Source organism: Peptoniphilus duerdenii ATCC BAA-1640, assembly GCF_000146345.1.
Lineage (GTDB): Bacteria > Bacillota > Clostridia > Tissierellales > Peptoniphilaceae > Peptoniphilus_B > Peptoniphilus_B duerdenii.
The window spans coordinates 710,049-767,719 of the sequence record NZ_GL397071.1; the positions used below are offsets into that span (position 1 = coordinate 710,049).

Genomic DNA, 57,671 nt, shown 5'->3' on the forward strand with positions numbered 1-57,671 from the left:
CTTAGTATTTGTCGTAGAAAAGTTTAAAGATTATACTTACTGGAATTTAAATGGTGTTAAATCTGTAGAGAGGCTTTTAATTTTGCATGGGATAAGTAAAAGATCAGGCGAAGCCGTAAAACAAAATACATTACGATTAATCTTTGTAGCAAAAACATATTGATTCCACAGCCGAGCAGTCGGGTTTCTCAATTCAGACTTCATGCAATGCTCATTGTTTGGAAGTCCACAAGATATGCAACAAAATCTCCGATTTTATATCGTCATTCGTGAATTTTCCCACAAAAAAAGGCTGTCCTAGGACAACCTTAATTTTTCAATTAATTTAATTATTTTAAATATTTTTTCAATTCTTCGGCTTTATCTGTATTTTCCCATGGTAAGCCTAGTTCTTCTCTTCCGAAGTGTCCGTAGCTTGCGGTTTGTTTGTAGATTGGACGGAGTAGATCTAGTTCTTTTATGATGGCTGCTGGTCTTGGGTCGAAGTGTTTTAGTATTATTTCTTCTAGTTTATTATCATCGAAGACTCCTGTGCCAAATGTGTCTATCATGATTGATGTTGGTTTTGCTACTCCTATTGCGTAGCTTAGTCCTATTTCACATTTCTTTGCTAGTCCTGATGCTACTACGTTTTTCGCGATGTATCTTGCGTAGTAACATGCGGATCTATCTACTTTTGTTGGATCTTTTCCTGAGAATGCTCCGCCGCCGTGTCTTGCGTATCCGCCATAGGTGTCTACGATTATTTTTCTTCCTGTTAGTCCTGCGTCTCCCATTGGTCCACCGATTACGAACCTTCCTGTTGGGTTTACGAAGATTTCTGTGTCTTCTGTGATTAGTGTTTCGTCCACTACTGGTTTTATTACTTTTTCTATCATGTCGCGTCTTATGGTTTCTAGGTCTACTTCTGGTGAGTGTTGTGTAGAGATTACTATGTTGTGGATTCTCTTTGGTACGTTGTCTTCGTATTCTACGCTTACTTGGGTCTTACCATCTGGTCTTAGGTATTCTAGTGTTCCGCCATGTCTTACTTCTGCAAGTTTCTTGGATAGTTTGTGAGCTAGTGATATTGGTAGTGGCATTAGCTCTTCTGTTTCGTCGCAGGCAAATCCAAACATTAGTCCTTGGTCTCCTGCTCCTAGTCTGTCTAGGTCATTTTGATCTTCTGATCTGTCTACTCCCATTGCGATGTCTGGGGATTGTTCTTTGATTGCTGATAGCACTGCACAAGTTTCTGAATCGAAGCCGTACTTTGCTCTGTCGTATCCTATTTCTTTTAGGGTATCTCTTACGATTTGTGTAAAATCTACATATGTTTCTGTAGATATTTCTCCTGTTATTACTACCATTCCTGTAGATGCCATGGTTTCGCAGGCAACTCTTGCGTTTTTATCTTCTGCAAGGATTGCGTCTAGGATTGCATCTGAGATTTGGTCGCATACTTTGTCAGGATGTCCTTCTGTTACTGATTCTGATGTAAAAAGCCATTTTTTACTCATACTTCACCTCTATATTAATATTAACCTTACTAATTAAAAAAAAGCCCCAAAAAGGAAGCTTAAGGCTCCTTATCTTTCGGTCACCCGTAGGATTTAGCACCTTTTAAAGGTTGCTGGCAGTGTCAACGTGCCCATTCACTCTTCTGCCTCTCAATAAGGTCATAGTTATTTTATCACGAGTCTTACTATTTTTCAAACAAAACTCTTAAAAACTTAATCATTGTAGGGAATTATTTAATTTGCTATAATTGATGTGAGGTGATTTGACTTGAAATCAAGTTTTAATATTAAAAGATTTTTATTTGTAAACATAGGTGTAATTCTTGTTGCGGTAGGATTACATTTTTTCTTGGTTCCAAACTCTTTGGCAGTTGGTGGAACTTCTGGTCTTTCAATAGAAATTAACCACTTATTTCCATTCATACCAGTACCATACATATTGACCGCCCTTAATACTATATTGGTGGTAATCGGATTTATATTTATAGGTGCGGACTTTGGTTTTTATACCGTTTACGCCTCCATATCTCTTGGGGTTTTCCTATGGTTATTAGAGCTTGTAGTTCCACTTAACCAATCATTAGTTGAGGGAGATATTTTTATTAATTTAATTTTCGGAATTTTTATCCAGGCTATAGGTATTGGTATCGTTGTTAATCAAGGTGCAAGCACTGGTGGTACTGATATTGTGGCTAAGATTGTGGAGACATATACGAGATTTTCCTTTGGTCAAGGTCTTATTATGAGTGATGGTGTGGTTACACTACTTGCTACTCTTCTATATGGACCTAAGCTTGGTATGTATGCCCTTCTTGGAGCGATTATAAATAGTACAGTTATAGACAAGATGATCGCAGGTTTTGACACCAAGTACCACATAACCATTATTACGAATAAGATTGAAGAGATCAACCAGTTCATCCTTGTGGACCTTTACAGAGGCTCTACTCTTTATGATGCGAAAGGTGGATACAAAGGAGATGCTAGAACTATAATCGTAACTGTGGTTGATAAGAAGGACTACGTTAAATTAAAAGAATTTATAAGAAAGACTGACAAAGAAGCATTTATGTATGTTTCCAATGTAACGGAAGTAGAAGGTTATGGATTTACCTACGAATAATCATTTACGCTTTGGATTTCCAAGGCGTTTTTTAATTGCTATCTTACTTGGTATAATTTGTAAATTTAATTATTATCTGTTTTATGTTAAAATTATACTTGGAGATTATTATGAATAAGACAAACAAAACTTTAATACTTTTTTTACAAGGACTTAGTCTAGGTATACTTTCAGTAATATTTCCTCCAACAATATTTTTTATACCTCATAGATTTTTGACTTTCGCTTATGAAGATTCGATCATAAAATCTATGTTATTTTTCCTTATGGTATGTGTTGGAGTCGGACTTCTAAGTCCTATGATGGGAGTATTTCTACTTACTATTTGTGCACCGCTTATACTTGTTCTTCACTACATGATGACTATGAGAGTCCCTAGTCACTACGCAATCATCGCAGGAGGTGCGATTACATTTGTGGCTGGAATTATAATCATGTATGCGATGGGCATAACTGGCGATACTCTTCTATCTGAAGAGAGCATAAGTAGTTATATACAAAACGCAGAAGAGATTCTTCGAAATGCTGGACTTAACAGTGCACAGTTTAATGCTATGAGGGCAAACCTCATACTTAATTTTAGAAGTAGTGTAAGACTTATGCCTTCTATAATGGTTATCATCGCAATGATGCTATCCTACATCACCTATACCAAGTCTGCTAGGACAATCATCACCAATGGAAGGGCAGTACAATTTACTCCTCCATTTATATGGTTTAGAATGCCTTGGTCATATACACAGATAATGGTTGTTGTGATATTAATTTTGGAATATATTTTAAAAGATATGGACACCCTAAATTTTAACCTAAAGGCGATTTTAATCTTTTCTATGTTTATCCAAGGAATAAGTGTGATTAAGTTCTATATGAATAAAATTAAGATGGGTGGATTTATACAAGGATTTGTAGTGCTATCCATGGCATTATTTGGTTGGACTCAGATCATAGCAGTTGCTATAGGATTTATAGACTCATTGGTAAATGTTAGGAGGTTACCGAATTTTAAATGAATGATAAATATTTTAATCTAGATGATTTTAAACTTGTAATATTATTTTCTTTAGTAGCAATCGGTGTTTCTTTCTACTTTAAGCCAATTGTCGGAGGAATATTATTCCTAGTATTTCTCTATATTCTCTTTGTAGCATACGCAAAGATAAAGGATAAGAATGATGCATCGAAAAAATATATAGAAGCCATCTCCCAAGATTTTGACTCTATTACCAAGAAGGCTATCTTTAACATGCCTTTCCCACTGGTAATTACGGATGAAAAAGGAACCATACTTTGGTATAACTCCCTTTATAGAAATCTTTTTGAAGAAGAGGTGATGGGAGAGGATATAAAAAATCTTATGCCTGAGATTTTTGTTGATTCAGAGAGTGAATTTGTAAACTTTGAGATGAAGTTTAAAGACACTGACTACATGATTTTTACCAACTCATCGGAAGTTAAATCTCAAGAAAACGACAGAAAATCCATCAAGGTATTCTTTATGGTGGACAATTCCGCCACTGCAGAACTTGAAAAGATTATTAAGGATACAAATCCTATGGTTCTAAAGGTTGAGATAGATAACTATGACGAAGTTATGGATGCTACTTTGCAAAACGAAAGACCTATACTTCTTGCAGAGATAGACTCGATTATTAGAAACTACTTCGATGAGCTAGACGGACTCATTGCAAAGGTGGATGACGAAACCTATGTGGTTGTAGTTTCCCACTTTGGATTTACTCAAATTCTCGATAGAAAATTCGATCTTTTAGACGATCTTCGTGAACTCAAGAGGGGAAATTCCATTCCTGTTACTCTTTCAATAGGAGTTTCAAGTCCAGTTAGAAATCTAAAAGAAGCCTACAACGAAGCTGAAACCGCTCTAGATATTTCTCTAGGTCGTGGTGGAGACCAAGCTGTAGTAAAGGTGGATGATTCCTACGAATTTTTCGGAGGTCGTTCAAAGGCGGTTGAAAAGAGAAACAAGGTAAAGGCGAGGGTAATAGGTATTGCTCTAAGACAGCTTATCGATGCGACAGACGACATATTTATAATGGGTCATGCCAATCCAGACATGGATGCAATCGGTGCAGCAATCGGAGTACTTCGTGCAGTTACCAATAGAAATAAGAATGGATTCATAGTCCTATCAGAATCTAATCCTTCTATTGAAAATCTCTTAACCAGACTTAAAGAAGAAGCGCCAGAGCTCGCTAAACACATTATTAATCATGATACAGCTCTAGCTAAAATAAATCGTCACTCACTTCTAATAATGGTGGATAATCACAGGCCATCTATGACAGAACTACCAGAACTTACAGAGATGACAGATCAAATAGTAGTCATAGATCACCACAGAAGATCTAAGGAATTCGTTGAAGCGCCGGTTTTAACATATATAGAACCATATTCATCTTCAACCTGTGAGCTTGTAACAGAAATCCTAGCCTATATGAGTGACAGCTTAAATCTATCACACTTCGAAGCAGATGCGATAATGAGTGGGATAGTTGTAGATACTAAAAACTTTACATTCCAAACAGGAGTTAGAACATTTGAAGCAGCCTCAATCTTAAAGAGAGCTGGAGCGGATATGTTCAGAGTGCAATCTCTATTTAAAAATGATCTTGATACATTGGTTTCAAAGGCAGAAGTTGTCCATGGAACAAGGATTATTCACAAGAATATCGCCATATCAAGACTTGATAGAGATTCTGAAAACTCAATATTAATAGCTGCCCAAGCGGCGGACGAACTCTTAGGAATAAATGGAATCGAAGCAAGTTTTGTGCTCACCCACAAAAATGGAAAAGTCCACATATCAGGAAGATCAAGGGGAGATTTCTCTGTACAACTTGTCCTTGAAAAAGTGGGCGGCGGTGGCCATCTAAACATGGCTGGAGCACAGATAGATACGGATAATATAGACGAAGCAGAAAGTATACTTGTAGATGCAGTTGAAAAATATTTAGATGAGGTGGAAAAATGAAAATAATTCTTTTAAAAGATGATAAAAATTTAGGAAAAGCTGGAACCCTTACCGATGCAAAAGACGGATATGCAAGGAACTTTTTATTACCAAAGAAGATAGCCATAGAAGCTACTGAAGAAAATCTAGCTATGTGGAAGGAAGAACAAAAAAGACTAAAGGCAGAAGAAAATCAAAATAGAGAAAATGCCAAGGTGCTTAAGAAGAGACTTGAATCTGAAAAGCTAGTTCTAAAGGTAAAAGCTGGAGATAACGGAAGATTATTTGGAGCTATAACTTCTCAAAATATTGCAGATGAAATGAAGAAATCATTTGGCGAAAATATGGACAAGAGAAAGATAGTTCTACCAGAAAATATAAAGACAGAAGGAATCCACACAGTAGAAGTTAAACTATTCCAAGAAATTTCAGCAAACTTAAAAGTTGTAGTCGAAGGTATAAGGTGATAGTATGGATTTAAAAATCCCTCCCTACTCAGAAGAGGCGGAAGTTTCTGTAGTGGGCGCCATGCTTCTATCCAAAGAAGCGATAAATGTGGTGACAGAAAGTTTAGAAACCAAAGATTTTTATATTGAGCCTCATAGGATGATCTATGAGGCAATTCTTGCCTTAGATGCAAGAAATGAACCGAGTGACATGATCACAGTTTCAGAAGAACTAAAGAGACAAGGAAATCTTGAAGCTGCAGGCGGAATAGAATACCTTGCAAATGTTACAAGCTCCGTTGCCGCAGTATCAAACACCAAGTACTACTGCGATATCATCAAAGAAAAAAGCACCTTAAGAAAACTTATAGATGCAGCAGACGCAATCCTTGCAATGGGATATTCAAAAGAAGCTACAGCTATACAAGTCATGGAAAGTGCAGAAGACTCCATATTCAAAATCAATGAAGCATCAAATAAAAAAGGTCTAGTACATTTAAAGGAAGTCCTTGTAGAATCTTTCAAAGAGATGGAAAAAAGGGCGAACAATCCGGACTCACTAACAGGAGTGACCACTGGATTTTTAGATCTAGATAGAAAACTTTCTGGACTTCAAAAATCGGATCTAGTACTTCTAGCTGCGAGACCATCCATGGGTAAGACTGCCCTAATGGTAAATATGGCGACAAATGCAGCAGATAAGGGCAAGGCAAAGGTGGCGGTTTTTTCTCTTGAAATGAGTAAACACCAACTAACACAGAGAATTATCTCATCCTATACCCATATAGATCTTACAAAGATAATAAGCGGTAAACTAAACGATGACGAATGGACTAGAGTAATCTCAGCTATGCCGGTTATATCTGCACTTGATATAGAGATAGACGATACTCCTGGTATAACTCCAGTTGAAATAAAGGCGAAGTGCAGAAGACTTAAGATGGAAAGAGGTCTCGACCTAGTGGTAATCGACTACCTACAACTTATGGAAGTCGGCGGCAGCAATGAATCGAGACAACAGGAAATTTCCAAAATATCAAGAGCGCTAAAGGGACTTGCAAAAGATTTGGAAGTACCAATAGTTGCACTTTCACAACTTTCTCGTGCGCCGGAAATGAGATCTGACCATAGACCGATCCTTTCTGACCTTAGAGAATCTGGAGCCATCGAGCAGGACGCAGACGTGGTAATGTTCCTATATAGGGATGAATATTACAACAAGGAGCAATCCGAAGAACCAAATGTTGGAGAAGTAATAATTTCTAAACATAGAAATGGACCGACAGGAACGGTTAAGCTCGTATTCAGAGGAGAATACACCAAGTTTTTTGACATGGAAAGAGGAAACTGATGGAATTTATTTACGCGATAATATTGGGAATAATAGAAGGCTTTACGGAATTTTTGCCAATCAGCTCAACGGGACACCTAGTCCTAGCAGGAGAATATATAAAACTTTCTCCAAAGGAATTTCAAAATGCCTTCAACGTAATCATACAGCTTGGAGCAATCCTTGCGGTGGTGTGGGTATACTTTAAAAACCTAAATCCACTGGATAAGGACAAACTTGTAAATAAACATGGAGAAGCTGCAAGAAATTTTACATTTAAAGAAAGACTAAGAAACTACGATGTTAAGACCATAAATCTTTGGGTGAGAATCATAATAGGATTTCTACCAGCGGCTGTGCTAGGATTTTTATTTGATGATCTAATCGACAAGTATCTATTCAACAAGGTCACAGTAGCAATAGCCCTTGTATTTTATGGAATAGTAATACTACTTATAGAAGGAAAAGATAGGGACAGTAGCTACGAATCAATCTATCAAATCCCTGTGAAGACCCTAATCTTAATAGGACTCTTCCAATGCCTTGCAATGGTACCAGGCACATCTCGAAGTGCAGCGACTATAATCGGAGCAATCCTACTTGGATGTAGCAGAGTTGTGGCGGCAGAATTTTCATTCTACCTAGCAATACCTACAATGCTTGGAGCGACGGTGCTTAAAATATTAAAACTTGGAAATGTTTTAAGTCTTAACCAATGGCTTATAATCCTAGTAGGAGCAGTGGTAAGCTTCGTAGTAGCACTAATAGTTATAAAGAAATTTTTAGAATATGTAAAGAGACATGATTTCAAAGTATTCGGAATATATAGAATAGTTCTTGGAATCTTGGTACTAATTATGTATTTTATAAAAGGATAAAATGATGAGCCGTAAGAGGCTCATTTTTTATATAAAAATTTATTAATGGGTATAATTAAAGTATACCAAATGAGTTGACATACTAAAGCGCTAATAATATAATGGAAATATTAGGGGGAAGAAAATGATTAATTATTACGAAGAACTTTTTAAAATGCAAAAAGATTTTTATGACAAACAGATAGATAATTTCATGAAACTTATGAATAAGGACATGAAGATGGGAAATGTAGATGTTAAATACTACATGGAAGAAGCTTCCAAGGCAGCAGATCAAATGTATACTCTTTATAAAAAATTATGTAGAGGATCAGTTAAAGATTCCGGAGATAAGGCAAAGGAAATTTTCGACAGCGCATTGGATGTAAGTTTTAATTTCTACAAGCGTACATTTTTAGACGCTATGCCAAAGGGATATAGAGACATCTTTAACAGTCTTGGAATATTTGAATATGTTAAGCCATACGTAAAGATTCAAAAGGATCTATACAAGAATCTAAACTTTGCAATTCCAAACAAAGATTTTCTAATGAAAAACTTCGAAGAAATCGAATCAAAGTTTATGAAACAAGTGATGGATATGCCGATGCCAGACTTTACAAAGACCTATTTGAAGGATGCAGAAAAAAGTTACAAGCATGTGTATGATCTTGTAAAGAGTGTAACTAAGCTACAAATCTACTTCTTAGAACACGCTGCAAACAGTGCAAAAGCACTTACAGATAGATATCTTGAAAGTATGGACCAAGATGAAAATCCAAAGACTATGGAAGAATTCTATGAGTTTTACAAAAAATCTCTAAATTTTGAATATCAAAAGATGATTAACTCAGATGAATTTAAACACATCACCACAGAAATCAAAACTTACTTCGACATAAATAGAGAAACTTTGGAAAGTCTTATGGAATATCAAATTAAGAATTTCCCAATAGTTACAAATTCCAAGATAGAAAGTTTGACCGCAAGGGTTGAAGCAGTATCTACAAAACTTTCAGAAGTTGAACAAAATAAGGACAATGTAAAGCTTAAGAAGGAAATCGAACTTCTAAAAGAAGAACTAAAATCTCTAAAGGCTGAAAATAAAACTCTTAAAACTGAAATTACTAAGAAAAATGACGACAAATTAGAAAAAGAAATAGCTGAACTAAAAGCTGGTCTAAAAGAAATTTTGGAATCTAAAAAAGAAATGGAAGCTTCAGTTAAAAAGGCGGAAGCATCCGTTGAAAGATTTACAAAGGACAACGCTAGTCTAAAGAGAAAGGTGACCCTTCTCGAAAATAAAAATAAAAAATAATTATTTAAATTAAATTTTGCAGTCAAGAATTATCTTGGCTGTTTTTTTATGAAAAATTTTAAAAAAATAATTTTTTATATTGAAAAATGACATGGTGTCATTTATAATAATACTCAAGTGACAGAGTGTCATTTGGGAGGCGAATATGAAATATATAAAAGATGTAAGTAGAAGAGAACTTCTTTTAATCGCGGGAATAGTTTGGATACTTGCTGGAAGTATGGTGATGAAGGTTGGAATCGAGTCCTACTTTAAAATTGAAACGAGGATACTATATTTCATTCCGATTATGGTAATCGTCTTTATATCGTTTTATTTCGAAGTATTTAGAAAATTAGTAAATAAAAATTTTAAAAGAATAGATGGTTTGGAAGAAAAAGATAGAAAGATTATAAGTTTTATGGATAGAAAGAGCTACATCATCATGGCGGTTATGATGAGTAGTGGAATATTTATAAGAAAGGAATTTCATCTGCCGATGTTATTTTTCTTTACATTCTACACAGGTTTAGGTGCTGCGTTATTTGCAGCAGGAGTAAGTTATATTTGTAAGATGAAGTACGAGGAGTAATTATGCCAAGCGAAACTTTTTATAATTTAAGCGAAGATAAAAAAGATAGAATCATAGAATCTCTAAAGAAGACATTTGCAAAGAAGAGTATTTTTGAAGCCAGTGTCAAAGAGGTTGTAGAGGATTTAAATATTGCAAGAGGCAGCTTCTATCAATATTTTGAAGATTTGGAAGACGCCTACTTTATGATTTTGGATATGGAGACTGTGGACATCCATCATCTTTTCAAAAAGATTTTAAAAAAGAATGGTTATGACCTCTTTAAATCCTTGGATATCTATGCAAGAGATTTAAGCGTAATACTATTTGAAGAAGAAAACTATTCTATCTATAGAAATAGATTTCTATACTGGACTTGCAATTTGGAAAATAAATGGCAGAGGTACAAGAGTGAAAAGTTAAACTCAATGGATACAGAAACCTTTGAAAATAATGAAATTATGCACTTAGTAAAGGCGGCGGTCCACGATTTGATTGAGAGAAACTACATCGAAGGCTGGAGCAGCGAAGAGTTTTTGGATAAATTTGAAAACTATATAGATTGGTTAAAGGGAGGTATAAAATGGGATTAATGGAATCATTATTCGATCTCACATACTTGGTGTTGGTAATCGGAATGGGAGTAAGGTTACTCCTTGAAAAAAATAAAAATGCAAAATTATTTGGAATTATGGCGGTGCTATTGGGAGCAGGAGATGCATTTCATCTCTTGCCAAGGGTCATCTCTCATCTAAGTCCTGGTGGTTTTGAAGCACACGCACTTGCGCTATCCTACGGAAAGATGGTGACGGGAATAACCATGACCATCTTCTATGTACTTTATTATTTTTATTATAGAGAAATAACAAAGGACAGCGACAATAAAAAGAAGTGGATGATTTTACTTCTTGCGGCAGTAAGAATCGTGCTTGTACTTCTTCCGCAAAATAATTGGGGAAGTGGCGGAAGCTACACCATGGGAATAGTAAGAAACATACCATTCTTAATAATGGGTATACTTCTCATGATCTGGTCCTATAAGAAAAAATATTTCGACGGACTTAGGTACATGAGCCTACTAATATTTTTAAGTTTTCTATTCTATGTGCCGGTAGTTCTTTGGGTAGATAAGGTGCCAGCCCTAGGAGCGCTAATGATGCCAAAGACTGTTGCCTATGTATTTATAGTTGTCGGTGGATTTAATCATTTCATAAGAGATTTCAAAGGTGCAAATCTACTAAACATGGCAATAACCTACGGAGTTATGGGACTATGTGGCGGAGTATTCTACAGGGAATTTACAAAGTACTATGGATTTAATGTTGGGACACATCTAGGCAAACTCCACGTCCACACATTGGTACTTGGAATGGTCGTAACCATACTTTTCTATCTATTAGTTAGAAATTTGGACGAAGAAAGCCTTGCAAATTTAAAGAAACCTCTTAATATCTATAACTTTGGGCTTATATTTACCGTTGCTAACATGATGCTTATTGGAATTTACGAAGTAGTTTCAAAAGGAACAGCAGCGGTAAATCAAGCCGCAATGGATGGAGTATCAGGAATTGGACATATTTTCCTTGGTATAAGAATGATATATACCATGGTTATAATTAAGAAAATAACAGAAGACATTACGTTGAAAAATTAAAAGGGAGCCTCGATTGATATGGAAGAGAAAACAGTTTTTACAGTGGCGGATTTAGCAAAAAGATGGCGATGTTCTGAGAGTTATATCAGAAATATGGTAAGTTCAGGAAAACTAAAAACTATGCCTGAATTACCAGGAGTAAGATTCCTAGTTAGGTATATTGAGGAACTAGAAAATTTAGGTATGGATTTTGATAATCTTTCACCTTTTGAGAGAAGAAGATTGGAAAAAGAACGTGACTATTGGAAAGATAGAGCAGAAAAGCTTGAAGAAATCCTTAAAAAAATAAGGATTGAAACTGCTATAGTTTTACGATAAAAATAATACAAAAAACAAAAATTTAAAAAATCTAATAAATATAAAAACAAACCCAGGTTTTTCCTGGGTTTGTTTTCACTCTGATAATCGCCTAAGCGATTATTTATTTCTTTGTACTATTCTATATTCTGCTGAGACTGGTGAGTCATCTTCCGGAGAGATTACGAAGTTAAATGAGTTTTTACCCTTTACTTCCGCTTGGATAAAATCTTCCTTACCTGGAAGAAGAGTCTTTTCATCGTATCCTTTTATGGAGAATGAAATTGTGCCTTCGCCGTTGTTTTTAACATAGAAGTTTATTAAGTTTCCGTGTTTTTTGTCTACTTCATCAGTGACATCGAAGTTTTCGTTTGCTTTTCCAATTTTGGAATAGGCGTCTTTTTCTCCGTCTTTAGCTTGGATTACTTCTAGATTGCCGAGATTTTGGTGCATATGTTTTGCTAATTTTCCAGCTACAAAATTGGCTCCAAGAAGTATTATTATAACTGCTATTGTTGGTAAAATTAATCTTCTCATTTTAGTTTTTGTAATATTTTTCTATATAGTCTTCGTATCCGATTGCTTCGTCACGATAGGTTCCATCTTCAAATATTTCCACTATTCTATTTGCGATGGTGGAGATGAATTGGTGGTCGTGAGAAGTAAATAGTATATTTGATTTAAATGCGGTCAGTGATTTGTTTACTGCTTCGATACTTTCTAGGTCTAAGTGGTTTGTAGGTTGGTCAAAGATAAGTACGTTTGATGGTTTTAGCATCATCTTTGAGAACATCATTCTCACTCTTTCTCCCCCGCTTAGTACGTTTACTTCTTTTAGAACTTCGTCTCCTGAGAATAGCATCCTTCCTAAAAATCCTCTTAGGTAGATTTCAGATTGTTCTTCTGAGAACTGTCTTAAAAAGTCTACAAGGTTTAGATGTACTCCGTCGAAGTAGGATGAGTTGTCCTTAGGAAAATAATTATTGGTGATGGTTTGTCCCCATTTGTATTCTCCTTCGTAGTCATCGCTATTTCCTTCTATTATTTCAAATAGACTTGAGATAGCGAGTTCATTTCCTATAAATGCAATCTTGTCGTCCTTATTAACCCTCATGGAAAAATCTTTTAAGAGATCCTTGTCACCGAGTTTTATATTTAAATTTTCTATATTTAAGATTTCATTTCCAACTTCACGAGATAGTTCGAAGCCGATGAAAGGATACCTTCTTGAAGATGGTTTGATATCATCGAGAGTAATCTTGTCGAGAAGTTTCTTTCTACTGGTTGCCTGTTTTGATTTAGATTTATTTGCAGAGAATCTTCTGATGAAGTCTTGAAGTTCCTTGATCTTTTCTTCTTTTTTCTTGTTTTGGTCCTTTGCCATTTGAAGGGCGAGTTGGGAACTTTCGTACCAGAAATCATAGTTTCCAACGAATAGAGTTATCTTTCCAAAGTCGATATCCACCATGTGGGTACATACTTCATTTAGAAAATATCTATCGTGGGATACAATTATTACTACTCCGTTGAAATCTGCAAGGAAGTCTTCTAACCAAAGGACAGCCTTGATATCCAAACCGTTTGTAGGTTCGTCAAGTAGAAGCACGTCAGGTTTTCCGAATAGGGCTTGAGCTAGAAGTACTTTTACCTTTTCGCTTTCTTTTAGATCAGCCATGGTTTCGTAGTGAAGCTCTGTGCCTATACCTAAACCTTGAAGTATGGTTGAAGCTTCGGATTCTGATTCATATCCGCCCATTTCTGCAAACTCTGCTTCAAGTTCTGCTGCCTTCATGCCGTCTTCATCAGAGAAGTCCGGCTTCATGTAGATTGCATCTTTTTCTTTCATTATGTCATAGAGTTTTCTATTTCCCATGATTACCGTATCCATTACAGGGTATTCGTCGAAAGCATAGTGATCTTGGGCAAGCTTTGACATTCTCTTATTCTTTTCCATGGAAACATTTCCGGTGGTTGGTTCTTTTTCTCCAGATAAAATCTTAAGGAATGTAGATTTACCAGCGCCGTTTGCTCCGATTACTCCGTAGCAATTGCCGTCGTTGAAGATAAGATTTACATCGTCAAATAGTTTTTTATCTGGAAAAATAACCGAAATATTATTTACACTTAACATTTTTCCTCCTTAAAGCACGTCGGAATAGAATCCGGATACGCCTTTTTCTTTATATTTTTTAAGTTCATCCATACTATTTACAGTGTGGGTGAAGATCTTTACATTGGTCTTTTTAAGTTCGTTAAATAGTTTTGAATCGAGTCTTGACCGAGACATTGTAACCGCGTAGAGTTTATTTGCCTTTACAAAGTCTATGATTTCTCTATCGGGACTATTTATTTTGTACAGTGTTAGAATTATATTTTTATATCCTAGGGATTTTACCTCGTTATATTCGTTGAAATTATAGATTTGAGGTATGATTTGATCCATAGTTTCTGGTGAAACTTCTCTTATTTTCTTAAGTGTTTCCACATTTTTATACTTTATGTCTGTAACAACATAGGAATCTTTGTGATCTCTTAGGAAATTTACAAGATTTTCCATCTCCATTTGTTCAAAACCATGGACAGATTCAAAATCTAAGAATTCTTTTAAAGTAAATGATTTATTTTCAGTTACATTGAAGAATTTGCTTTGGTATCCGCCGAAGTCGTGAATCAACACTAGGTTGTCATCGGTGGATCTTTCTATATCTAGTTCAAAATATCTTCTGCCTTGATTGTAGTGGTATCTAACTGCATCAAGCATGTTGGAATAGTTAACTCCAGCTATAAATCCTCCTGCGTGCATGATAACCATTCCATCCTTGTATTTAGGAATAGAAGGAACATTTCCTCTATTATTATATACGACTTTGTTTTGGTTTAGTGATGTCAGTCCTTCAGACATGTCAGTATCTATAAATGATTTGTATATGAAGTCCTTATAACTATCCGTACTTAGAAGTGAATCGGATTTAATGTCTGTGGTTTTGGATTTTGAAACAGAAATATTTTCTCTTACTTCAGTCTTAAAACTTCCGTCTGTAACATATCTTAGCTTGTCACTATCCATAATCGTAATAGGAAACTTTCTATTATATAGGTATTCGCCGTACTGTGGATAGGTTGAAGTAACTCCATAGTAGTTTAGAATCGTAGCCATAAGGTCTATGGTTGAAACTGTATCTTCTATATTTTTCGATTCCAATTTATTTGATAAAAATATGATCGGTACATTGGTAGCATCGAGGCTCTTAAAATTATAGTTTTCTGCCTTTGTAGCTTGGGAATTAGTGCCGACGATTACAATTTCGTATTCGGAAAATCCATTTGCTCTTAAACTTTCAATTAAACTTTTAAGTGAAGAGTCAAGACTTTTGCTATCGGAACCTCTCTTTGAGTAGACAGAGTAGATAAAATTCTTGCCGCCACTTTTTCCAAGTTTAATAAGTTCATCTTTGAAACTATCTTCCTTAACAACCTTGGAATTTTTAAAGCCAAGTTTGGTTGAATCAAGATAATATTTTCCCTTAGTACTTAAAAAACTTGTGGTATAACCCATATCGTTGAAATAATTTTGAAGACCCTTTACATCCTTGCCTGAGATGTAATCCTTGCCAAAGGATCTAACCCTCGGATACATTCCATATAGATTTGTAAGGACGCTGTCGTCTTGAATGTGGGTTGAACTGGTAAGATATGCTTGGTCATAATATAGGGCAGAGTTTTTTAGAGATGAAATATATTCCATGTCTTCTGTTCTCTTTTCATAGAGACCATCCACAGCTAGGATCAACAGATTTTTATCCTTTAAAATTCCAGTGTAACTATCTTTTTCTAAACTTGTGAGCTCTCTATAATCTTCCTGTTTTATTCTTTCGTTATATTCTTTTGCTAATTCAACACTGTCTTCTCCCTGTGCGTAAACATTAAAAAGAAGAAGTGAAATAATAAAAATAGATAATAATTTTTTCATATGCACTCCTAACTACATAATTGTATCACAAAGGAAGGTGGCTTCATAGTTTTATTACAAAGTATTGTTGGGTATAATATGGTAAAGGAGGAAACTAAAATGAAGAATAAAACGAAATTTATATTGTCGATGTTACTTATTTTTTCGATGCTAGTAGTGACATCTTGTTCTACCATGGCAAAAGTTAGTAAGACCTCTAAGAATATAAATAAAAATCCGAAGTCAGAGGAGGAATACATACTAAAAGCCAAAGAGATTTTTGAAATTTCAGATGACTATACAGAACTTGATATAGAAACTTCTGACAATAAAGACAGGAGCGAAAAGTACCGCTTCCATTGGTCAAGAGAAGATGGCGATGACGGAATAAATGTCTCCATGGACAAGGAAGGTAATATTTTAAATTACAATCACTATGCCAATAGAGATAATAAGATAAAGGACCATGTGAGTAGGGAAGCCATAGAAAAGGCGGCTCTTAAATACTTAGAAAAGATAGATAAAAATCTTGTGGGAAGTCACAAAGTGATAAGCGTTGACTACGATAAGTATGAAAATACTGCTTCAGTTACATTTAGAAGGTATGTAGGTGATGTGCCGGTTATAGGAACAAACCTTGTAATTCAAATAGATTTATCCGACATGAGTCTAGCCTACTACGATTCTGGTTTATATTACTTGGTAAAAGATAAAACTGTAAGTAAAGATGCAAAACTAATTGGACTTGATCCAGCAAAAGAAAAGATTGAAAAGATAAATCCTATAATTCTTGCATATATGTCAAACAGATATGGAGAAGACAATACTGCAAAATTATATTACTTGCCTAAGAATGAGAAGTATATAGACGCTGTAGGTGGAGAAGCCGTTGACTTTAACGACAGTGGAATCTACTACAGAGAAGGTGACATGAAAACTGAAGAAGCCAAAGATTCAGCAGGCTTAACCGAAATGGAAAAGAAATCTGTAAAAGAGTTCCAAGGTCTTATGAAGAAGGAAGATCTTAGAAAACTCGTAGGTGATCTTATTCCAAAAGATTCTAAAATCGAAAGAGAAAGAATAACAAAAGGGGACAGGTACGAATATAGTTTCGAAGCGAGAAGAAAGGATAGATCAGCCTACTTCTCACTAGATGCAAAAGATGGAACCTTGACAAATTTCAATGACATCAGAGATGCAAAAGAAAAACCAGCCCCAAAAGCGGAAGAAGCTATAAAGATCGCAATGGCGTTTAAAGACAAGTATGCAAAGAAACTTGTAGATTTTGATTACAAAGATCCAAACATCTATTCAGACACTTACTGCACAAGAATAATTTATAGCCAACTTAAAGATGAAGTGCCGGTAGTAAACTATGGAGTAATTGTAGAACTTAACAATGATAATAAGAAGGTAAGTGCATTTAGTCTCAGGGAATACACTGAAAAGTTTGAAGACAAAGACGGAATAAAATCCCTTGACGAAGCTAAGAAAATCTATTTCGATGAAGATAATTTCAAACTTCTATACATGGTAAAGGACAATAAATTAAAACCTGTTTACGGATATGAAGATTTGACTCCAATAGGTGCGAGAACATTAAATAAATATTCAGATTTAGGTGAATTTATAAATCTAGAAAAATCAAAATATAAAACTGACCTTGAAAGACTTTTGGAATACAAAATTGGATTTATGGAAGATAAAGATGTCCTTGACGCTGCAACGGTAAAAGACCTTGCAGACATAGTAGAAGACGGGGTGAAACTTCTTGACCAATATGGGTACAGAAGTAATAATCCATTTAAAGATTTAAAAATGGATAAGAAATTAGATCGTCTCGACGCAATTAAAATCATCTTTAAGCTAAGGGGAGTTAACCTAGAAGGACTTGACTCAAAAGTATTTAAAGATATAGACGGACTAAAGGGAGAAGACTTAGTAAACTTCCAAATGGCTAGAAGCTACGGACTAACTTCAGAAAACTCCACCCATACAAATATAAATGTGGATGAACTTCTAAGCATCTACTACAGATCATTGAATATAAGATAAATTTCCCCGGTTAACCGGGGATTTATTTTTACAAAAAAAAGAGCTTCGTAGTGAAGCTCTTTTCATATAGGAGATTAATAAAGTCCAGATGGTTTTCCATCGGTCTTAATTATTATATTTTTGAATTGTGAATATGCATCGAGAATCATCTTGTGAGTTTCTCTACCGATACCAGATTTTTTGTAACCACCGAATGGAGCCCCTTCAGGGATGGCATTGTAAGTGTTGATCCAAACTCTACCAGTTTCAAGTGAGTTTGCAACGTTTAAAGCCTTGTTTATATCTTTTGTGAACACTCCGCCACCAAGACCGTATTCAGATTCATTTGCCATTCTGATTACATCTGCTTCATCTTTGAATTTGATAACTACTGCAACTGGTCCGAAGATTTCTTCTCTAGCAACAGTCATTTCGTTGGTAACTTCTGTAATTAAAGTAGGTTCTATAAATACTCCGTCCTTTAACTCTTTGTCTGCGTGTTTCTTACCACCGATAGCAATCTTAGCGCCTTCTCTAACTGCAACATCAATATATCCCAAAACTTTATTTTGTTGTCCTGGAGATATTTGTGCACCCATTTGAGTTTCTGGATCCCATGGAAGTCCAACCTTTACGCTCTTGAATTTTTCAACGGCGCGTTTTACAAATTCATCATAGATTCCTTCTTGAACGAAGACTCTTGATCCTGCGCAGCAAACTTGTCCTTGGTTAAATAAAATTCCAAGTAGAAGTCCGTCCATAGCCACGTCCATATCGCAATCGTCAAAGAAAATATTTGCAGATTTTCCGCCTAGTTCAAGGGTAGCTGGGATAAGTTTATCAGCAGCAGCCTTTGCAACTTCATATCCGATTTCGGTAGAACCTGTAAATGCGAGTTTGGATAGTCTATCGTTTTGAAGTAGGTATTCGCCAGATTTTGAACCTGATCCAGTGATAAGATTTATAACTCCCTTTGGAACTACATTTTCAATAAGCTTCATAAGTTCAAGAAGTGAAAGTGAAGTAGTTGAAGATGGTTTTATAACTATTGCATCACCGGCAGCAAGTGCAGGAGCAAGTTTCCAAGCAGCCATTAAAAATGGGAAGTTCCAAGGAATAACTTGACCAACTACACCGATAGGTTCTCTTATAACTAGAGAAATATTGTGAGCGTCAAATTTATTTAGAGTTCCTTCGTCAGCAAGGATAACTCCAGCGAAATATCTAAAATGATCAGCAGCTAGAGGAATGTCCACGTTCAAAGTTTCTCTAATAGGTTTACCATTGTCCATGGTTTCTACCATTGCAAGATGTTCTTTATTTGCATCGATAATATCAGCAATCTCATTTAAAATTTTAGCTCTTTCTTTAGGAGTTGTGTGTCTATAAGATTCAAAAGCTTTCCATGCTGCATCGACAGCCTTATCTACATCGGCTCTTGTAGCTTCAGAAATCTCAGCTAAAAGAGATCCGTCGGCAGGAGAAAAACTATTAAGGGTTTCTTTGTCTTCAGCTTCTACCCATTCTCCGCCTATAAAAAGTTTGTACATTTTATCTAAATTTAATTCAGGTTTTTTCATTAAAATCCCTCCTAATTAATTATTTTGTATTTTAATTATACCCTGGAAAAAATTTTAAACAACATAAATAATAATAGTTATCATTTTAACGAATGAAACTTTTGTGATAACATCACATTTATAAAGAAAAAAAGAGAATAAATTTAAAAGTTGGAAGTTTTAGCTTATAAGTGTATAATTTAACTAGGTGATACAATGGCTAAAATTGGAATATTTGACTCCGGAGTCGGTGGAGTGAGTGTGCTCAAGGAACTTTTAAAAGTTCTTCCAGATGAAGAGTACATATACTACTGCGACCAGAAGAATCTTCCCTACGGAGAGAAGACTCCCGGTGAAATCAGAAATTTAACGAAGACATCTTTTAATTTTATAGATAGACAGAATGTGGATATGGTTGTCATAGCTTGCAACACGGCAACGGCAAACGCAGAGAGGTATCTAAAGGCAATCTTTGGATTTCCAATCTTTGGAATAATTAGATCTGGCATTTCAGAAATAGTAAAGGCGACTAAAAATAACAAAATACTCATAATCGCAACCGAATCCACTGTGGAAAATGGAATCTACCAAGAGAAGATTAAGTCCTTGGTGCCAAACGCAGACGTAAGGGCAAAAGGTTGTAGCAACTTGGTAAGAGCAGTAGAAGATGGACATATAGACGACGAACTTGCGGTGCAGGTGGTGAAAGAATATTTAGAAGAGTATAGAGATTTTGAATTCGATACCCTTGTTTTAGGATGCACCCACTTTCCATTGGCAAGACCTGCCATAGAAAAAGTCCTTGAAGAAATGGACAAGGAAGTGACCATAGTCGACCCGGCAAAATCTCTTGCTGAGACTGTAAGTGAATTCTTGCAGGATAGAGATTTTGAAAATAAGAGAAGTGGAATTAAACTTTACACATCTCACAGCTCAAATGATCTATCGAAGATGGTAAAAAGTATTTTAAATATGGATTGTAATGAGGAGGAAATAAATGAAGAAGATTATAAAGATTGAAGGAATGAAATGTGAAAACTGTAGCGCCCATGTAAAAGAAGCTCTAGAAGCATTGGATTCAAACTTGGACGTGAAGATTTCTTTATTTAGAAAGCAAGCTACCGTTGAAGGCGAAAACCTAAACGATGAAGCCCTTAAGGAAGCAGTAGAAAAAGCCGGATACAAAGTACTAGGAATAAATTAATAAAGGTTCACCCAGTGAGCCTTTTTTATTTGGAGGATCGATGTTAGAGAAGTATAGAAATAGATTTAGTAAGCACAATTACAAAGTTTTAAACGAACTCATAGATTCAATAAAAGAAGGGGACTACATAGTTACCGATTGCGACAATTCCTATGTCATGCACGATACAGAAGAAAATCTATTCTTCTACCAACTAGTGAGTTTAAAATACAAAATGACACCAGAAGAATTTAGAGAAGTTCTATTTAAAGATTTGCCAGATGATGAAAGAATAGTGGATGAAGCTAAATTTGCAGCAGATTTAGCAGCCACATATTTCAAAGAATTAGTAGCAGATGATGAGTTTGAAGAAAACCCACACTACGTAGAATTTATAGAGCTCATGTGCTACCTATATTTGGAGCTTAGCTACTACGACAGAAAAAAGACTGTTGGATTTAGAATACTCTACCTATTTAAAAACTTCACAGAAGAAGAACTAAGAGAGATGGTGGGAGAAATGTATGACTACACGAGATCAATTTCTTTTCAAAGATTGGAATTTAACTTCGAAGGCAAGTACAAACTACATTCCTACATCGATGTTGGAGTTGGCAAGTTTGAAGAAGTAGAAGCACTTGTAAAAGATATCAAATCTAAGGGTGCCAAAGCATATGTATGCACAGCATCATCAAGAATCGTAGTGGATGAATTTATGAATAGATGCTCCAAAGGACTATTTGATGGAGTAGTAGGCCTTGAACTTGTAGAAAGAAACGGAGTGCTACAAGCAGAAGGAGACGAAGAAAAACTGTTGACCATGGGCAAAGGTAAAGGGGAATATCTTGAAATTTTAAAAGGAAGATATAATCGCCCTGCAATGCTCTATATAGGCGACTCAGACGGAGACTACTACGCCTTGACAAACGACGGATTAAAATACGGACTTATAATAAATAGAAACACTTCTGGAAAGATCGAAACCCTAAAAGAAATGGCGAGGAAAAAAGAATTCGAAAACACTATCTATCTCTTACAGAAAAGGGACGAAGAAAAAGGAATACTAGTTTCAGAATAAAATTTAAAGGATAAATATCCCCTAGATCTCTAGGGGATACTTTTGTTAACGCTGGTCTTTCTGTAGCGAACTCACTCCCAACTACGATTCACTACGTAGCGGAAGCAACCTGCTTCCATAAACCTATACACTACATTATCTTTCCTCAGGCGTAGCCGTGAAAAAATATAGATTCCATTTTATCTCTGTAGCGGAAATCTAGGTTCCACAGCCGAAGGCGTGAAGTCTTTAAACATATCCATGATTATCACCTATCGAGCGACACTCTAAACAACTAGTCATCCTGAGCGAAGACGGAAACGCCGTCGAAGTCGAAGGATCTGATCCATATTTATCCTAGTCATCAATACATGACCTCACCATGGTTATACCCATTCGACTCGGAAATAAATTTCCTCGCTCAGGGTGACTGTCTTCCTCTGGAACATTTATAGAGAATACTTTCCCAACTACAGTCACCCTGAGCGAAAGAGCCGAAGGCTCTGAAGTCGAACGGGTATAACTTCTGAAGGTCAAGTCTATCCAACTGCACTATTTCAAAATAAAATTATTCAAATTTAAAACCGTAAAAAACAATATTTCTATCAATCTTATCAAGAGGATTTGCCTCGATATACCTATCTGAAGCCAGTGACCACTTGAATCCATCTGGCAAAGTAGGAATATTTACAAGGTCCAAGTATCCATTTGAATTTGAAGGTATTTCAACTCTTCTAGAATTTCCAAACTCATCTGGGAATACAAAGGCGGCAGTGAACTCTGAATTGGAACTAGAACTAGAATTAGAATTTGAAATCCCATAGAAATCTTGATTCTTTTCAAAACCATCTTCAAAATTTGCGTAGTCCTCACCCTTTCTATCGGTGAACCAACCAGCGTAACCCATAGGTAAAATAGGAATAGAATTTAAATCTAGACTCTTTCCCTTTGGAATCTCAAACTTCGCCACTAGTTTTCTCTTATTCTTATCGACAGTATAGAAGGATAATTTTACAAAATTTCCTTTGAACTTCGCATAGAGTGTGGTGTCCTCATCGAAACCTTTATTTAAATCAGCCTTTTTAGTCCTTTCCTTGTCCAAGTAATATCCATCAAAAGTATATCCATCACTCAAATTAAAGTTTGTAGAATCCTCAAACTTTTTATTTTTTTGCACTTTAATATTATTTACAACGCTGTCTTCTCTGCTATCAAGCTTCGCCATAATCGTAATGTAGATAAAATCCTTGGTAGCTTCACCTAGATTTTTATCCGCATTATAAAACATTGCAGCTGCTTCTCCACGAGTAATAAGACCTAGAGGTTTGAAACTTCCATCGGGATATCCAGAAATTATTTTTCTATCAACGAGGAATGAAACCTCAGATTTATTCACAATACTTATATTATCAATAAAACCCAGCTTGTTTTGAGAATATCCAGAATATATGCTTGCAATAATTCTAGAAGCCTCATCTCTAGTTATAAATTTATTTGGAGAAATTATGAGGTTTGAATCTTTTATGTAACCAGCCTTCACCCCGCGACAAACTTCGGAATAGAACCAATCGGACTTCTTCATATCTTTGAAGTGAATGTGGTCAAAAGTATTATATTTTGCAAAGTGATTTACGATTGTGTAGAATTCTGCGTTAGTTATATTTGCATCAGGCTTAAAAGTCCCGTTTGGATAACCTTTGATAAGTTCATTTTTAGAAGCCCAAGACACAAAAGGTTTCGCCCAGTGGGAATTAACATCCGCAAAAGCAAAAATATTTTTAGGTATGAAGATGATAATTAAAACAGAAATAAATAATAAAAACTTTTTCATAAAATCCTCCTTAATTATATTTTAACATAGTATATTTGGAAAAGTGTTTGAAAATCCAAGAAGTGTTATTAAAGTACTAGAAAAATTTTAAGTATTAAACTAGGAAAACATTTTATAGAGCTTTGAGTATGTTGACATAAAGAATAAGATGGGTTATTCTATGGTAAGTTGTAAAAAAATGCGACACAAATAGAAAATAAAAACTCGTACTAGCTTCGTGAAAAATTTTAAAAACGAAAAAAACTAACATAGAGGTCAATATGAGCTTTAAACATCTTACACTAAACGAAAGAAATAAGATTGAGGTATTAATAAAAGAAGGTTATTCTTCTAGAGGAATAGCTAAAATTTTGGGCTGCCACCATTCAACAATATCAAGAGAGCTTAAACGCTGTGAAGCTGAATATAAAGCACACGCAGCAGAAAAAGATAAAAAGCATAAATCTTCACTTAAAGGCAGAAAAAATAAATCAACAATCGAAATTATAGGCACAATCAATGAATAAATAAACTTTAAGCAGTAAATATAAAAAGTAGCTGTCACTGTTTACAGTGGAAGTAGTGAAAATTCTATTGGTTTGTTAAGGAAGTATTATCTGAAAAAGACTGATTCGATAGAATATCTATAGAGAATCTTATTAAAATTTAATGGAGTTCAATAAGAAATATTTGAATTATTTATATAATCGAACTCCTTTAGAATTGTTTGTACAGAAGAGTAGTTTTATTAAGATGTCGCAAATTTATTTGCAATTTATAATATTAAATATTTATAGGGGATGATTTAATTGACAAAAATGACTAAAAGAGAGAGGGTTATGGCAACTCTAAGAGGCGAAAAAACAGACAGACCTCCTATTACTGCCTATAGACACTTTCCAAAAGTCGAAAGAGAGCCTAGAGATTTAGCAAATATAATGCTAAAGTGGCAAAAAGATTATGATTGGGATATTGTTAAAGTTCACCCATCAGCTGTTTATATGCAAGAAGCATATGGAGACAAGATAGATTATGTGAACTATGAACAAGAAATTTTCCCAACAAAATTAAGTTCAGCTGCAAAGGGATATGATCTTAGCGTATTTAAGATTTTAGACATGACTAATCAAGTTTTGAAAGATCATGTAGAGGCTATCAAGCTTATAAGGGATGGATTAGATGAAGATGTACCTATACTTCAAACTGTTTTCACACCTTTACAAATTGTAAGTGGGGTTTTTGATCTTCCTTTTGTTAGAAGACATTTTCCAGCTGATAGAGAAGAAAACCCAATATTCAAGATAATGGAAGAACATGAAGAAGAACTTTTGAAGGCTCTTGATAATATAACAGAAACTTATATAAATTATTGGAAGGCTTTAAAAGAAGTTGGATGTGACGGATTCTTCCTTGCAGGTATTTCATGGGCTAGAACAGACTATATGAAGTTTGAAGAATGGGAAAAATTTGTAAAGAGATTTGATGTTAAATTCTCTCAAGCTGTTAAAAATGATGGCGGAATAATTATGTATCACACATGTGGTATTAAGTCTAACCCAGATAGGTTCAAGGATTTCCCTATAGATATTCTTCATTGGGACCAAGGTGCAGAGGACAATCCATCAATAAAAGAAGCATCAGCTTATCTTGGAAAGATCACACCAATGGGTGGCGTTGATGAGATGATTTTTGGAAATAATTCAGAAGAAGAAATAGCTAGACAAGCTAAAAAAGCTATAGAAGAAAATAAAGATATACCTTTTATATTAGCTCCATACTGTTCAGTTTCTATACATTCAACAGATGCTGAAATGAGAGCTTTTAGAGATTCAGTAGAAAAGTAAAAATAAGGAGGAAATATGTCAACTCAAGCAATAATAACTTGTATTGTATTCGTTGTCACTATGATTTTATTAATATGGCAACCTATACACCCTATTTTAATTGGAGCATTGGTGCCTTCAGTTTTGGCATCTTTTAAAATTATAGAAGCAAAATCAGCATATATGGAATTTGCGAACACTACAGTAGTATTCTTCTTAGGACTATGTGTAGTTGGAGAAGCCTTTTTTAAAACAGGACTTGCAGATTACATTGGAGGAAAAATTATTGGTTTAATAGGTGGTACTGAAAAGGGACTTATAGTCGGAACTGGTCTTGTAGCTGGTGGACTATCTGCATTCCTAAATGATACAGGATCAACAGCATGCCTAATGCCTATAGTTAGTTCAATGTCTGAAAAGGCGAAAGTAAACAAGTCTAAACTTTTAATGGCACTTGCATATTTTGCATCTCTAGGTGGAACAATTACCTTAATAGGAACAACACCTCATATAGTAGCAAATGGTATCCTTGCTGATATGAAACTAAGAGAATTTACATTCTTTGAATATGCAAAGATAGGTGTTCCTCTTCTTATTGCAGGTATTATATATATGATATTTATTGGAACAAAACTTTTACCTGTAAAAGAAATAGACCTTGGAGAAGTTAAAGAACCAGTTTACAACAAGGGTAAAATGATAACGATAGCTCTTATATTCCTAGGAGTAGTTTTGTGTATGGCAACTAAAGTTATACCAATGCATGTTGCTGGTGTTTTTGGAGCAATCTTAGCTGTTTTAACAGGATGTATAGATATAAAAGACGCTATAAAATCTTTTTCAGCAACAACAATATTCTTAGTAGGAGGAATTTTCCCTCTAAGTAAAGCTTTAATATCTACAGGTGCAGCAGAATACTTTGTAAATAAATTAAGCCCTGTTTTATCAGGAATGCCTCCAGTTGTAGTTATTGGTGGAATAGCACTTTTAATGCTTCTAGCTACTCAATTTTTGCTTAACTCTTCAGCAACAGTTTTGATTCTTCCTGTAAGCATTTTGATTTGTCAAGCTAGTGGAATTAACCCATTGGCAGGTGCTATGGCTGTATCAATATGTGCTTCAGGTGTATTCACTACTCCATTTGGAACAGGACCAAACCTATTAGTTTGGGAAGCTGGCGGATACACAATGAAAGACTATATTAAGTGTGGATTCCCACTACTTATAGTATTTTGGCTAGTTACAACAGCCCTATGTTCAGTATTTTATCTATAAAATAAATAAACTATTTGAACTTAACGGGAGGAAATTGTGGATTATAAAGAATATATAAAACAAGAACTGATAACAGCATTTGGATGCACAGAGCCAATAGCAATAGCATATGCTGCAGCTAAGGCATCTGAAGCGCTTGGAGCTAGACCTGAAAAATTAGAAGGAATTTTCTCAGGCAATATTATTAAAAATGCTCACAGCGTTACAGTTCCTGGTACTGATGGAAGAAAAGGGATTGAAATATCCATAGTTGCCGGCGCTTTTCTAGGAAATGCAGATAAGAAACTAGAAGTTTTGGCAGATATTGATAAGTCTAAACTTAAAGAATGCGATCAATTTATAAAAGAAGGAAATGTGAGTGTAGAATTAAAACCTAATACTGCAAACCTATATATAGAAATTATCGCTAAAAAAGGTGAAGACACATCTAGAGTAATAATAGAAGATGATCATACTAATGTAGTATTGATTGAAAAAAATTCTAAAGTAGTTTTCGAAAAGGCTAAAGGCACTGAAGAAGACGAAAAGGTTGATTTCTCATTTGAAAAAATATATGAGTTTGCAAAAACTTGCGATTATACTGATATAAAAGATATTTTCGATAGAGAGATTGAGTACAACTATGCCATAGCTAAAGAAGGATTAACAAACGATTGGGGTTCTAATATAGGCAAAATCATATTAGAAAACTCAAATGGAAACTATTTTGAAAGTTTGACAGCTTATGCAAGTGCAGGATCAGATGCTAGAATGAGTGGAGCTGAAAATCCGGTTGTCATAAACTCTGGTAGTGGAAATCAAGGAATAACAGTATCTGTACCGATAATAAAATATGCACAAGATAAGAATGTTGACCAAGATACTCTATATAGAGCTTTAATATTTGCAAATTTAATCGGATTATATTTAAAACAAGGTATAGGCAAGTTATCTGCTTATTGTGGAGTTGTTTCAGCGGCTTCAGCATCTATATGTGGCATTGCTTATATGGAAGACAGACCACTAGAAACAATAAAAGAAACCATATCTAATGCTCTTGCTGTAAATTCTGGATTGGTATGCGACGGAGCCAAGGCTTCTTGTGCCATGAAAATAGCGTCATCTTTGAGAAATGCTTTCTTGGCATACAACCAAGCTTTGTCAAACAATTCATTCAAAGCAGGAGATGGAATAGTAAAAGATGACATTGAAAAAACAATAGATACAGTAGGTCATATTGCTAGATACGGTATGAAAAAAACTGATGAAGTTGTTTTAAATGAAATGATAGAAAATAGAGACTATATAAAAGACTTTGAATAAAAAAAACCCGGGATTAATCTCCCGGGATTTTTATTTTTTCAACTCCTAAATAAAATTATATTTTTTAATTTACTTACTACTACTTTTTTTCAAATTCTTCATATTAAGAACGAGAGTTCCGATTATAACTAAAGCCAAGCCTATAAAAAGTAAAAAAGTAAACTTTTCTTTCAAGAATATTATCGAAAGAATCGTTCCGAATATTGGAATAAATAATTTATATATTCCAAATTCTCCAGCGCTATGATACTGAAGTACTATAGTCCAAAGAGAAAAAGCAGTGGCTGATATGAATGCGCCATAGGTTAGCATAATAAAGGCTAAGGGACTTAGGTAGAAGGCGGATTTTTTTAAGAAGATGCCTCCAAAAATAAGAACTAAGCCGCCGATTGCAAATTGGCTTCCTGTCAAGAGGAATGGATCTTGATTTCTTCCCTTTAGTCTAACAAGTATTGTGGCAAGTGCATTGAAGAAGGTGGCTATTATTATGAAGCCCTCTCCTTTTAGACTTATTCCTCCACCGGCATCGCCGTTTAGGTTTGTGACTAAAATGCCAGCAGTTCCTATGATGACAGCTAGCACCTTGTTTAGATTTAGTCTTTCACCTGGTATAAAGGCTGCTGCCATGATTACAATTAAAAATGATCCAAAGGCTTGGATTATTGAAGCCTTTACTCCATGAGTATTGGAAAGTCCTATATAGTAGAAAAAGTACTGAAAAGTGGTTTGAACTAGGGATAGGATTATGACAAATTTTAAGTTTAATTTAGAAAATTTGCTTTCCTTGGTTTTGAAAAATTGATGATAAAAAATGGCTAAGATCCCTGCCATGAAAAATCTTACCCCTGCTATTAAAATTTTTAAACCAAAGTCGTCACTAGGTACTTGCATGACCTTGTAGGTCGTCTTAATAAGGGGTATGGCAGAACCCCAAAGAAGCATTGCAAATAATGAAAGTATTATTGCGTTTTTTTTATTTTTAAAAAATTTTTCCATGTGTATAGTTTATCAGAAAAGTGTTTATTTTACTAGTTTTAAGTTGAACATGATTTATTGTAAGAACTTATCGTAGTATGTTGTCAAGTTAGGTAATTTATTTTATATCTATTTTATGAATAGTTGAACTTTATAAAGTTATATAAAATATAAAACAAACAATAATGTTTAATAGTTAAAAGATTAAAGGTTTAAACAATTTAGTTGAAAAATCATTTAATTGGTGATATTCTATTACTAGAGTTTCTTAGTAAAGAGGGGTATAAATGATTAATCAAGAATTATTAAAAGAAGAAGTGAAAAAATTGGTATACTGGGTAGGAACTCATATATCTGAAGACAACGTTAGACTAATGAAGAAAGCATACCAAAACGAAAGCGGAGAACGCGGAAAGAGCATGCTAAGTTCAATGTTAGACAATGTAGAAATGGCAGAAGAAATGGAACTTCCAGTATGTCAGTCTCCAGGATTTCCTACAGTATATGTTAAATTTGGAGACAAAACAACTCCAGGTGATGTAGAAAAATTCTTAGGGGAAGCATTAGTTAATGCTACAAATGAAGGTTATTTCAGACCAAGTATAGTTGATCCTTTAACTAGAAAAAACAGTGGAAATAATTCTGGAAAAGGAGTACCTAATATTGAATATGAATATGTAAAGGACCTAGATTATATAGAAATCATAATAAGCTTAAAGGGATGTGGAGCAGAACTAGGAAATGCAATGAAAATACTTACAGTTCCACAACTTAAAGAAGATTTAAGTGGTTTAACTGAGCTTGTACTAGATACTGTAATAAAAGCTGGTGGAAAACCTTGTCCTCCAGTAGGTATAGGAATTGGTATAGGTGGTCAAATGGACGTAGCTTCTAAATTAAGTAGAAAAGCCATCAGTACAAGAAAATGGGATGATCAAAATGAAGATCCGCTTTTAAATGAATTAGAAAATCATTTAAAAGATGAAGTTAATAAATTGGGACTTGGACCTGCTGGGATAGGCGGAGATAATTATTGTTTAGCAGTTAAAATAGCAACTGCAGCTACCCATACAGCTATAGCGCCAGTCGCTATTAACTTCCATTGTTGGGTAACACGTAGAGCAGGGATAAGAATCTATTCAAATGGAAATGTTGAAAAAATATTGTGAGGTTTTAAAATGATAGAATTAAAAACACCAATTACTTTTGATCAGATAAAAGATTTAAAAATCGGAGACGTAGTATATATTACTGGAGAAATAATTACAGCTAGAGATCAAGCTCATCTAAGAATAAGAAAATTTTTAGAAGAAGGTAAAGAACTACCTTATAATTTTAATGGATCTTGTGTTTTTCATGCTGGACCAGTAATTGAAAAAAAAGAAGGACAAAATGTTTTAAGGGTCGTAGGACCAACTACAAGCATTAGAATGGAACCATATGCAGATATGGTAGGCAAACTAGGCGTTAAAGCCATAATAGGTAAAGGAGGTATGGATCAAGAAACTCAAAAAGCATGTAAAAAATATGGATATATTTATTTGCAAGCAGCACCAGGCTGTGCGGTTAAGCTAGCAAGTGGAATTGAAAAAGTTAACGGAGTTCACTGGGAAGAGCTATCTATGCCTGAAGCCATGTGGGTTTTTAAAGCAAATAAATTCGGCCCACTAGTTGTTGGAATGGATGCTGAAGGAAATAGTGTTTATAAAAACTTAAGAAGTTCAGCAGAAAAATTATTAAATGAAGAAAAGGAGAAGTAAAATGAAAAGAAAAAAATTAGCGATTTTAGCTATTTTCGCAATGGCTATATTTTTCACAGGTTGTTCAAAAAAAGGAGACAGTGCTGAAGTTAAAACTGATACATCAGATTTTCCAAAAAAAGACATTCACATTATAGTACCTTATAATGCTGGAGGCGGTGTTGACATAACTTCTAGAGTATTTGCAGATATTGCTAAATCAGAAGAAAGCATGAAAGGCAATGCAATAGTTGTAGAAAATAAGGGTGGTGCTGGAGCAGTTGTAGGTCAAACCTATGTTTCTCAAGCAGAACCTGATGGATATACAGTACTAGCTTACACAAATGCTGCTATTAACAATCCAAAATTAAAAGACGTTACTTATAATTTAGATTCTTTTAAACCTTTAGCTATGATTTGTTTTGACCCAGACGTACTAGTTATGCCTCCAAATTCAAAATTTAAAAACTTAGAAGAATTTATAGCATATGCAAAAGAAAATACTGTGAAAGTTGCTACTCCAGGATTTGCTACAGTGCATCATCTAGCAGCTGTTATATTAGAACAAGAAAACAACTTAAAATTTGAATACTTACACAACGACTCTGCAGCTGTTCAAATGCAACAAATAATGGGCGGACATTGCGATGTAGCTTTTGTATCTGTTGGAGAAGCAGCATCATCAATTCAAGATGGAACAATCAAAGGTCTTGGCGTAATGAGCGACGAAAGAATAGAATCAATCAAAGATGTACCTACATTTAAAGAAAATGGTTACGATATGACTTACGGAGCTTTTAGAGGATTTGCCGTTTCAAGTAATGTTCCTGACCAAGAATACAATGAATTAAAGAAAATATTTGAAAAAGTTGGAGCATCTGACGAATTAAAAGAAGCACTAATGAAGGCTAATATACCTTATTCATACAAAGACGGAGATGCCTTTTTAGAATATGTTAAAAAACAAGATGAGTCTCTTGATAAAATACTACCAATATTAAAACAAGCTAAGTAAATACAGATTTTAAATCTGTATTTACTTTTTTAGAGGTGAAAAAGTGAAAAGTAAAACAGTAAATCTCTTTATTCCCATAATTTTATTTATTATATCTATCTATGTAATTATTACATCAAGATCATATGGGAGTGAAGGTCAATTTCCTTTTTTAATAGGAGCAGGTCTATTAATTTCTTCAGGTGCTCTAATAATAAGAACTATTTTTAAGAATGACCTAGAAGTAAATTTTTCAGATTCGAATTTAACAGGTGTAGGTATCACTATATTGACTTTAGTAGCATATATTTTTCTATTCGATAAAATTGGTTATTTTATATCTACCGTTTTATTAGGAACAATAGTTATTAGAATACTAGGATATAAAAATATATTCAAGAATTTAATATTTGTTATTATTGCAACAGCTTTAAGTTTCTGTATATTTAAGATTTTACTTAAAGTACCGCTACCAACATTGTTTATATAGGAGGTTTTGTATGAGTGGAATATTAGCAGGATTAACAGAGCTATTGCAACCTATGGCGATGATTGCTCTATTTTCTGGTGTATTACTAGGATTAATTGTAGGTTCATTGCCAGGACTAAATGACTCCATAACAATGGCTGTACTAATACCGGTAACTTTTGGTATGGATCCATCAGTAGCATTTTGCCTATTAACTGGGATTTATTGTGCATCTGCTACAGGAGGTTCAATACCTTCAATATTAGTAAAAGTTCCTGGAACAGCTTCAGCAATGGTTACAGCATATGATGGATATCCAATGTCAAAAAAAGGTAAGAGTGGTGAAGCCTTGTCAATTTCGATGAGTTCTTCAGCATTTGGTGGGATATCTAGTTCCTTAGTATTATTATTTCTATCACCTTTCTTAGCGAAGCAAGCTTTAAAATTTGGACCACCAGAATATTTTATGCTAGGAGTACTTGGAATGAGTACTGTTGTTGGTATGGCTGGAAAAAATAAACTAAGAAATATTATAGGTTTATTCATAGGATTACTAATTTCTGTTATTGGTTTAAGTCCTCAAACGGGCTTGTCTAGATTTACATTTGGAAGAATGGAACTATTTGATGGAATATCACTTGTTCCTATGTTAATTGGACTTTTTGGCATAACTTCTGTACTTGAACTTATAGAAACTATTAAAGAAAAGACTGAAGTCTCAATTGACGATATAAAAGTTGAATATACGAAAGTAAGAACAAGTATACCTAAGAAAGAAATGATAAAGAGATTATTTCCAACGTGGGTTCAATCATCACTAATAGGTAATGTTATTGGAATAATTCCTGGTGCTGGTATGGTTATGGCAATATTTTTAGCATACGATCAAGCACAGAGGATGAATCCAAATCTTGAATTTGGTACTGGAGTTCCGGAAGGAATAGCGGCACCTGAAGCAGCTAATAATGCAGTAGTGGCAAGTTCAATGGTTCCATTACTATCTTTAGGAGTACCAGGAAATTCAACATCTGCATTATTTTTGGGCGCACTTACTATTCAAGGGCTTAGAACTGGACCGGGACTATTTAAAGAAACACCTGAAATAGCATATTTAATTATATTAGCATTTTTAGTTGCAAATATAATTATGCTTCCTATGGCATTATTATATTGCAATATATTTGCTACTGCAGTTCTTAAATTAAAAAAAGAAATTTTAAGTGGTATAATACTAATACTTTGTGTAACTGGAGCTTATGCTGTATCAAACAGTAAGTTTAATATAGTAATAATCATTATATTTGGTATACTAGGATACTTATTTAATAAGTATAAGATTCCACAATCCCCACTTATTTTAGCGGCGATTTTAGGAAAGATGATGGAAAATAATTGGATACAAAGTATGGTCTATGCAAATGGCTCAATACTTGTTTTCGTACAAAGACCATTGAGTCTAACTTTGCTTATTGTATCAATAATATTTTTAATACTTCCAATTTTAAAAAGGAGAAAAGATAAAAGTGCAATATAACTTTGATAAATTTATAGATAGAAGTGAAAGCGACTGTAAAAAGTTTCGCCACTCAAAAGAGTTAAATTTTTTACCTTTATGGATTGCTGATACAGATTTTGAAGTACCAGAATTTGTTTCAAAAGCGATGATAGAAAGAGCTAACCATAAGTGTTATGGCTATCCATATGAAGATGAAGAATTTGGAAAAGTAACTGCTAATTGGATAGAAAAAAGACATGGACATAGTATTCAAAATGAAGATGTTGTATTTGTAACCGGTGTTATACCAGGGCTTACCTATATAATAGATGAATTCACTAATCCAGGAGACCATATAGTTTACAATACACCTATATATAATCCTATTATGGAGGCAATAGAAGATGGTGGAAGAGTAAGAGTAGAATCTCCATTTATTAAAATTGACAACGAATACAGAATTGATTTTGAAGATTTAGAAGAAAAACTAAAAAATCCTAAGACATCTTTGTTTGTACTAGTAAATCCACACAATCCTTTAGGAAAAGTATATTGTAAGGAAGAGTTACTAAAGATTCTAGAATTATGTTTAAAATATAATGTCAAAGTTTTTTCAGATGAGATACATTCAGACATTATATTAACAAAAGATAAAAAACATATTCCTTTTGCTAGTTTAAGTAAAGAAGCATCAGATATATGTTTTACAGGATATAATCCAGGCAAAGCATTTAATGTATCTGGTTTAAGAACAGCTTGTATAGTAATACAAAACAAAAACTTAAGAGAAAGATTTATAATTGCTAGAAAAAAATTCAAAGGTATGGGGTTGACTATTTTTGGCCAAGCAGGATATATCGCTTGTTATAAATATGGCCATGAATACGTTGATGAATTGGTTGAATACATCGAAAAAAATTATGAATTTGTAAAAAGCTTTATAAAAGAAAATAACCTAAAAATAACTACTTCAAACTTAGAAGGAACTTACCTTATGTGGCTTGATTTTTCTGAGTATTTCAACAATCAAGAAGAATTGGATGATTTTATAAAGAATAAAGCTCATATATTTTTAAACAAAGGAACTTCTTTTGGAGAAAATGGAAAGTTACACATGAGAATGAATATCGCAACAACAAAGGATTATTTAAAAAAGGCATTAGAAAGATTAAAGGATGCATTAAATGAATCATACTAAAGATTTAATAAACTTTATATATAATTTAAACTATGATTCTCTTTCCAAAGACACCATTGTAAAAACAAAAGAATTAATTTTAGATACGCTAGGAGTAATTTATTCTGGTATTAATTCAGAACAAGGAAAAATTTGGATAGACTATATAAAGCAAACTTCTAATAAAGGCAAAAGTTATAGTCCAGGATTAGAAAAAAATATTGATGTTGAAAGTGCTTCTATGCTAAATTCTGCACTAGGTCACGCTGATGATTTTGATGATCTTCATTCTAAATCAATTGTTCATCCAGCCGTGTTGACAATTCCGTTAGCTTTAGCCATTTGTGAAGATTTAGAACTATCTGGAAAAGATTTGATAGTTTCAATAGTATCTGGATATGAGATAGCTTGTAGAGTAGGAGAGGCTATCAATCCAAAATCATATTATTATTGGCACACTACAGGTGTAGTAGCATCTCTTACAGCTGCAATAGTATCTGGTAAACTTATGAAATTATCCGAAGAAGAGTTACTAAACTCAGTTGGAACAGCAGGTACACAGGCTTCAGGATTATGGCAATTTTTAGAAGACAATGGGATGTCAAAATCAGTGCATGTGGCTAGAGGAGTATCTGATGGATTGTTTTCTTCTAAAATTTCTAAGTTTGGACTTAAAGGAGCATATAGAATTTTAGAAGGAGAAAAAGGTCTAATAAAAGCTTTGTCAAATTTAGATAATGTAGATCGTTTAACACATAATTTAGGGAAAACTTTTAAAATTGATGAAACATCGATTAAAGCATATCCATGTTGTAGACACACCCATTCAGGAATATATGCGGCATTAAAGATAAAAAATAAAATAGAAAATTTGGAATCTATTACTAGTATAAAAGATTATGTTTACGAACCATGCTTTAATATTACAAATAACAGCTCACCAACAACGGACTATGATCATAAGTTTAGTCTGCAATATTGCATAGCTTATGCATTATTAAATGGTGAAATTAATAAAAAAACTTTTAAAGACACAAATATTAAGAATAAAGATTTATTAAACTTGATGTCTAAAATAGAGATAATAAATGATAAAGAAATAAATGAAAGATATATTGAACATCCTAATCAATGGATTCATAAACTTGTAATTGAACTTAAAAATAATGACAAGTTATATGAAGAAATTAAATATCCTTACGGTGATGTAAGAAATTATATTAGTAATGAAGATTTAGTAAGTAAATTTAGGGAAAATACATCAGATAAATTATCCCTAATTCAGCAAGATAGGATGATAGAAGAAATATTTTCTATAGAAAATAGAGAATTATTAAAAGACTTTTTTGAAGAAGCTTTAAAATAAGATATAAGTGAATATATTATAATAAGAAATAAGAATATCGAATTGCTAGAAATAAAAATTTTTCTAGAATAACAATTAATTCAAGTGCTTATAAAAAATCTAAATAAAATAAACTGGCATATATAATTATTTAAATTAAATATTCATTTAAATGAAAAAAAGCTAGAAACTAGATCTTTTTCATTAAATCCTTCTTTGTAATAGAAAAAAGAGGCTCAAAGCCTCTTTTTTCTTTATTTATTATTTTATTTTGCTTCTGCATTTTCTTCTGGTACGTATACTGGATTGTTTCCATGGCCTGGAACTTTTTTAAAGATTCCTGTTACCATAAGAGCGATCGCTCCGTCACCTGTTACGTTACATGCAGTTCCGAATGAGTCTTGAAGTGCAAAGATTGAAAGCATAAGTGCTGTTCCTGTATCGTTGAATCCTAGTACTGAAATGATAAGTCCTAGAGATGCAACTACTGTTCCTCCTGGTACTCCTGGTGCTGCTATTGCAAAGATTCCAAGTAGAAGTATAAATGTAATCATACTTGAAGTTTCAGGTAGTTGTCCAGTTAAAATTTGGGATACTGTCATAACGAAGAATACTTCTGTTAGTACTGATCCGCAAAGGTGAGTGTTTGAACATAGTGGAATTACAAAGTCTCTGATCTTTGGATCTAGAACTTTTGATTTGCTTGCACATTTAAGAGCAACTGATAGTGTAGCTGCAGAGCTCATAGTTCCAAGAGCTGTAACGTATGCTGGTGCATAGTGTCTATAAACTTCTCTTGGGTTTGCTTTACTGATGATACCTGCTATAGAGTATAGTAGAGTCATCCAGATGAAGTGACCAACGATTACGATTAGTATAACTTTTAAGAATACTGGAAGTTCGTTAATGATAGTTCCTTGGTAACTTAATTCGGCAAATGTAACTCCGATATATAGTGGAAGTATTCTGATAACAACCTTGTCAACGATCCAAAGAATTACATTGTTGAATTCTTTTAGAAGACTTTCCCAAGTGCTGCTTCCTGTTCCTAGTACTGCAAGACCAATTAGTACAGATGTGATAAGTGCTGTCATAACTGGCATGATTGGTGAGATTGAAAGCTTGAAGATTGCTTCAGGGATTTCGTTACCTGCACCAACTTGAGATGCGATATTTAGATGTGGAATGATAATTCTTCCTGCTATAAAGCTTAGAGTTGCTGCTCCAACTGATGAAATATAGCATATAAGTAATGAAGTTGAAAGAATCTTACCTGCAGATTCTTTAAGGCTAACGATTGCCGGGGTGATGAACCCTAAGACAATTAGTGGTACTACATATCCTATAACGTCGCCTAGGATTCTTTTGATTGCGTCAATTATTGCAATAAAAGATTCGTTTGAAATATTGCCTACGAATATACCTATGATAATACCTAGTAATAGTTTGAATATTAAACTATTAAAAAAACTTTTCTTTTGCATAGTTCCTCCTTTTTACTGTTAAAATCTATAAATTTATTATATCACTAATTTAACACAAATAGAAGAAAACATTATCTTAACTTTTAATAAAATTTTATTATATAATTATTTTTCTTTTGTACTTGTCAAAAGATCGTTGTAGTGACTACATACCTTATCGAAAGATATTAGATCATCAACAGTTAGAGTTTTAAGTAGTTTTTTATTTGTCTTTAAAATATCTATATTATCGTATCTCTTGTGGGCTAGAGTTACTTCTTCGCCGAGTTCTGTAGTATATAGATGGTATATCTTTCCGTTTTCTACTGAATTTTCTCTAATGATTAAATTTTGTTTTAGAAGTTTTCTGATGGTTTGGGATATAGCAGATGTGGTTCTATTCCAATCTTTTGCAATCGCTGTCACTGTAGTACCAGGATTATCAGAAATATTTGTAAGTATGTGGACCTCCACCATAGTTAGTTCTGGTCCTGCACCGTAGTCTCTTCTTTGGTTAAAATAGTTTGAATATGAGAGGACAAAGCGATACATAGAATCCATAACTAAGTTTAAATCTTCATAATTTTTATCAGTCTCTTCCTTTGGAGCATCAGGCTCTATCCATTGATTAATAATTTTTTTATTGTATATTTCTCTTAATTTCTTTTCCATAAACACCTCTTAATATATTTTATCATTTAAAAAGAAATTAAGCAAAACTTAATTGTTAAGCGGTTTAATTATTTTTGAAGATTTTAAAAATACTAAATAAAAAATCTCCTTATAAGGAGATTTATAAATTTATTCAATTTCTTTTAAGAGATTTATTCCTCTTTCAAGCATATGGGTTGTGATTTGGTGGGTGGTTTTTTCAAAGGTTTCATAGATCAATTTTCCTTCGTCAAAGCTATCTTTTGCAACTTTATAAAATTCTCTATCGTACTCTGGATTTACTACGTCGTCTTCTTCTCCGTGAATCATAAATAGTGGTCTATTTTCCATGTCTTCTATATGAATCATAGGATCCATTTGAAGGGAGAACTCGTACCTTCTATCTAGAGTCCAATCTTTTTCATCTTCTAAACTTTTTATATCTTCTACGATTTTTTGCCAGTTCATGCTTCCGTTAAAGAGGAGAGCTGCCTTTATCTTTTTGTTGAATGTATAGATGGAACCTGCTGTGATTGCACCGAGACTGTGTCCACTTACATATATATTTTCTTCGTCTGCGTTAAATTCTTCTATGGCAGCTTTATAAATTGACACAGATTCTTCTATATTGTGCATAAGGACTCTTAAAAAATAGTCTCTTTTTACTTCATCTTTTTCGTAATCGAGGCTTCCTCTTTCGCCGTGGTATCTCGCTTCTGGTAGGATTACTTGGTATCCATATGATGCGAAGATACTAGCTCTAAATACTTGGTTATTTCTACAGGAGCCCCAGCCGTGGTAAAAGATGATGGTTTTGTACTTATCCCTTTTTTCTTTTGGACGGATGACCCAGGTAGGTATTTCGCCAACTTTTGTATCAATATATTCTAAAAATTCTGATCTTAACATTTTATCCTCCAATCAGGGGGATTTTCCCCGTGCTCTATAAAATATTCATTTACTTTTGAAAATGGTTTGGACCCGAAAAATCCTCTGTATGCAGAAAGTGGACTTGGGTGTGGTCCTTCTATGATTAAATGGTCCCTATTTTTTAGAAGTCTCTTCTTTGATCTTGCGTGAGATCCCCAAAGAATAAATGCCATTGGTTCTTTCTTTTCATCGAGCGCTTCTATAACTCTATCTGTGAAAAATTCCCAGCCAATTTTTGAGTGACTCATAGGTGATCCTTCACGAACGGTTAAGGTTGTGTTTAGAAGCATGATTCCAGAGTCAGCCCAAGATTTTAAATATCCTGTACTTGGGATTTCTACTCCTAAGTCGGAATTTAGTTCCTTATAAATATTTACGAGACTCGGTGGAATTTTAACTCCAGGCTTAACTGAAAATGCCAGGCCGTGAGCTTGGTTGTATCCGTGGTATGGATCCTGCCCGAGGATCAACACTTTGACCTTGTCATAATCTGTTAGACGAAATGCTGAGAACACATCACTTTTCTTTGGATAGATTCTATAATTTTTATATTCTTCTTCCAAAAGTGACATTGTCTCTTTGAAGTAGGGCTTGTCAAACTCATCCTTTAAGACTTCGTCCCAAACACTATTTAACTTCATCTTCTGCCTCCAAATAGATTAGGAAAGATTCTTCTTTTAGATATTCCTAAGAAGCTTAGAAGTTCATTTCTATTTTCTTTTTTAAAGAAGATTACTAATGTGTCGTCCTTTGCAACTTCAGATTTTCCTATTGGGATGATGGCGAGATTATCTTTTCTTATTATTGCGCCTATTACAATATTTTTAGGTGGATTTAACTCTGCCATGGTCTTGCCGATTAGATGTGAATCTTCTTTTAATTTTACTTCTAAAACTTCAGCCCTGTCTCCAAACATGTGGTAGATGTTAAGCCCTGCGTTCTTACCAATAAGGTTAAGAATTTTTCCGACCAAGATTATCTTTGGATTTATGACCGCATCTACAGGAAGTGAGTCGATAAATTTATTGTAAGTTCTAGAATAAACTTTTAAGATTATATCTTTTATTCCGATTCCAGATGCGAGAAGTCCTACGGCTATGTTTAGCTCATCTTCTTCTGTGGAAGCTATGAGTACATCCGCAGTTTTGAACTCTTCTTGTGAAGATTTAAGTTCATTTTTAAAATTGTTTTTAATTACAAATGCTTCTGGATATTTCTTGCGAAGGTCCGCAACCTTTTCGTCGCCCTCTTCCACAATTTTTATATTCATTTCAGTTACATTTTCTACAAGAGCTCTAGTTAAGTCTGAGTCGCCGATGATAGTCATTTCCTTTTTCTGTCTATGTTCTTCAAAATAAAAATAAGTATTTTTTAGAGAAATTATATCTGACGAAAGACCCATTACATAGATTAGGTCGTCTCTTTCTATTATGGTCTGTCCGGTTGGGATGATAAGCTCGCTATTTCTTAGAATTCCAACCACTCTAACGGTTGATAATAATCCTATATCTTCTAGCTTTTTATTTACAAAATCCTCTGCGTACTGAGCTTTTATGCTTGAGAGAAGTACCTTGCCACCGGCGAATATATCTGACTTAAATCCAATATCTTCTTCCACCATCTTCACGATGTACTTAGACGCTTCTAAATCTTCATTTATAATATAATCTATTCCAAAGGACTCTTTATTTTTTATGATGAAATTTATGTCGTCGTACCTATTCACCTTGGTGATGATATTTTTTGCTCCATATTTCTTGCACATTTTTGAAAGTACAAAGTTTAAAAAGTCATCATCTTCTAAGATAAGAGAGTAGTCATAGCTTTCTAATTTAAGTGAAGATAAAAATTCGTCATCCAAAAGATTTCCAGAGATAATCTCTGCAGATTTTTTGTCGAAATCATTGTAGAATTTGTCAGGATATCCGACTACTGTTACTTCATCGTCATATATTTCTAAATTTTTAACTACTTGTTCTGATATTAACTTGGTTCCAAAGATTATAATCTTCATATCTAAAACCTTTCTCCCGCTCTAACTAGGATTTTGTATCCTGGGATTTCTTTCTTTATTTCGTTGGTAATTCTATCTACCATTTCTTTTCTTTCCTTGGTACTCTTAAGGAGATTGCCGTCAATAACCGCATCGAAGCTCAAAGTTTCCGATGTGATTATAAGGTCATGAAAATCTACAAATCCGTTTAATCTGTCCATGACACTTCTAATCTTTTCCTCTGCTTTTATATATTTTTCTCCAGTCATTCCCTGTGGTTCGATGTGTATGATAAGTCTTATGCCCATTTCGTCCCCGACTTCTCTTTCAATCTCACTTATGATTGCGTGGGCGGTGTAGATATCCATCTCGTGAGGGAGTTCTACATCCACTATGGCAAACTTATCTTCTGGACCGAAGGATACGATTCTATAGTCGTGGGAATCCACCACATGATCGTATGAATTGATCCTCTTCTTTAACTCTTTTATCAAATTTTCATCAGGACTTGCTCCTATGATATCAGAGACCGTATCTCTTATTAGAGAAAATGCTGAGTAGATGATAAATATTGATACGATTATCCCGGCAACTCCATCTACGTGGAAGTTGAAGAATTTATTTGAAATAATATTTACCATTACTACTGAAGTAACTAGCACATCTCCTAGAGCGTCGGTCCCCGTTGCGATAAGGGGAGTAGAATTTATTTTGTGACCTAAGTGTCTATAAAATGTAAATAGATATACCTTTACTGCGATTGATAGAAGAATCAATATAAACGCCAGGTTTGAATAGCTATCTATGGTTCCATCTTTAAGTCTTTTAAAAGATGCAATTAAAAATTGAACTCCAACTGCAAATACAAATATGCAAATTACCATTGCTGCTAAATATTCTATTCTTCCGTGACCGTAAGGGTGCTCCTTGTCGGGAGGTCTCTTGGAGAGTTTCACTCCGACTATGGTAACCACTGCACTCATAACGTCAAATACATTGTTAACCCCGTCTGCCAACACAGACACTGAGCCGGATACGATTCCAATTACGACCTTAACCAGTGAAAGAACTACGTTTGATAAAATTCCCATGAGGGAAGCGTAGGTTGTGATCCTTTCACGATTTTCGTGGGGAGTATCGTATCCGCCGAGTTTTAAAATAATATTTTCCATAAATCACCTAATTTGTTTTAAGTCTAGAGTTTGACCACTCACTAACTACTTTATAAAGGGTTGCAAAAAGTGGAACGAATAACCACATGCCTACCACACCATATAAAGATCCACCGACAACCACTGCAAAGAGTGACCACATAGGCGGAATGGAAAGAGAATTTCCAACGAGCTTTGGATCTAGAATATTTCCTTCTAGTTGTTGAAGCACAATTCCAAGGATAGCGTAAATAAGTGCCTGTGTCGGTGACTCGATAAGGATGAATAATACTCCGAGAAATACTCCTATAATAGGTCCGATAAGTGGAACTAAATCTGTGGTGGCAGCTATTACTGCAATCATGCTAGGGTAAGGAAGACCAAGAATCATCATCATGATAAATGTCACAATACCCATGATGGATGCCTTAATAAGTTGTGCCTTTACGAAGTAATAAAAATTATTTTTAGTCATTGAAAGCACGTGTTTAACATAAGGAGCCTTTTCTAAAAATATTGCATCTACAAGTTTCTTAGCTTGGTAAGAAAGATGTTCCTTGTCTGCCAAAATATAGATCGTAAATATAAAAGAGAAGAAGGCATTGGCAATGGAACCAAAGATTCCTGATGCAGTTCCTAAAACTGACTTAGCGATAGATGAGTTAGATCCATCGAAAAATCCTTTTATCCTGTCGAAAAGATGATTCCAGCTTAGATTGTTTACAAATTTATCGAGCTTTTCTCCATAAGCTTCTGTGAAACTATATGATTTTAGAAAGTCTATCGACTTTTGTGCAATGGCAGGCAGATTTTTTTCAATAGTTACAACAGCATTTATAAGTTGTGGAACTATAAGAGCTATAACAAGAGTTATAATTCCAAAGGTTAAAATCAAAGTCAAAATAATAGAAATAGGCCTTATAAATTTTTTAAACTTTTTAGATTTAACTTTATTTAATAATTTTTCTATAAAATTCATAGGAATAGTAAGGACGAATGCTACTGCACCGCTTACTAAAAAAGGAGTTGTTACTCCGATAATATTTAAAAGTATTGTTTTAATCGCCTCAATATAAAAAAGGGCTCCAATTAATAAAATGGCGCTAAAGACAATATTTCGTATGTTTTTATAATCAAATTTAGTCATTTTTACCTCAAAAAAATTAGACGAAGACATAGAGTCTTCGCCTTTCAATTAAGCTTCTGCTTTTTCTATAGCACCATTCAAAGCTTCAACCAAAGTGTTAACGTCCATGCCGTGTACCATTGCAGCTTCTTCAAGAGATTCCATTTGGCTAGCTGGGCACATAACACAGCCAAGACCAAAGCTCATTAAAGTTGATACTGAATTTGGATGATCTTGAATAATTTGTCCAATAAGCATATCTTTAGTTACTTTTTTCATAAGACACCTCCGTAAATAATATACCCATTAGGGGTCATAAACATTCTATCATAGGCGAGAAATTATGTAAATTAAAACGCCTAATAAGATGAAAAAATACAAATAAACTTAGATTTGAATAAATTAGAAATGTAGTTTTAATTCCAATGTGATATACTGATAATGAATATGGTACAAGGAGGACGAAATGAATCAGAAACAATTAGATAAACTAAGAAATAACAAAGGATTTATAGCAGCGCTTGATCAATCAGGAGGATCAACACCAAAGGCTCTTAGACTTTATGGAATAGGCGAAGATAAGTACAGCTCAGAAGAAGAAATGTTTGACCTAGTTCATAAGATGAGAACAAGGATTATAAAATCACCATCATTTAGCGGAGAAAAAATACTTGCAGCAATCCTATTTAAGATAACCATGAACTCAAAAATAGATGGCAAGTACACACCAGATTTTCTTTGGGAAGAAAAGAATGTAGTTCCAATTCTAAAAGTAGATGAAGGCTTGGCTGAAGAGGAAAACGGAGTTAAGCTAATGAAGGAAATGAAATCCATAGACGAACTACTAGAAAATGCAAAAGAAAGAAATATCTTCGGTACCAAGATGAGATCAGTAATTTATTCCTACAATGAAGAAGGAATAAAAGCAGTAGTTAAACAACAATTCGACTACGCAAAGAAGATTGCAAATGCAGGATTCGTTCCAATCATCGAACCAGAAGTAGACATTCATGCAGAAGAAAAAGAAAAAATCGAAAAGTTCCTACACGAAATAATGATTGAAGAACTAAAAAAACTTGGCGAAAAAACCTATGTAATGTTTAAGATGACACTTCCAGAAGTTCCAAATCTATATGATGATTTTAACGATTTTCCAAATGTAGTCAGAGTTGTAGCACTATCAGGCGGATACTCAAGGGAAGAATCAAATAGAAGATTAAAAGAAAACAGAAGAATGGTAGCATCATTCTCAAGAGCTTTAACAGAAGGACTCCAAAACGATATGACAGAAGAAGAATTCGATAGACTTCTAGGAGAATCAGTAGAATCCATCTACGACGCATCATCAAATAAATAAAAAAAATAAGCAGACTATAAAAAATAGTCTGCTTTTAATTTATTTTTGTAGTTTAATAGTTACTGTATTATTATCCTTGTTCCATTCGATGTCTTGATCTTTAGCATCTTCTACATTTCCATTGGTTAAGCCAAAAATATTTGCAACATTTACAAGAGAAACTAAAATTCTATTATCTTTTATAATTGGTTTTGAATCCATCTTTACAACTTTTCCATTTGAATATGAAATTTCATCGCCATCAATTTGGATAGAAGCAGTTAAACCGTCCTTTGTAAAAGATGCGGTTCTTGTCTTGCTATCCCAGCTAACATCTACTCCGATAGCTTCTGCGATATTTCTAAGAGGTAACATAGTTCTACCATTTCTAATCACTGGGGAAGTATACATCTTAGACTTCATTGTAGTACCATTTATTGTTATTTCAAACTCATCTTTATTTATATTAAACACATATGAAGCTACAGCCTTGCTAGAAGAGTCAGTCTTCTTTTTTGATGAAGTAAGTGGTGAGAAGTAATTAAATCCATAGTAGTAGTTAGGAGTTTTGTTTGTATCTTTCTTCTTAGGTTTCTCAGGCATTGGTATAGGTTTAGGCATCTCTTTTTCTTTTTCTTTTACAATTACTTCTTTTGCAGGAGAAACTTTTTTTCCTTCCTCTTTTTGAGTTACGACTAACTTATCTCCAGTCTTTAAAGATTTGCCTGCTGGAAGTTTGATTTCCCATTTTGAGTTGCCATCCACCTTAGTCTCGATACTGTTTGCAATTCCTGGCACAGTTACATTTATTGTTGCATCTTTTACACCAGTTCCAGTTATGGATGTTGCACCGTCTCTTAAAACATTTACCTCTGGTATTGAAGATACAGATTCTGTTGCACTCGCCACAAAAACATTGTTTGTCATAGAAACTATAAAATCATTAGGATTTGCACTTAGTGATTTCCAAGTTGGATTTTCATAGCCTTTTATTGCTCTTGGAGATACAAGTTCAAATAATGTTTGGTGAAGAGCTTCGTGTTGGTCTTTAGAAACATCAAATCCTGGTTTTACTTTATAAGAACCGTATTCCTTAGACTCACCAACTATATTTGGCTCTTCACCAGCTTCAACACCTTTACCAATTTTTAGTGTAACTTTAATTGCATCCTCTGGGACATTTTGATCATCTACAGAAGTTGCGTGAGAAGAAACATGTAAATTGTGACCCGGAAGGACAAGTTCAGAACCATCTGTAAAAGATAATTTTAAATTTCCTTTTTTATCACCGGCATCTTTAGTATCTCTATTGGAAGCATCCTCAACTGTAGCTTCTTCTAAATACTTAACAAGCCCTTGTTGGTTTTCTCCTGGTTTTTTTATAATTTCAACGCCGTCTTTCCAATTTATTTCGGTTGAACCTTTCCAAACATTGATGTCTTTTGTTTTTATATTATCTTTCATAACAGAAGCAATAGCTTCTTTTCCTCTGAATTCATACTTTAAAACAACCGAATCATTACAATTAGGTGCTTGGAATGTAAGTTGTATTTGAAAAACTTTACCTATGAAGTCAGATATTTTTCCGGTACCAGAACCACCAGCTTGAACTGCATTTATAAGATCTGTTGAGAAACTATTTTTAAAAGTATTTTTAATTTCCGCTTCTTCTAAATCCTTTGCAAGGATATTTAGATGCTTTTCGGTCTCATTTCCTATTTTAAACTTTACAAGATTATGATTCTTATAAAGATTATAAATTTCATCTACAAAATTAGATTCCGTAAGTTCTTTTGCATCTTTACTTTTATCGATGATTAGAATTTCTGCTATCTTTGCATTAGGATAATATGTCGCCTTATAAATGCCGCTTTTTTCTCCGATTTTATTAAACATTCCATTGGCAGCTTCTTCGTAAATTTCTTTTGTTGGACAATTATTATTTCCTTCAGCTAAAGCTTCAATTTGTTGTGCCACTTCTGCATCTTGTAGATTTATAAGATTTTCAGCCGCAATAACAGGACTAAATGTGCTAAGCACAATTGACGACGCTAAAATTAGCGAAACTGTTTTTTTCTTCATATAACATCTCCTTTAAAATGAATTACAATTTAAATCAGTGTGTTAAAATAATGTCAAATTTAAATTGTCGTTTTATTATAACATGGTAAAAAATTATCTGACAACAAAAAATTTTATGGATAATATAATAATTTTAAAAATTTTTACTTAAAAGAGAAATGAAGTTTATTCAAAAAATAAAAAAAGCCTTTCGGCTTTTAATTTATCAAAGATGTTTTTCTAGATTCATCATTTTTTTAACTCTGCCTTCGTGGCGTCCGCCTTCGAATTCTGCTTCGAAAAATTCATCCACTATCATCTTAGCTAGGTCTTCTCCTACGATTCTTGCTCCCATGCAGATTATATTTGCGTCGTTGTGTCTTACACTCATTCTAGCTGAGTATGGTTCTGAACAGCAGCAGGCTCTTATGCCGTGTACTTTATTTGCTGAGATGGAGATGCCCACTCCTGATCCGCATACTAAGACTGCTTTTTCTACTTCTTTTGATGCTACTGCTAGGGCAACTTTTTCTGCGAAGTCTGGGTAGTCGACTCTCTCATCGGAATGTGTTCCGTAGTCTACTACATCGTGTCCTTTTTCTTCTAAATATTTTTTTAGGTTTTCTTTTAGATGAAAGCCTGCGTGGTCTGAGCCAAATCCTATTTTCATTTTATTCTCCCGTGATTTCTAATATTTTTTTTGTAACTTCATATATTGGAAGTGTTCCGTCTATTACATAATCACATATTTTTTCTGAATTTTCAACTTCTTCTAGGCGAGTTTTGATAGAAATTTCGTCATCGTTTCTCTCTTTAAGTCTATTTTCTATTTCTTCTCTTGGAATTTTCAGATAGATTGCTTTTGCTTCTATCTTTTCTTTTATTGCAAAAGCTCCATTTGATTCTACGATTAGGACATACTTGTCCTTGGAGCTTGCTGCATCTTCTATGGATTTTAGAGATGTGCCGTAGAGATTTTTGCAGTACTCTGTGTATTCAAAGAAGAAATTATCTTCTATCTTCTTTTCAAATTCTTCTCTACTAAGAAAATAGTAGTCTACTCCTTCAAGTTCGCCTACTCTTTTCTCCCTCGTGGTGTAGGTGGTTATTTTTTTAAATCCGTATTCACTTGTCAGTATTTTTTTCTGAGTGGTCTTGCCTGAACCTGAGTTTCCGACTATTAATATAAGCATAATTTCCTCCGTTTAAAGTATTATACACGGTAGCTTCTTAATAGACAATATCAAAAGAATAAACTATAATATATTTAGGAGGAAAGGAAATGAAAAAATATCTATTTATTTTTATGGCAGCCATTCTCTTACTTACAGGATGTGCTTCAAATAACGCATCTTACAAAGATGACAAGCACGAACAAAAAACTATAAAAGTGGCAGCCCTCAAAGGCCCTACTTCAATGGGTCTTGTAAAACTTTTTAAAGATAGCGACGAAGGAAATAGTTACGACAAATATGAATATACGATTTTAAATTCGCCGGAAGAAGTAGTTGCAGGTCTATCAAAGGGAGAATTTGATATTGCAGCTATTCCATCAAACCTTGCATCTATTCTTTACAATAAATCTAAGGGACAAATGCTAAAGGTTCTAGCAATTAACACTCGTTCAGTCTTAAATATCGCATCTAAAGATGAATCTATTAAGACTCTAGAAGATTTAAAAGGCAAGACTATAGTAGCATCTGGTAAAGGTGCGACTCCTGAATTTGTTCTAAGATTTATCTTGGAAAAGAATGGAATCGATCCAGACAAGGATGTAACTTTTGATTTTAAATCTGAACATACAGAAGTTGTAGCTGATCTTGCAAAGAATCCTGATCATGTGGCTCTACTTCCAGAACCATTCTTAACCGTTGCAAAGGGCAAGGTTGAAGGTCTTGATTCTAGAATTTCTCTTGGAGATGAATGGTCAAAGATTGAAGGTGCTGGAGAACTTATCGCTGGAGTTACTGTAGTTTCAAACAAATATCTACAAACTCTTGAAAGTGATGAAGATAAACTAAGCCTTGAAAAGTTCCTTGATCACTACAAGGATAGCGTAGATTTTGCAAATAAAAAGACTGCTGATGCTGCTAAGATAATCGGAGAAATGAATATATTCCCTGAAGATGTTGCAGTTAAGGCAATTCCAAATTGTAAGATCATGTACGAAGATTCTGACAAGATGAAAGAAGATCTTTCTAAGTTTTACGAAAGCTTATTCTCTGTAAATCCAAAATCCATAGGAGGAGCTTTGCCTGATGAAGGATTCTACTACGAAAGATAGAATATTTACAGGACTAACAGTCATTTTAATATGGCAAATTTTGTATAATTTTGTAGACGTGGAGATATTTAAAGTATCTCCACTCTCTGTTTTACAAAATATTTATGTAAATGTTTTAACTAGAGAATTTTATTTAGATATTTTTTATACTTTAACTTTTACTCTATGCGGAATAATTTTAGGGATAATAATCGCAATTCTACTTACATATCTATCCTATAAATCAACTTTTATTATGGAGTTATCAAAGACATTGGTCATGATTTTTAAAGCTGTACCAATAGTTTCTTTTATTGTTTTTTTTCTCTTTTTTGTAAGTTCCAAATATTTAAATATTTTTACCGCCTCAATCGTAAGCCTTCAAATAGTGTTTACAAACATTATGGAAGGACTTAGAAACATCGACGAAGAATATCTCTTCATGGCGAAGATGTATAGGGCGAAGAAATATTTAATTTTTAAATATATCTATATGGATCATCTTATGACCTATTTAAAAGCGGCTCTATCTGTGGCAATAGGCATGGCTTTTAAAGCTTCTGTTGCGGCGGAGGTAATATCTCATCCAGAGCACGGTCTCGGCACTAGGATCTACGAATCCAAAATATATTTAGATCTAAATGAGCTTTTGACCTTTAGTATTTTTACAGTGCTGATTTCATACCTTGTGGAAAAGATTGTTTTGAGGTGTCTTGATGCTAGAGATTAAAAATTTAAACAAATCCTTTGGTGAAAAAATAATTCTAAAAAATTTCAATTTAAAATTAAATTCTAAAGAGAGACTAGCTATAGTCGGAAGATCCGGCGCAGGCAAGACCACTCTTCTAAAGATTATCTCCGGGGAGATTTCTGATTACGATGGAGAAGTAAATCTAGATGATGACGCAAGAATATCGATGATCTTCCAGGACAATCTACTATTTGAAAATAGAACCGTCTACGAAAATTTAAAGTTCGTAACGGATAAAGAAGAAAGTGAGCTAGAAAAGTTACTTGAGGAACTCGGACTAGGAAGTACTCTAAATCAAAAGGTGAAGACTCTCTCCGGTGGAATGAAGAGGCGAATCGCATTTCTTCGAGCCCTTTTGGTGCCCTGTGATCTGCTTTTAATGGACGAAGCCATAAGGGAAGTGGACGAAGAGAGTGAGGACCTCATGATTTCTTATCTTGAAAATCATTTCGATGGAAGTATAATTTTTGTAACTCACAGTGAAAGCCAAGTGGAAAAACTTGGAGCGAGGAAGGTAGAGATTTGAATTTTTTTGAATATAGAAAAGAAAGTGGCGTAGAGCTTGAAGAGACCATTTATGAGAATGGGTATATAAAAATCATAAGAATAGTAAGCTCAGGCGAGACTACAGACTTTATGGAAAGCTCGATGAATGAACATGTCTTCCTCATTCAAGGCAAGGCAAGAATAACTTTTGAAAATGATAAAGAAATAGAAATGTCCGCTGGAGATTATATTTTGATAGAGAAAAATACTAGACATAGGGTGAGCTACACTTCAAGTGAACCTCACTGCCTATGGCACTGTATATATGAGAAGGTGTAAAATGGCATTTATAGAAGTTCGGAACATGACCAAGAGATTTACCGCTGGAAACACCATTGTCCTTGCAAACAATGATATTTCCTTCGACATAAATAAAGGTGAGCTCGCACTTATAATCGGTCCTTCAGGAGCAGGGAAGTCCACCCTCTTAAATATTTTAGGAGGAATGGATAGATGCGACGAAGGCACTGTGAAAATAGGCGACAGAGATTTGTCCACACTAAACGAAAAAGAAATGACGACATATCGTAGGGAAGATATGGGATTTGTATTTCAAAATTACAATCTAATCTCAAATTTAACTGCCCTTGAAAATGTTGAGCTTGCATCACAAATAGTAAACAATGCTCTTGATGCAAAAGAAGTTTTAAAATCCGTAGGACTAGAAGATAGGATGAATAACTTCCCTCAACAACTCTCAGGTGGGGAGCAACAAAGGGTTGCAATCGCAAGGGCAATATGTAAAAATCCAAAGGTTCTTCTCTGCGATGAACCGACAGGAGCTCTTGATTATCACACTGGAAGACAGGTTCTAAAAATCTTACAAGAAACAGCGAGAAACACGGACACAACAGTACTTATAATTACTCACAACACCATGATTGCTCCAATAGGTGACAGGGTGCTTGAGATAGTAGATGGAAAACTAGGAAGTTTGACGATTAACGAAAATCCGAAAAATATAGATGAAATAGAGTGGTAGTATGAAAAATGATGGCCTAAAGAAAGATACTTTTAGGGAAATTAAAAAGACATTTTCAAAATTCATATCAATTATACTTATAGTTGGACTAGGTGTCTTCGTTTTTGTAGGCCTAATTACCACAGGACCAACCATGAGGGATACCTTTGAAAAATTTGTAAAGGATTCAAACTTACAAGATCTCATGGTATATTCTCCAATGGGTCTTAAGAAGAAGGACCTGGACATTATCGAAGGACAAGAGAATATTTCCAAGATTCAAATAGATTACGACGAAGATCTCATAATAGATGGGACGGATTTTGGGATAAAAGTTTTGTCAAATCCTATAAATATTTCAAAACATCTCTTAACTAAGGGAAGAAATGTCGAATCTGAAGATGAGATCGTCCTCGATAGAAATCTTGAAAAAGAAGGATATGAAATTGGAGACACGATCAATTTTAGAAAAGAAATCGACAAATTTGGCACTGGAGTAGATGAAAAAGATTCTTTAAAGAGGTATAGCTTCAAAATTGTCGGCTTTACAGAATGTATGGAATACGCTCAAGATGCTATGCGTGGATCCTCAAGGAGAGGTCTGGGAACACTAAAGGGATTTGGTTTTATCGACAAGAGTAATTTCAATAGCGACCCGACCATTGCAAGAATTATCCTAGAGGACACATCTGGGCTAAAGACTGCCAGCAAAAAATATAAAAATATTATAAAACCTGCTGCCGACAGTTTGGAAATAGATTTGAAATTCAGACCGGAAGAACGCCTCGACTCTTTGAAAGCAGACATAGAAGGCAAGATTGTCGACGGAGAAGAAAAGATTGAAGACGCGAAGATAAAACTCTTAGACGGAAAAAATAAACTGGACGAAGGTAAGGAAGCCTTAGAAAAAGGAGAGAGGGACTACCAAAAGGGATACAAGGAATACGAAACTGAAATCTCCAAAGGTAGAGAGAAACTCGATGATTCCAAGAAAAAACTTGACGATGGCAAGGCTGAAATAGATGAAAATGACAAGAAGTTAAAAGACGCAAAAGAAAAACTTGACGACGGAAAGAAAGAACTCGACGACGGCAAAAACGAATATGAAAAAGGAAAAGAAGAGTTCATAACAGGAGAAGCTAAGCTAAAAGCAGCTAAAGAACTACTTGATACCACGAAGGTTGAACTGGATAAAGGAAAATTAAAACTCGAAGAAGGCAGAAGAAAACTTGAAGAAAATGGCAAAAAACTTCAAGATGGAAAAGCTGAACTGGATGAAAACGAAAAGAAACTTGCAGAAGGTGAAAAGAAGTTCCAAGATGGACTAGCTGATCTTCAGATAGCAACTGGCACAAAGGGTCTAAGCCTAGACGGAACAGCTCAACGAATTGATGACATGGATAAACTCCTCGACTCTGCAATAAAAGCTTCACAGGACATGGACGATGCAGATAAAGCCATAGCAGATGCAAAGGCTGGAGTTGAAGAAGCGAAGGCTAAGAGGGATGATCTTGAAAAAGATATTGCAAACTTGGAATCACAAATCGCATCAGGAACTCTCACAGAAGAAGAGAAGAAACAGAAACAAGAAGTGTTGGATGCTGCGAAGAAACAGAAAGAAATCCTAGACGATGTCATTAAATCCGGCGAAGAAAATATAAATAAATTAGAAGATAATAAATTACAACTAATTCTAATTGGAAAGGCGCTTAAACAATATTTTCCAACCATAGGAAACATAGATGAAGCTAAGTTAAAAGAACTTAAGACCCAGATGGCACAAGCAAAAGAAGGGATTGCAAAACTTCAAGAAGCAAGGGCACAGCTAGATGACGGGCGTAAGAAATTAGACGAAGGAAAAGTTAAGTATGAAGCTGGAATGGAAGAGTTTAAGAGAGGAATCGAAACCTTCCAAGAAGGAGAGAGAGAATATTTAGAAAATCTAGCCAAGTACAACGAAGGTCTTAAAAAGTATGAAGACGGCATGAAGGAACTGGAAGGCAACAGAGGTAAACTCGAAGATGCCAAGAGAAAACTACAAGAAGGACAAGCGGAATACGAAAAAGGCTTAAAAGAATACAACGACGGCAAAGCAAAGATAGAATCAGCCAAAACTCTTTACGAAGAAGGAATCAAATCCTACAAAGAAGGAGAAGAAACCTTCAACAAAGAAAAGATTAAAGGCGAAAACAAATTAAAAGATGCAAAATCAAAATTAAATAAGGCGAGAAGAGATCTCTCCACCGGCGAAAAAGAATACGAAGAAAATAAACTTACCGCAGACGACAAGATAAAAGAGGCAGAAAAAGATATAGAAAAGGCTAAGGATGTCTTAAAGATACTTGGAGCTACAGAGTACACAGTTGAACCGAGATATTTAAACCAAGGAATAAACACCTACCTCGACTACGCAGCTAGGGTGGACATGCTTTCGATGATCTTCCCAGTATTTTTCTTTATGATTTCAATGCTTGTGTGCTGGACAACCATGACGAGAATGGTAGAAGAAAATAGAATAAATATCGGCACATACAAAGCCCTAGGATTTAGTGATATAGACATAGCAAAGAAATATTTATTCTATGGAGAAACCTCAGCGTTTATCGGCGGAATCATAGGATTACTTCTAGGATCACTATTTTTAACCAATGTCATAGGAAACGCCTACTCCACAGACACAATCTTTATGGATAATCTTTTAATAAAGATCTATCCGATGAGAAGTCTTCTTGCACTAGTAGCAGGACTACTATCCACAGGACTTACTGCAGGTCTAACCCTTAAAAAATCACTTAAAAATAACGCTGCCACACTTCTTCGTGGAATCCCACCTAAAGAAGGCACGAGGATTTTGATCGAAAGAATAACTCCGCTTTGGAAGAGGATGACATTCTTGCAAAAGGTAACTGCAAGAAATATATTCCGTTACAAAAATAGAATGATAATGACCATCCTTGGAATAATGGGATGTAGCGCATTATTAATCCTTGGATTTGGAATTGAAGGATCTGTAAGTGGAATAAAGGACAAACAGTTTAGTGAAATTATGAAGTTCGACCTTGGAATAATCTACGACAGAAATATCGACAAGGAAGAATACGAAGACTTCAGCCAAAAAATCGACAGCATCGAAGGAATAAAAGAAGAAGATTCATTTATAATCAAGAATTTCAAAGCGAAATTTAAAGAGATAGATCAAAACATATCCCTATTCGTTCCAGAAAGCACAGACCACTTAGAAGACTATATAAACTTACGAAATAGATGGACAGGAAAAAATATTGAGCTTCCAGAAAAGGGTGCAGTCATCTCAGAAAAGATTGCAAAACTTTTGAAAGTAAAAGTGGGAGATTTAATCGAAGTAAAAGATGAACATGGTGAGGTTTATAAAGTTCAAGTGGCAGAAATATCAGAAATGTATATAGGTCACTTCATATTTATGAATAGAGACTATTATGAAAAAGTCTTCGGAAAAGAATATGAATCCAACGCAAGACTCATAAAATTAACAGATAAGAAGATGAATGACAGCGTAGTATCAAAACTTATGGATTACAAAGTAACCTTGGGCACCATGGATGTATCTACCATGGAAAAGATCCTCGATAACTTTATGTATTCAATAATGCTAGTGGTACTAATCATAATCGTCGCATCATCTATGCTCGCAGTGGTGGTGCTATACAATCTTACGAATATAAATATCGAAGAGAGAATGAGAGAAATCTCCACCATCAAAGTTCTGGGATTCTATCCAAAAGAAGTTACAGAGTATATCTATAGAGAGACACTATCTCTAACAGTAATGGGAATAATCGTTGGAATGGTGGTAGGAAAGATACTCCACTACGGAGTTTTGCAAGTAGTAGTTCCATATAATGCTATGCTAGATCCAAAATTGGTAGTGAGATCATACTTCCTATCAGCAGCGATAACCATAATAGTAACACTATCAATCATGATGGTATTCCACAAAAAACTTCAAAAAGTAGATATGGTAAGTGCATTAAAGGCACAGGATTAAAAAAATAAATGGTCACAGAAGTGGCCATTTTTTATTGAGATATTTAATTTAAATCAGATTGAAAAAAATAAAAATTAAAATTGAAATTAAAAAAGTAAGAGGGTTAGGCACAGCTAAAAATAGGGTTAGAATCATTAGTAGCCCGATAAAATCTCTGTTTTTTCTTTCCGATTTTATAGATTTATAGTCGGAATAATTAATAGATAGAAGTACAAAATCTTCTTTTGAATTTAATTTGTAGTAATTGTTGTCAAAATAGATTACATACTTTGAGTAGTCCTTGTTTGAAACTTTTACAAAGTTAGAATAATTAATGTATTCTTCGATGTAGGATCTGTCTTCTTTTTTAAGAACAGAAGAAATTTTATTTTCGCCATCTATAAAAAATGAAATAACCATAACCCACCTTCCATTATCATTAACTTAATAATATACCTTTCTAATTGATAATAAAAGACCAATAAGAGATAATACAGTTATCAATTAGAAAAAGAAAATTATCAAAAACAAATGGCTTAAATTGTAAACAAATTGTAAATTGAATAGATAAAGGATATCTGTTACCATAAACGTAGAGGTGAATTATGAAAAAAATAATTACAGCAGTTGTACTTTCACTGCTAATGATTTTAAGTGCATGCAGCCCTGCATCACTTTCATACTTAGACCAAGTTTCAAAGACAACAAAATGGACTAAGTACACACAAGAAGGCAAAATAACAGTTAAGATTGACGGAAAAGACGAAAAAGGAAACAAAATCAACGCAGAAATTCCTATCGAAATCAAATCTGTAAACGACAACATGAAGGCAAAAGTTGACCTTAAATACGGTCTTAAATCCTTCAAAGAAAATCTAGCTAAAACTGAAGGAAAAGAAGTTTTAGATGGAATCGAAATTCCAGATGAAATAGCTTTAACAGTATTCACAGATGGAACTAAATTCATGGTTAAGAAATCACAAATACTTGACCTTGCAAAGAATTTTGCACCAGGAGCATTAAAAGACGTAAAAGAAGAATATGTAGGACTTGAAGCAGCAAAAACAAAAGAAGACGTACAAACAGAAAAGATTCAAGCATACGTTCAATCTGAAGAATTCAAAGCCGACATGATTAAGCTAGTAAAAGATGGACTAGACGGATTCAAAGCTGCAAAGGAAATGAAGGTAGAAAAAAATACCTACACCTATGAAGCTAACATGGAAGATGCTGTAAAAGACATCGCAGGAGCAATGGAAAATATCGCTAAGAATAAAGATAAAATCGCTCCAACTCTTGCAGATATGGCAAACAAGATGGGCTTCAAAGAAGTAACTGCAGATAAAGTAAAAGCTGAACTAGCTAAGATAGATGCAAAATCATTAAATGAATCAATAAAATCTGAAAAAGATTTAAAAGATGCAAAATTCAAATTCCAAACTACATTTGGCGAAGATTCAATGGAACAAAACCTATCATGCAAATTTAATCTTGATAAGGTAGGAGTAATCTCAGTTGAATCAAATGCAAAGACAGTAAAAGATGATAAAGTAAAGGTAGAGCTTCCAAAAGATGCAAAGATATTTACACAAGAAGAACTATTTGGAACACTTGGAACAAATGTAGGCCCTATGTTCTTAGTAACACTTAACGATGACGTTGTAGTATTTGAAGATGCAGAACCATTCGTTATGGAAAACAGAACCTTTGTACCATTTAGAGCAATCCTTGAAAAAGCAGGAGCAAAAGTTGAATGGGATAAAGAATCTAAGAAAGTAACAGCAGAACTAGATGGCAAAAAAGTTGAAATGACTATTGGAAATAAAACTATCCTAGTAGATGGAAAAGAAGTTGAACTAGACGTAGCACCAATGATTAAAGACAACAGAACTTATATTCCACTAAGAGGAGCATTCGAAGGATTAGGATTCAAAGTTGAATTCGAAAAGGATGACAATCTATATTCAATAGACATGAAAAAAGAAAAATAATTAGAGATTATTTAAAATCCTTGGGAAACCAGGGATTTTTTTATTTGGATGGGGAAGATGTCATCTTTAAATGAAATTAAAAAGTAATAGAAACAGAAGAATCTGGTCTATATTTAACTTAACCTATCCAAATATTTTTTCAAAAATCTCCCAACTACAGTCACCCTGAGCGAAGACGGCGTAGCCGTCGTAGTCGAATGGGTATAACCTTGTT

At 34.2% G+C, this 57,671-nt stretch carries 52 protein-coding genes, 1 pseudogene and 1 riboswitch; of the genes and pseudogenes, 34 read left to right on the forward strand and 19 right to left on the reverse strand.

The annotated features are described in order from the left end of the window. Positions 1–329: 329 nt before the first annotated feature. Positions 330–1,499 (reverse strand): methionine adenosyltransferase, encoded by a 1,170-nt coding sequence (gene metK / locus HMPREF9225_RS03185; RefSeq protein WP_008901499.1) that lies wholly within the window; start codon positions 1,497–1,499, stop codon positions 330–332. A gap of 66 nt (positions 1,500–1,565) precedes the next feature. After that, a riboswitch (SAM riboswitch) is annotated at positions 1,566–1,659 on the reverse strand. A 108-nt stretch (positions 1,660–1,767) separates the two neighbouring features. Here metK and HMPREF9225_RS03190 point away from each other — a divergent pair. From HMPREF9225_RS03190 to HMPREF9225_RS03240, 11 genes are all read left to right on the forward strand, one after another. After that, a complete protein-coding gene (locus HMPREF9225_RS03190) occupies positions 1,768–2,622 on the forward strand; it encodes a YitT family protein (protein ID WP_008901500.1) in 855 nt (284 codons plus the stop codon). Between the two features lie 110 nt (positions 2,623–2,732). Then, entirely contained in the window at positions 2,733–3,635 is a 903-nt protein-coding gene (locus HMPREF9225_RS03195) for a DUF2232 domain-containing protein (RefSeq protein ID WP_040551298.1), read from the forward strand. Continuing rightward, the gene (locus HMPREF9225_RS03200) at positions 3,632–5,614 is read left to right on the forward strand and encodes a DHH family phosphoesterase (RefSeq protein WP_008901502.1); all 1,983 of its coding nucleotides are present in this window, start codon (positions 3,632–3,634) and stop codon (positions 5,612–5,614) included. The genes HMPREF9225_RS03195 and HMPREF9225_RS03200 overlap by 4 nt, the downstream gene beginning before the upstream one ends. Then, entirely contained in the window at positions 5,611–6,060 is a 450-nt protein-coding gene (gene rplI / locus HMPREF9225_RS03205; RefSeq protein WP_008901503.1) for a 50S ribosomal protein L9, read from the forward strand. Before HMPREF9225_RS03200 ends, rplI begins: the two co-directional genes overlap by 4 nt. A gap of 4 nt (positions 6,061–6,064) precedes the next feature. Further along, positions 6,065–7,390 (forward strand): replicative DNA helicase, encoded by a 1,326-nt coding sequence (gene dnaB / locus HMPREF9225_RS03210; RefSeq protein ID WP_008901504.1) that lies wholly within the window; start codon positions 6,065–6,067, stop codon positions 7,388–7,390. Then, on the forward strand, positions 7,390–8,247 hold the full coding sequence (locus HMPREF9225_RS03215) for an undecaprenyl-diphosphate phosphatase (RefSeq protein WP_008901505.1): 858 nt from the start codon (positions 7,390–7,392) through the stop codon (positions 8,245–8,247). The genes dnaB and HMPREF9225_RS03215 overlap by 1 nt, the downstream gene beginning before the upstream one ends. 124 nt (positions 8,248–8,371) lie before the next feature. Next, positions 8,372–9,544 carry a coiled-coil domain-containing protein gene (locus HMPREF9225_RS03220; protein ID WP_008901506.1) on the forward strand — a complete coding sequence of 391 codons (1,173 nt, stop codon included), beginning with the start codon at positions 8,372–8,374 and terminating at the stop codon, positions 9,542–9,544. Between the two features lie 145 nt (positions 9,545–9,689). Beyond that, on the forward strand, positions 9,690–10,115 hold the full coding sequence (locus HMPREF9225_RS03225) for a hypothetical protein (RefSeq protein WP_008901507.1): 426 nt from the start codon (positions 9,690–9,692) through the stop codon (positions 10,113–10,115). A gap of 2 nt (positions 10,116–10,117) precedes the next feature. Then, the gene (locus tag HMPREF9225_RS03230) at positions 10,118–10,687 is read left to right on the forward strand and encodes a TetR/AcrR family transcriptional regulator (protein WP_008901508.1); all 570 of its coding nucleotides are present in this window, start codon (positions 10,118–10,120) and stop codon (positions 10,685–10,687) included. Beyond that, positions 10,678–11,748 carry a DUF2871 domain-containing protein gene (locus HMPREF9225_RS03235; RefSeq protein WP_008901509.1) on the forward strand — a complete coding sequence of 357 codons (1,071 nt, stop codon included), beginning with the start codon at positions 10,678–10,680 and terminating at the stop codon, positions 11,746–11,748. Before HMPREF9225_RS03230 ends, HMPREF9225_RS03235 begins: the two co-directional genes overlap by 10 nt. Positions 11,749–11,766: 18 nt before the next feature. After that, on the forward strand, positions 11,767–12,066 hold the full coding sequence (locus HMPREF9225_RS03240) for a hypothetical protein (RefSeq protein ID WP_008901510.1): 300 nt from the start codon (positions 11,767–11,769) through the stop codon (positions 12,064–12,066). A gap of 99 nt (positions 12,067–12,165) precedes the next feature. On the opposite strand, the gene HMPREF9225_RS03245 is transcribed toward HMPREF9225_RS03240, so the two are convergent. Genes HMPREF9225_RS03245 through HMPREF9225_RS03255 form a run of 3 tightly spaced genes read right to left on the reverse strand, consistent with a single transcriptional unit; the run spans position 12,166 to position 16,015 of the window. Beyond that, a complete protein-coding gene (locus tag HMPREF9225_RS03245; protein WP_008901511.1) occupies positions 12,166–12,582 on the reverse strand; it encodes a hypothetical protein in 417 nt (138 codons plus the stop codon). A gap of 1 nt (position 12,583) precedes the next feature. Then, positions 12,584–14,176 (reverse strand): ABC-F family ATP-binding cassette domain-containing protein, encoded by a 1,593-nt coding sequence (locus tag HMPREF9225_RS03250; RefSeq protein WP_008901512.1) that lies wholly within the window; start codon positions 14,174–14,176, stop codon positions 12,584–12,586. Positions 14,177–14,185: 9 nt separating this feature from the next. Beyond that, positions 14,186–16,015: a glycerophosphodiester phosphodiesterase family protein gene (locus tag HMPREF9225_RS03255; protein WP_008901513.1), complete on the reverse strand. Its 1,830-nt coding sequence runs from the start codon at positions 16,013–16,015 to the stop codon at positions 14,186–14,188. A 99-nt stretch (positions 16,016–16,114) separates the two neighbouring features. Between HMPREF9225_RS03255 and HMPREF9225_RS03260 the strand changes: the two genes are divergently transcribed. Then, a complete protein-coding gene (locus HMPREF9225_RS03260) occupies positions 16,115–18,049 on the forward strand; it encodes a YcdB/YcdC domain-containing protein (protein WP_040551299.1) in 1,935 nt (644 codons plus the stop codon). Between the two features lie 74 nt (positions 18,050–18,123). Here the strand turns inward: HMPREF9225_RS03260 and HMPREF9225_RS03265 are convergent, their stop codons facing one another. Next, entirely contained in the window at positions 18,124–19,608 is a 1,485-nt protein-coding gene (locus tag HMPREF9225_RS03265; RefSeq protein ID WP_008901515.1) for an aldehyde dehydrogenase family protein, read from the reverse strand. 195 nt (positions 19,609–19,803) lie between these two features. On the opposite strand from HMPREF9225_RS03265, the gene murI reads away from it, so the two are divergent. Genes murI through HMPREF9225_RS03280 form a run of 3 tightly spaced genes read left to right on the forward strand, consistent with a single transcriptional unit; the run spans position 19,804 to position 21,848 of the window. Next, a complete protein-coding gene (murI, locus tag HMPREF9225_RS03270; RefSeq protein ID WP_008901516.1) occupies positions 19,804–20,607 on the forward strand; it encodes a glutamate racemase in 804 nt (267 codons plus the stop codon). Continuing rightward, on the forward strand, positions 20,585–20,791 hold the full coding sequence (locus HMPREF9225_RS03275; protein ID WP_008901517.1) for a heavy-metal-associated domain-containing protein: 207 nt from the start codon (positions 20,585–20,587) through the stop codon (positions 20,789–20,791). The genes murI and HMPREF9225_RS03275 overlap by 23 nt, the downstream gene beginning before the upstream one ends. A 40-nt stretch (positions 20,792–20,831) precedes the next feature. Continuing rightward, positions 20,832–21,848, forward strand: coding sequence for an HAD family hydrolase (locus tag HMPREF9225_RS03280; protein WP_008901518.1), 1,017 nt, complete (start codon positions 20,832–20,834; stop codon positions 21,846–21,848). A gap of 547 nt (positions 21,849–22,395) precedes the next feature. On the opposite strand, the gene HMPREF9225_RS03285 is transcribed toward HMPREF9225_RS03280, so the two are convergent. Further along, positions 22,396–23,658 (reverse strand): S-layer homology domain-containing protein, encoded by a 1,263-nt coding sequence (locus HMPREF9225_RS03285; protein ID WP_008901519.1) that lies wholly within the window; start codon positions 23,656–23,658, stop codon positions 22,396–22,398. A 260-nt stretch (positions 23,659–23,918) separates the two neighbouring features. Here HMPREF9225_RS03285 and HMPREF9225_RS10640 point away from each other — a divergent pair. The 4 genes and pseudogenes from HMPREF9225_RS10640 to HMPREF9225_RS03305 all read left to right on the forward strand — a co-directional run. Further along, a pseudogene (locus HMPREF9225_RS10640) lies at positions 23,919–24,161 on the forward strand (helix-turn-helix domain-containing protein); the annotation flags it as partial. A 294-nt stretch (positions 24,162–24,455) separates the two neighbouring features. After that, complete coding sequence (locus HMPREF9225_RS03295; protein WP_008901521.1) at positions 24,456–25,481, forward strand: uroporphyrinogen decarboxylase family protein; 1,026 nt, start codon at positions 24,456–24,458, stop codon at positions 25,479–25,481. Between the two features lie 15 nt (positions 25,482–25,496). After that, on the forward strand, positions 25,497–26,735 hold the full coding sequence (locus HMPREF9225_RS03300; protein WP_008901522.1) for an SLC13 family permease: 1,239 nt from the start codon (positions 25,497–25,499) through the stop codon (positions 26,733–26,735). A gap of 36 nt (positions 26,736–26,771) precedes the next feature. Then, positions 26,772–28,037 (forward strand): L-cysteine desulfidase family protein, encoded by a 1,266-nt coding sequence (locus HMPREF9225_RS03305; protein WP_008901523.1) that lies wholly within the window; start codon positions 26,772–26,774, stop codon positions 28,035–28,037. Between the two features lie 69 nt (positions 28,038–28,106). Here the strand turns inward: HMPREF9225_RS03305 and HMPREF9225_RS03310 are convergent, their stop codons facing one another. Next, positions 28,107–29,033 (reverse strand): DMT family transporter, encoded by a 927-nt coding sequence (locus tag HMPREF9225_RS03310; protein ID WP_008901524.1) that lies wholly within the window; start codon positions 29,031–29,033, stop codon positions 28,107–28,109. 266 nt (positions 29,034–29,299) lie between these two features. Here HMPREF9225_RS03310 and HMPREF9225_RS03315 point away from each other — a divergent pair, with 266 nt between their 5' ends. The 7 genes from HMPREF9225_RS03315 to HMPREF9225_RS03345 are packed head-to-tail and all read left to right on the forward strand — an operon-like array spanning position 29,300 to position 36,252. Next, on the forward strand, positions 29,300–30,181 hold the full coding sequence (locus tag HMPREF9225_RS03315) for a fumarate hydratase (protein ID WP_008901525.1): 882 nt from the start codon (positions 29,300–29,302) through the stop codon (positions 30,179–30,181). Positions 30,182–30,190: 9 nt separating this feature from the next. Beyond that, positions 30,191–30,772 (forward strand): FumA C-terminus/TtdB family hydratase beta subunit, encoded by a 582-nt coding sequence (locus tag HMPREF9225_RS03320; protein WP_008901526.1) that lies wholly within the window; start codon positions 30,191–30,193, stop codon positions 30,770–30,772. Position 30,773: 1 nt separating this feature from the next. Beyond that, on the forward strand, positions 30,774–31,766 hold the full coding sequence (locus HMPREF9225_RS03325; RefSeq protein WP_169304148.1) for a Bug family tripartite tricarboxylate transporter substrate binding protein: 993 nt from the start codon (positions 30,774–30,776) through the stop codon (positions 31,764–31,766). Between the two features lie 43 nt (positions 31,767–31,809). Next, positions 31,810–32,235, forward strand: a complete 426-nt coding sequence (locus HMPREF9225_RS09775; protein WP_008901528.1) for a tripartite tricarboxylate transporter TctB family protein — start codon at positions 31,810–31,812, stop codon at positions 32,233–32,235. Between the two features lie 10 nt (positions 32,236–32,245). Next, positions 32,246–33,748, forward strand: coding sequence for a tripartite tricarboxylate transporter permease (locus HMPREF9225_RS03335; protein ID WP_008901529.1), 1,503 nt, complete (start codon positions 32,246–32,248; stop codon positions 33,746–33,748). Next, the gene (locus HMPREF9225_RS03340; RefSeq protein WP_008901530.1) at positions 33,738–34,907 is read left to right on the forward strand and encodes a MalY/PatB family protein; all 1,170 of its coding nucleotides are present in this window, start codon (positions 33,738–33,740) and stop codon (positions 34,905–34,907) included. Before HMPREF9225_RS03335 ends, HMPREF9225_RS03340 begins: the two co-directional genes overlap by 11 nt. Then, positions 34,894–36,252: an MmgE/PrpD family protein gene (locus HMPREF9225_RS03345; RefSeq protein WP_008901531.1), complete on the forward strand. Its 1,359-nt coding sequence runs from the start codon at positions 34,894–34,896 to the stop codon at positions 36,250–36,252. The genes HMPREF9225_RS03340 and HMPREF9225_RS03345 overlap by 14 nt, the downstream gene beginning before the upstream one ends. 245 nt (positions 36,253–36,497) lie before the next feature. Here HMPREF9225_RS03345 and HMPREF9225_RS03350 read toward each other — a convergent pair whose 3' ends face one another. The 8 genes from HMPREF9225_RS03350 to HMPREF9225_RS03385 all read right to left on the reverse strand — a co-directional run bounded on the left by HMPREF9225_RS03350 (position 36,498) and on the right by HMPREF9225_RS03385 (position 43,824). After that, entirely contained in the window at positions 36,498–37,715 is a 1,218-nt protein-coding gene (locus HMPREF9225_RS03350; protein ID WP_008901532.1) for a dicarboxylate/amino acid:cation symporter, read from the reverse strand. A gap of 105 nt (positions 37,716–37,820) precedes the next feature. Then, a complete protein-coding gene (locus HMPREF9225_RS03355) occupies positions 37,821–38,366 on the reverse strand; it encodes a MarR family winged helix-turn-helix transcriptional regulator (protein ID WP_008901533.1) in 546 nt (181 codons plus the stop codon). 129 nt (positions 38,367–38,495) lie between these two features. Next, positions 38,496–39,254, reverse strand: coding sequence for an alpha/beta hydrolase family protein (locus HMPREF9225_RS03360; protein WP_008901534.1), 759 nt, complete (start codon positions 39,252–39,254; stop codon positions 38,496–38,498). Next, on the reverse strand, positions 39,248–39,916 hold the full coding sequence (gene ung / locus HMPREF9225_RS03365) for a uracil-DNA glycosylase (RefSeq protein WP_008901535.1): 669 nt from the start codon (positions 39,914–39,916) through the stop codon (positions 39,248–39,250). The genes HMPREF9225_RS03360 and ung overlap by 7 nt, the downstream gene beginning before the upstream one ends. Beyond that, the gene (locus HMPREF9225_RS03370) at positions 39,913–41,289 is read right to left on the reverse strand and encodes a TrkA C-terminal domain-containing protein (protein ID WP_008901536.1); all 1,377 of its coding nucleotides are present in this window, start codon (positions 41,287–41,289) and stop codon (positions 39,913–39,915) included. Before HMPREF9225_RS03370 ends, ung begins: the two co-directional genes overlap by 4 nt. Positions 41,290–41,291: 2 nt before the next feature. Next, complete coding sequence (locus tag HMPREF9225_RS03375) at positions 41,292–42,440, reverse strand: cation diffusion facilitator family transporter (protein ID WP_008901537.1); 1,149 nt, start codon at positions 42,438–42,440, stop codon at positions 41,292–41,294. A gap of 7 nt (positions 42,441–42,447) precedes the next feature. After that, on the reverse strand, positions 42,448–43,566 hold the full coding sequence (locus HMPREF9225_RS03380) for an AI-2E family transporter (protein ID WP_040551610.1): 1,119 nt from the start codon (positions 43,564–43,566) through the stop codon (positions 42,448–42,450). A 48-nt stretch (positions 43,567–43,614) separates the two neighbouring features. Continuing rightward, entirely contained in the window at positions 43,615–43,824 is a 210-nt protein-coding gene (locus tag HMPREF9225_RS03385) for a DUF1858 domain-containing protein (protein WP_008901539.1), read from the reverse strand. Positions 43,825–44,011: 187 nt separating this feature from the next. Here HMPREF9225_RS03385 and HMPREF9225_RS03390 point away from each other — a divergent pair, with 187 nt between their 5' ends. Beyond that, complete coding sequence (locus HMPREF9225_RS03390) at positions 44,012–44,902, forward strand: fructose bisphosphate aldolase (RefSeq protein WP_008901540.1); 891 nt, start codon at positions 44,012–44,014, stop codon at positions 44,900–44,902. 39 nt (positions 44,903–44,941) lie between these two features. Here HMPREF9225_RS03390 and HMPREF9225_RS03395 read toward each other — a convergent pair whose 3' ends face one another. The 3 genes from HMPREF9225_RS03395 to HMPREF9225_RS03405 all read right to left on the reverse strand — a co-directional run bounded on the left by HMPREF9225_RS03395 (position 44,942) and on the right by HMPREF9225_RS03405 (position 48,135). After that, a complete protein-coding gene (locus HMPREF9225_RS03395; protein WP_008901541.1) occupies positions 44,942–46,963 on the reverse strand; it encodes a stalk domain-containing protein in 2,022 nt (673 codons plus the stop codon). Between the two features lie 205 nt (positions 46,964–47,168). Next, a complete protein-coding gene (gene rpiB / locus HMPREF9225_RS03400) occupies positions 47,169–47,612 on the reverse strand; it encodes a ribose 5-phosphate isomerase B (RefSeq protein ID WP_008901542.1) in 444 nt (147 codons plus the stop codon). Between the two features lies 1 nt (position 47,613). After that, positions 47,614–48,135, reverse strand: coding sequence for a guanylate kinase (locus HMPREF9225_RS03405; RefSeq protein WP_008901543.1), 522 nt, complete (start codon positions 48,133–48,135; stop codon positions 47,614–47,616). A gap of 89 nt (positions 48,136–48,224) precedes the next feature. Between HMPREF9225_RS03405 and HMPREF9225_RS03410 the strand changes: the two genes are divergently transcribed. Genes HMPREF9225_RS03410 through HMPREF9225_RS03435 form a run of 6 tightly spaced genes read left to right on the forward strand, consistent with a single transcriptional unit; the run spans position 48,225 to position 55,487 of the window. Continuing rightward, complete coding sequence (locus HMPREF9225_RS03410) at positions 48,225–49,226, forward strand: ABC transporter substrate-binding protein (RefSeq protein WP_008901544.1); 1,002 nt, start codon at positions 48,225–48,227, stop codon at positions 49,224–49,226. Further along, positions 49,201–49,935, forward strand: coding sequence for an ABC transporter permease subunit (locus HMPREF9225_RS03415; RefSeq protein WP_008901545.1), 735 nt, complete (start codon positions 49,201–49,203; stop codon positions 49,933–49,935). The genes HMPREF9225_RS03410 and HMPREF9225_RS03415 overlap by 26 nt, the downstream gene beginning before the upstream one ends. Beyond that, a complete protein-coding gene (locus HMPREF9225_RS03420) occupies positions 49,922–50,482 on the forward strand; it encodes an ATP-binding cassette domain-containing protein (RefSeq protein ID WP_008901546.1) in 561 nt (186 codons plus the stop codon). Before HMPREF9225_RS03415 ends, HMPREF9225_RS03420 begins: the two co-directional genes overlap by 14 nt. After that, the gene (locus HMPREF9225_RS03425) at positions 50,479–50,781 is read left to right on the forward strand and encodes a cupin domain-containing protein (protein ID WP_008901547.1); all 303 of its coding nucleotides are present in this window, start codon (positions 50,479–50,481) and stop codon (positions 50,779–50,781) included. Before HMPREF9225_RS03420 ends, HMPREF9225_RS03425 begins: the two co-directional genes overlap by 4 nt. Position 50,782: 1 nt before the next feature. Next, positions 50,783–51,484 carry an ABC transporter ATP-binding protein gene (locus tag HMPREF9225_RS03430; protein ID WP_040551300.1) on the forward strand — a complete coding sequence of 234 codons (702 nt, stop codon included), beginning with the start codon at positions 50,783–50,785 and terminating at the stop codon, positions 51,482–51,484. Position 51,485: 1 nt separating this feature from the next. Beyond that, positions 51,486–55,487: an ABC transporter permease gene (locus tag HMPREF9225_RS03435; protein WP_008901549.1), complete on the forward strand. Its 4,002-nt coding sequence runs from the start codon at positions 51,486–51,488 to the stop codon at positions 55,485–55,487. A gap of 48 nt (positions 55,488–55,535) precedes the next feature. On the opposite strand, the gene HMPREF9225_RS03440 is transcribed toward HMPREF9225_RS03435, so the two are convergent. Then, positions 55,536–55,886 carry a hypothetical protein gene (locus HMPREF9225_RS03440; protein WP_008901550.1) on the reverse strand — a complete coding sequence of 117 codons (351 nt, stop codon included), beginning with the start codon at positions 55,884–55,886 and terminating at the stop codon, positions 55,536–55,538. Positions 55,887–56,071: 185 nt separating this feature from the next. Here HMPREF9225_RS03440 and HMPREF9225_RS09780 point away from each other — a divergent pair, with 185 nt between their 5' ends. Beyond that, entirely contained in the window at positions 56,072–57,457 is a 1,386-nt protein-coding gene (locus HMPREF9225_RS09780) for a copper amine oxidase N-terminal domain-containing protein (RefSeq protein ID WP_008901551.1), read from the forward strand. The last annotated feature ends 214 nt before the right edge of the window (positions 57,458–57,671 follow it).

Excerpts from the sequence above, each read along its gene's own strand:
- HMPREF9225_RS03255 (WP_008901513.1), bottom strand. The coding sequence starts at position 16,015 with ATGAAAAAATTATTATCTATTTTTATTATTTCACTTCTTCTTTTTAAT.
- HMPREF9225_RS03215 (WP_008901505.1), top strand. The coding sequence starts at position 7,390 with ATGGAATTTATTTACGCGATAATATTGGGAATAATAGAAGGCTTTACG.
- HMPREF9225_RS03220 (WP_008901506.1), top strand. The coding sequence starts at position 8,372 with ATGATTAATTATTACGAAGAACTTTTTAAAATGCAAAAAGATTTTTAT.
- HMPREF9225_RS03240 (WP_008901510.1), top strand. The coding sequence starts at position 11,767 with ATGGAAGAGAAAACAGTTTTTACAGTGGCGGATTTAGCAAAAAGATGG.
- HMPREF9225_RS03350 (WP_008901532.1), bottom strand. The coding sequence starts at position 37,715 with ATGCAAAAGAAAAGTTTTTTTAATAGTTTAATATTCAAACTATTACTA.
- HMPREF9225_RS03435 (WP_008901549.1), top strand. The coding sequence starts at position 51,486 with ATGAAAAATGATGGCCTAAAGAAAGATACTTTTAGGGAAATTAAAAAG.
- HMPREF9225_RS03320 (WP_008901526.1), top strand. The coding sequence starts at position 30,191 with ATGATAGAATTAAAAACACCAATTACTTTTGATCAGATAAAAGATTTA.
- rplI (WP_008901503.1), top strand. The coding sequence starts at position 5,611 with ATGAAAATAATTCTTTTAAAAGATGATAAAAATTTAGGAAAAGCTGGA.
- HMPREF9225_RS03395 (WP_008901541.1), bottom strand. The coding sequence starts at position 46,963 with ATGAAGAAAAAAACAGTTTCGCTAATTTTAGCGTCGTCAATTGTGCTT.
- HMPREF9225_RS03280 (WP_008901518.1), top strand. The coding sequence starts at position 20,832 with ATGTTAGAGAAGTATAGAAATAGATTTAGTAAGCACAATTACAAAGTT.
- HMPREF9225_RS03225 (WP_008901507.1), top strand. The coding sequence starts at position 9,690 with ATGAAATATATAAAAGATGTAAGTAGAAGAGAACTTCTTTTAATCGCG.
- HMPREF9225_RS03345 (WP_008901531.1), top strand. The coding sequence starts at position 34,894 with ATGAATCATACTAAAGATTTAATAAACTTTATATATAATTTAAACTAT.
- HMPREF9225_RS03355 (WP_008901533.1), bottom strand. The coding sequence starts at position 38,366 with ATGGAAAAGAAATTAAGAGAAATATACAATAAAAAAATTATTAATCAA.
- dnaB (WP_008901504.1), top strand. The coding sequence starts at position 6,065 with ATGGATTTAAAAATCCCTCCCTACTCAGAAGAGGCGGAAGTTTCTGTA.
- HMPREF9225_RS03275 (WP_008901517.1), top strand. The coding sequence starts at position 20,585 with ATGAAGAAGATTATAAAGATTGAAGGAATGAAATGTGAAAACTGTAGC.
- murI (WP_008901516.1), top strand. The coding sequence starts at position 19,804 with ATGGCTAAAATTGGAATATTTGACTCCGGAGTCGGTGGAGTGAGTGTG.
- HMPREF9225_RS03315 (WP_008901525.1), top strand. The coding sequence starts at position 29,300 with ATGATTAATCAAGAATTATTAAAAGAAGAAGTGAAAAAATTGGTATAC.
- HMPREF9225_RS03260 (WP_040551299.1), top strand. The coding sequence starts at position 16,115 with ATGAAGAATAAAACGAAATTTATATTGTCGATGTTACTTATTTTTTCG.
- HMPREF9225_RS03310 (WP_008901524.1), bottom strand. The coding sequence starts at position 29,033 with ATGGAAAAATTTTTTAAAAATAAAAAAAACGCAATAATACTTTCATTA.
- HMPREF9225_RS03410 (WP_008901544.1), top strand. The coding sequence starts at position 48,225 with ATGAAAAAATATCTATTTATTTTTATGGCAGCCATTCTCTTACTTACA.
- HMPREF9225_RS03250 (WP_008901512.1), bottom strand. The coding sequence starts at position 14,176 with ATGTTAAGTGTAAATAATATTTCGGTTATTTTTCCAGATAAAAAACTA.
- ung (WP_008901535.1), bottom strand. The coding sequence starts at position 39,916 with ATGAAGTTAAATAGTGTTTGGGACGAAGTCTTAAAGGATGAGTTTGAC.
- HMPREF9225_RS03295 (WP_008901521.1), top strand. The coding sequence starts at position 24,456 with ATGACTAAAAGAGAGAGGGTTATGGCAACTCTAAGAGGCGAAAAAACA.
- HMPREF9225_RS03335 (WP_008901529.1), top strand. The coding sequence starts at position 32,246 with ATGAGTGGAATATTAGCAGGATTAACAGAGCTATTGCAACCTATGGCG.
- HMPREF9225_RS03200 (WP_008901502.1), top strand. The coding sequence starts at position 3,632 with ATGAATGATAAATATTTTAATCTAGATGATTTTAAACTTGTAATATTA.
- HMPREF9225_RS03375 (WP_008901537.1), bottom strand. The coding sequence starts at position 42,440 with ATGGAAAATATTATTTTAAAACTCGGCGGATACGATACTCCCCACGAA.
- HMPREF9225_RS03300 (WP_008901522.1), top strand. The coding sequence starts at position 25,497 with ATGTCAACTCAAGCAATAATAACTTGTATTGTATTCGTTGTCACTATG.
- rpiB (WP_008901542.1), bottom strand. The coding sequence starts at position 47,612 with ATGAAAATAGGATTTGGCTCAGACCACGCAGGCTTTCATCTAAAAGAA.
- HMPREF9225_RS03385 (WP_008901539.1), bottom strand. The coding sequence starts at position 43,824 with ATGAAAAAAGTAACTAAAGATATGCTTATTGGACAAATTATTCAAGAT.
- HMPREF9225_RS03390 (WP_008901540.1), top strand. The coding sequence starts at position 44,012 with ATGAATCAGAAACAATTAGATAAACTAAGAAATAACAAAGGATTTATA.
- HMPREF9225_RS03325 (WP_169304148.1), top strand. The coding sequence starts at position 30,774 with ATGAAAAGAAAAAAATTAGCGATTTTAGCTATTTTCGCAATGGCTATA.
- HMPREF9225_RS03415 (WP_008901545.1), top strand. The coding sequence starts at position 49,201 with ATGAAGGATTCTACTACGAAAGATAGAATATTTACAGGACTAACAGTC.
- metK (WP_008901499.1), bottom strand. The coding sequence starts at position 1,499 with ATGAGTAAAAAATGGCTTTTTACATCAGAATCAGTAACAGAAGGACAT.
- HMPREF9225_RS03380 (WP_040551610.1), bottom strand. The coding sequence starts at position 43,566 with ATGACTAAATTTGATTATAAAAACATACGAAATATTGTCTTTAGCGCC.
- HMPREF9225_RS03285 (WP_008901519.1), bottom strand. The coding sequence starts at position 23,658 with ATGAAAAAGTTTTTATTATTTATTTCTGTTTTAATTATCATCTTCATA.
- HMPREF9225_RS03245 (WP_008901511.1), bottom strand. The coding sequence starts at position 12,582 with ATGAGAAGATTAATTTTACCAACAATAGCAGTTATAATAATACTTCTT.
- HMPREF9225_RS03420 (WP_008901546.1), top strand. The coding sequence starts at position 49,922 with ATGCTAGAGATTAAAAATTTAAACAAATCCTTTGGTGAAAAAATAATT.
- HMPREF9225_RS03370 (WP_008901536.1), bottom strand. The coding sequence starts at position 41,289 with ATGAAGATTATAATCTTTGGAACCAAGTTAATATCAGAACAAGTAGTT.
- HMPREF9225_RS03440 (WP_008901550.1), bottom strand. The coding sequence starts at position 55,886 with ATGGTTATTTCATTTTTTATAGATGGCGAAAATAAAATTTCTTCTGTT.
- HMPREF9225_RS03230 (WP_008901508.1), top strand. The coding sequence starts at position 10,118 with ATGCCAAGCGAAACTTTTTATAATTTAAGCGAAGATAAAAAAGATAGA.
- HMPREF9225_RS09780 (WP_008901551.1), top strand. The coding sequence starts at position 56,072 with ATGAAAAAAATAATTACAGCAGTTGTACTTTCACTGCTAATGATTTTA.
- HMPREF9225_RS03360 (WP_008901534.1), bottom strand. The coding sequence starts at position 39,254 with ATGTTAAGATCAGAATTTTTAGAATATATTGATACAAAAGTTGGCGAA.
- HMPREF9225_RS03235 (WP_008901509.1), top strand. The coding sequence starts at position 10,678 with ATGGGATTAATGGAATCATTATTCGATCTCACATACTTGGTGTTGGTA.
- HMPREF9225_RS03430 (WP_040551300.1), top strand. The coding sequence starts at position 50,783 with ATGGCATTTATAGAAGTTCGGAACATGACCAAGAGATTTACCGCTGGA.
- HMPREF9225_RS03265 (WP_008901515.1), bottom strand. The coding sequence starts at position 19,608 with ATGAAAAAACCTGAATTAAATTTAGATAAAATGTACAAACTTTTTATA.
- HMPREF9225_RS03405 (WP_008901543.1), bottom strand. The coding sequence starts at position 48,135 with ATGCTTATATTAATAGTCGGAAACTCAGGTTCAGGCAAGACCACTCAG.
- HMPREF9225_RS03195 (WP_040551298.1), top strand. The coding sequence starts at position 2,733 with ATGAATAAGACAAACAAAACTTTAATACTTTTTTTACAAGGACTTAGT.